Consider the following 57,671-nt stretch of genomic DNA (forward strand, 5'->3'; position numbering starts at 1 on the left):
TAACAATTATCGATCGCAAAATGAACTACAAAAAACTGAAATTGTGGAGGCGCAAGGTTGGATAAGGGGAGAAAATGGTGAAATAATTTTAACTGCTCAAACACCTGTTACACCAGCTAATTTTATACTTTTACCTGGTAGTTGCAAATGAAAAAGTTATTAGTAAAATTTTTAATTTTAGCGATTTTGTCACTAGTTGTTACTGTGAGTGTAGCACCGATTATACCGCGAATGTTAATGGCTGGAGAGGCTATTGCATTTCCCACAAATTCCACGTTTTTACAAACCACTATTACCTGGAATAAAACTGGAAGAAAACAACTCGAACAAGGGAAAGCAGAAGCAGCATTAGAAAGTTGGCAACAAGCAGAAATTGCATATCATAAAGCTAAGGATGAAAATGGTGTAATTGGTAGTCAAATTAACCAAGCACAAGCACTTCAGGCATTAGGAAAATATCCTGACGGGGTGACAACAATCGGTAAACCCCTGACGCAGTAAGGGGTTTACCGATTGTTGTCAAAAAAAAAGAGGTAGAATCTTCTCAAGAAGACCTAATTAATGAAAATAATGAATTTATTACTATTATTTTACACCCAACAGCTAAAAACTCAACTAAAAAAAGCGGAGTTTTTAATTTGCTTGATATTAGCTTTACTCTTGCAACAGCATCGAAGAGTAAAATTGGAAGAATTGGCACCTGTATTGATCATAAGGCTGAGTTTAATTATTTCTTTCAACTTCTAGATGAGTTTCTTTAGCGAGACAAAAGCCAAGATATCGATCCAATTCTAGTTGAATCATCCTCAAAAGATACAGAAAAAGTTGCCTAAAGTGCCAGCACAAACTCTAATTACTAGAAAGCAAAAGTGTAATATCACCAGTAACTAGCAACTTAAGTTAGTCTGGAGTTCCCACTGCGGGGGAAACTCCTGTTTAGCGCCCAAGCGCAAGTACATACCTAGAGTGTTATTACTGTACTTGCGTTAATGCGATCGCTTGTTGGTTAAATTGGATAGAGTGCGATAGCTTGGGGAATAGCAAATTTAAGAATTAGCCTTTCAACTTACCAATTTCTCTTACCCAAAGTCTGCGATTATTATGTTCCAAATTCAAAATCTCTTCTAAAGACCAATGGAAATAAAACGCGATACAGGCTACCTCCTCATGTACTTGTTCTAAGGGGTAGCCTGCAACTCCCCCGCTAATTCTAACTCCACATTAAAATCACTACTACATCTCGGACATTTTACTGAAATAGAAGCATTTCCTTGTTGATTAATCCGATTATAAAATTCCCGCAAATAAGCTAAATCTAATGTAAAAAGATTTTCTAGCAAGTCGGGAGTAACTGAACTTAATTCGCCTAAATTAGTAATAACTTGTGACAGCATTACTAAAAATCCATAGCCAGGATTTTCTCGAACATAGCGGTTTTGTTGCAGGGAAATTTCATCTTTAGCAGTAGCTAAACGCATTACTCCCTGACGATGTATTTTTCCCTCAGTATCTACTAAACCTTTAGGTAAGATAAATTCAAATTCTGTAGTCATTGGTAGTGGGTGGTAGGTATACAGCAAAGAATAATGGAAAAATCAATTTTGAGTTTTGAGTTTTACTAACAATAAATCTCTGTACTGTTGAGCGGGTTGGTAATTGGGATTAACATTCAAAGCGGCTTCATAAGCTTCTAATGCTTTTTGGTCTTCACCCATTCTTTCTAAAGCCAAACCTTTACCAGTTAGAACCTGAAAACTGTTCGGATTTAACTTATCAGCTTCATCATAAGAAGTGAATGCTTCATTATACTGTCCTAAGTCCAACAATACTAATGCTCGATTGTACCATCCTTCAAAAGATTTGGGATTGAGTTTAATGGCTTGATTGATAAAACCTAAAGCATTTTCATATTTTTTTAAGTTCCACAAAGCTGCTGTTTTATTAATCAATATATTAGCACAAAATCCTTTAGTCTTCTCAACTAATTTAGGATATAGTTGTAATTTATGACTTTCTGAACCATCCTGATTTAAAATATTATTACAAGTCAAACTTTGCAGTGAATTAACATTGCCTGCTAAGGCTTTATCATAATTTTCTAATGCTCGATCGTATTCTTTCAACCTACTAAGTAACCTACCGTAGTTAAACCAAGCTTGACTATATTGAGGATTAATTTCGACAGCTTTGGCGATCGCAATTTGAGCATCCTGGTACTTTTCCAAGTTCCATAAACTTACACCTTTGTTATTCCAAGCTTCGGCAATTCGGTCATTAATATTAATTGCTCGTTCAGCCGCATCTAGTGCTTCTTGATATTGCTTCAAACCTATCAGCGCACTGCTACGCTGATTCCAAGCATAAGCAGCATTTCTTTCACCCCAACTTCCATCACCAGCTACAGCAGTCTCGCAAGCTTCTAAGGCTTCTTTATAGTTATTTAATCGGTTGAAAACTGCACAGCGATTGACTTGGGCTAAAGAAGATTTAGCATTAATTTTAATTGCTCTATTATAAGAATCAAGTGCTTTTTCATCTTGACCTAATTTTTCTAGAAGAATACCTTGATTTGTCCAAGAAATTGCGTTATTAGGATTAATAGCTAAAGCTTGTTCGTAGGTGGCGATCGCATCTTTCCATTTCTCTGCTTTTTGTTGGACGATCGCTTTAGCCGTCAAAGCTTCTACGGGAAGAGAATCTTTAGCTTGTTCGCAAGCGGAAATAGCTTCTTCAAATCTTCCCAAATCTCCTAATGTTCCGCAAGTTTCTACCAAAGCTAAAGTATAGTCTGATTTTAAATTTAAAGTTCTTTCAAATGAAGTTAAAGCTTCTTCATTTTGCCCTAGCTTTCTCTGTATTAAACCCCGATTATACCAAGAATCTGCTGGAGAAGCATTTCCCCAATTTCCATCTATTCGTAATGCTTGTTCGCAGGAAGCGATCGCATCTTCATATTTCTCTAAATGGTATAAAGCCTCACAACGTCGAGTCAAAGCTAAAGAATCTTTAGGGGAAAAACTAAGTAAAAAATCGTATGATGCGATCGCTTCAGCATATTTTTTTAGTTGAAACAGCGCATTGCTGCGACTCGCCCAAAGTTGGGGATTTTTGACTTTTGGTTGGAGTGCGATCGCTTTTTCACAAGCCGCTAAAGCTTCCGTATAATTTTGTTCATTTTCTAAAACTTTACACTGATTAGCCCAGAAATTAAAATCTTTAGAATCAAAATTTCCTGGCTGTACTTGTGACACTAACGTAGTTTTAACTAATACATCATTAACTACTCTATTTTGGGAATTACTTGCTGCTTGAGCTAATGAAGGAAGGCATATACTGAGGAAAAGTGTAGTAATGCTAACTCGCTGAAACAGAGGCTTCATACAACTACCTCAAATTTGACGTACTGTAGGATGGGTATTGCTGAAGTTTAAAAGTTTTAGTCAAAGACACTCTTAAGCAATGCCTACCCTACTCCCTTTACAGCTTAACAGATGTTAGCTGAAAGTTGCCAAACCTAAGTGCAGTTAACCACCTAAACTTAAGTTCAGGTAAAAACCAACATTTCGACTAGTAAAAAATTAAAAGACAGCCTTTAAAGTAAATCAAGTAAAAATGAGATATTCCCATCCTCGTTGACGGGCTACTTTCCGGCCTAAAATCTCACTCATCCAGTCCGCTACTTTCTGACCACTCCACAGCCCACCGTCCGGTGGCGGTTGTTGTAAAACCAACCATAGTTGGGCTTGTTGTACATCATTAAGTAATGGGTCATGCTCCTGGTTTTCACATTGATGATCGCCCAAGGAATCTGGACCGAAATGGTTATAACCCCTAACTAATTCATAAATCCAATTCTGACTATACCCAGTAATCTCCATTACTTCTTTTGTCGTTTTTCCTTGTGCCAATAACCAAATGATTTGATAGGGTACTAAAGATGTCAAACTAGCAGAAGAAAAGTTTTGCTCATCTAACCATGAAAAAGCGAATAAATCGCCAGGAAAGACCATGCGAAGCGACACAACACACCCAGTGCAAATAATCAAGTATAGCTTGAGTAATGTTATCTAACTCTGTTGCTTTTGGGAACTGAACTTACCTGTACTCCATGTACCCACACCCGCGATATTTGGTCAATGCGTAAGTCCTAATTTATTGCATAGCTCAGGATGCTCTAGAACTACATAATAGTAATAAAATTTTAGTAAGGTCGCCTTATGCCAGTAAATTTGACAGGAACTACAAAAAGATTTATACCAAATCCAGGTTAGCTACCCCCGCTATCTTCTTGGGTTTCTTTCTTCTTCTTTCTTCATGTTCTTCGTGTCTTACACGCTGCGGGCACGCTACGGGAACGTGGTTCAAAAAAGTAATTAACCACGATTGAGTATAAAGGGGGTTCTTAACCCGGATTTGGTATTACTACTTAATTTACCGAGCTTTCTTACTTATAAATATATGATGTAGTAGACAACAATAAAGTGTATGTTCTTAAATAGGCTTTAATCTCACTACAGGAAAAATTAGCATGAGTAGTGCATCCAAGTACTGGTTACTGATCCGGTTAGAGGCAACAGGAAATAGTAAGATTGAAGAAATAGTTGCGGCTAAAGCATTTTTTACATCTACGTTTCCTGAAGTAATCACAAATGAAAATTTAGTAGATGCCCGAATCCAACGCCAGTTATGGGAAAATTGGCGAACATCTTTAATTGAAGTATCTACTAGCAACACAACAACACATCCAGCTGAGCTATGCTTGCGTTGCTTTATTTCCAGCGTTATTGAGCAAGTTTGTATTCAATTGGAAATCAATTTTGGCAATAATTATGGTTTTACTTGCCGTGACTTGTTTCCTTTAGTTCTTAATGATGTGATTGAACGTTCATCGGAAAAGCAACAAAGTTCCTATACTTCGGTTGCTCGTGAGATTTTACAAACTTATAATCCAGAACGAGGAAACTTATCTACTTGGACAAGCAAACTTGTTAAACAGCATCGGGAACTAAAGGCTTTCTTAATAGAACATGGCATATACTTAGTTACTGATTGGGCTATTCTTAATGATACAAACTCGGAACAATTACAGCGAATTTTCCAAGAGTTTCATCATCTTAGTGAATCGGAAATTAGGTTAGCTGCTGTTTTGTTAGAAAGTTACCATCGGATTTATCGACGCGATCGCAGAACTGCACGAAAATCAGGAATACAGGGACAATGCTTACCTCCCACAACCGAACAATTACAACAAATTTCTCAGCAATTATATCTAAAATCTAATTTAAAATTTAAACCATCTGAAATAATGTCCCGACTTCAAAATATAGCAAAATTCTTACGAGAATACCGGATTTATATTAGAAGCGGAGCCTATAAAAGTGAATCTTTAGATGCACCTATTGTCAGTTCAGATAACAGTTACACACTGGCTGAAAAAATTCCTAGTCCTGACTCAAACAATGATGAGGATGAGCAAAATGAATTTTTGCAATTTTACCGTCATGAATTTATGAATTCCTTAGATTTAGCATTAAAAACTATTATTAATCACCGCCTCACCACTTTGGAAAAGCAAAATAATTCTCTGGTAAACCAGTATACTACGGCACTGCATCTTTATCATTGTCAAGGACAAACTATGGCAGAAATTGCCCGAAAAATAGGATTACAAGCTCAATACCAAGTCACGCGATTACTTAAACTCAAACAACTACGAACTGAGGTAAGACAATTAATGTTAAAAAATTTATTAGCTTCAGTTTTAAACAGAGCTTTATCTTATACTAACCTTAACGAAGCTAAGAATTTAGAAGCAAAAATTGAACAAATGCTCTCTCAACAAATTGAAGATGTAATGCAGGAAGCAGAAGCGGAAAGTACAGTTACTAAAAAACGCCCGTTGCCAAGTTTATTTGCTAGAAGAATATGTTATATGTTAAGGCAAACGCGATAGAGAGTAGTTCTTCCAAACAAAAAAAAACTAAATTTGCATAAGTCTTATACTTGGAGAACTATATATCTATAATCAAATCAATGAATATCAGGGAGAAGGACAATGATTAAAAATATAATAGACAGTAGGTTTGAGTGGGATGCCATAAAATCAGACACTATTACTCTTAATACTAGTCAAATAGATCAAGCGATCGAACTAAGCGATCCGATTCCAAATGAAAACCAGCAATGGCAAGCTTATATTAATGCTCTAGCATTACTGAGCTTTGAACAATGGTTAAGCGATCGCGCACCCGATCTTTCAATTAACAACGATCAATGTTCGATTTTTTTACCTCAATACGCAGGATTACTTAAAAGTGTTTGTAACTTAAAAGTAGGAACCTTCAAAATTTGCTTAATTCCCGTAAGTACAAGCATAGATAAAATAATTACTTTGTCTAAAATTGCTACTGAATTATCAGAATATAAGGCTAACTTCTATGTGATAATTTCAATAATTGAAGAACTAGAACAAGCAAATGTTTTGGGATTTGTCCCTTATTATCAACTAATTGAAGAAATAGAAAATCATCAACTTAAAGTGCAGTTTAACTGGAATTATCAACTTCCCTTGAGTTGGTTTAATGTTAATCCTGATGATTTGTTGCTCTCTTTGCGGTGCTTAGAACCTGAATCACTTCCTCAGCAAAATTTGGTAACTGCCAGTGCGAATAGGCTTTCTAAAATTAGAGAAAAGTTAGCGCAGTATCAACCTCAGTTAGAAACTTCAGAACAGGAATTGTGGCAAATTTTAACTTGGGAAGAAGCCAGAATTTTTTTTACCCATCCAGAAGTTTTTCAGCAGCAAAAATCAGGAGTTAATTCTTTAGTTAATGTAGCTGTATGGCTACAAGATAAACTTGATGAAGCAGCACAATCACTATCTTGGGTACTCCTGCCAAGTTTTAACACTGAACGGCTGAATTTTGCTACTGTGATGCGATCGCCAATTGAAGAACTTGATGATATTCTCACTCAATTGTCACGCACTGGAACAGAAATTCCCCAACAAGCAAGAGGAGCTTATCAAAACTTAAACTTTCCAGAAACTTGCTTGCGACTTTATGCCGTCACCTGGGCAGTATTATCTTCAGAAAATCTTCCTGAATGGCAATTAATTTTAATTTTAGGTTCCCCCGGAGCCAATAGTATCCCGATCGGTACACGATTGCAAATAAGCGATAATACTGGTATTTTAGGTGAATTAGTTCGCCGTCAAGAAATCGATCCTGCTTACTTATATGCCAGAGTTGCTGGAAATTGGGAAGAATCCTTTTTTATTACTATTTCTTTAATCAATGGGGAAACAATGACTTTGCCACCTTTTACATTTTGTCCATAATTTAAAATTGAAAAAAGATTGGTCATGAATAATTTTAAGTTAAAAGTTCAAAAAGTTGAACAAACTTGCTTATTTGAATTATCTTGGGGAAAAGGACAGCAGCTTTCTTGTAAAGTGAAATATCCTCAATTATTGACCACAATTTATCAAGAATGGCAAAGAATTTATCTCAGCTTTTATAAATCTTCGTTGCGGGGAAGAATAGAAGAAGGAGGTGGAATTGCTCCGCCTCCCATAGATTGGCACGCTAGGTTAGTACAAGCAGAAGCTAAACTTTTGTATGAGTTTCATTTTTGGTTACACAGTGCTGAACTTTTTGAAATTCGGCGCACGATCGCAAATAGCTTATTACTCACAACTAACAATCAAGAAGGATTGAGTAATACAGCAAAAACAGTTAATGTATTTCTAACTTGCGAACCTTTAGAATTAGCTCGCTTACCTTGGGAAACCTGGGAAATAAACGGAGAATTTACTACTAATATAGGAACCATCTCTATAATTAGAATGCCTCAGAACATTCACCAAGAAAATAGTCAAACTAAACTATCTAAAATTCAACGTAAGAAACCAAGAATTTTAGCTATTTTAGGAGACGAGACAGGACTTAACTTTCCAACTGATAAACAAGCTGTTCTTAGCTGTAATAAAATAACAGAAATTAAGTTTATCGGTTGGCAACCAGGAAGTTCCATTTCAGAATTGAAAGAAAGTATTTGTGCTAATTTAGCAGATGAACAAGGTTGGGATATATTATTTTTTGCTGGACATAGTAATGAAAGTCAATTAACTGGTGGTGAATTAGCGATCGCGCCAAACACCTCTTTATCAATTAGTGAAATTGCTCCTTATCTGCAAATTGCTCAAGCCAAAGGTTTACAATTTGCCTTATTTAATTCATGCAGTGGTATAAACATTGCCGAATCACTAATTGACTTAGGATTAAGCCAAGTAGTAGTAATGCGAGAACCAATTCATAATGCTGTAGCACAAGCTTTTTTAGTAAAATTTTTGCAAGTTTTAGCAGCACATAAAAATGTTCAAGAAGCAATGGTTACAGCTTGCCAATACTTGAAATTAGAGCATAGTTTAACTTACCCTTCGGCTTTTTTAATTCCTTCGTTGTTTTGTCATCCAGAAGCAATTCTATTTCGCATTCCAACTTCTGGTTGGAAGCAACGAATTAAACAAGTTTTACCGACAAAAACCGAAGCAATTATATTTACTACCTTAGCCTTTATTAGCTTGTTAGATCCGGTACAGAACTTCCTACTAGAGAAGCGGATTCTTAGCCAAGCAATTTACCGTCAATTAACTGCACAAATTCCGCAAAATAGTCATCCACCTGTATTATTAGTGCAAATTGATGAAGAGTCAATTCGCCAAGCAAGAATTGCCGATCCTAAACCAATGGATCGGACTTATTTAGCTAAATTAGTAAATAAACTTTCTGCTTTAAATGCTAGAGTTGTTGGGATAGATTATTTGTTAGATCGTCCTTTGGGAAAAAGCGATCGCATCCTCAATCAATCTCTTAAATCTGCGGTTAAAAAGCAACTAAATCCTACTTGGTTCGTGTTTGCTTCTGTGCAGAATCATGATTTTAAATGGCTGAATGTCTTACCGGAAATAGCTAACAAAAATTGGAGCTTACAAGGTTATATTAATCTAACTCATTGGTATGTAGAACCAATATTTCCCCAGAGTAAAACTAATTTTAAACTGCCTTTTTCTTATACATTAGCCTTAGCTTATAAAATAAATATTCAAGGTTTACCCCAAAAGCAATCAATTCAACCAAACTTAAGTAGTCAAAGTGAATTTATCTGGCAACTAAATGATTATCTAGAAACATTCACCCAAAAAAATTACCAAACTCTACTTTCCCCAAGAGCCCCAGTTAAAGAATTGACTAAATTTTCCTATAATTGGGGACAAACATGGTTACAGCCTATTTTCGATTTTTCCATTCCCCCCGAACAAATTTATCAGACTATCCCGGCTTGGCAATTACTGAAAACTGCTCCTAACTCTTCTGAATTATCTAACATTCAACAACAAGTAATTATGATTGTTCCCGGAGGTTATGGTGAAGCCGGAGTGTTTCAAGAAGGACAAGATAATTTTGCTTTACCAAATGCTATAAGTTATTGGTTAAAAACAAAGCAGCAAAGTCCTCGTCGCCAATTTACTGGTGGAGAAGCTCATGCTTATATGTTTCATCATTTCATTAACTCTTGGATTGTGATTCCTATACCTGATTTATGGCTAATTCCTATGGCTGCGTTATTAGGAAAAATTGTAATTTTGGCAAATTTAAAACATCGTCTTCGAGAATTAATATTACTAACCGCGATCGCTATCTATGGCATAATAAGCTTACAAATTTACTTAACATTTGCTATCTTGCTGCCTTGGTTTTTACCAGCAATAATGATGACAGTTTATATTCTACCTGTATTACCAAGGAAGAAAACTTATGCTTCAAGTTAATTTATGGTTAATAGCTGTAATTTTAAGTGGAATCGGAATCCCTTTGAGCCAAAACTATAGCTTTGCCAAGTTAGCTGATTTTAAAATATTAATTACTCAAAAAACACCATCGGAAAATGCAAATTCTCAGTTACCTTGGGAAGATTTATACAATAGAGTACCTCCTCCGAGAGATGATATACCTGCGGGCTCTCGTGGAGATATCTGTGTCATAACTCCAGCTAAACCAGGGAAAATAGCAGTGGTTTGGAGCGATCGCCCTTTATTTCTTTGGCGTGGAAGTATTCGGAAAATGGAAGTCCGCCCTCGTAGTAATAAACAGGTGTTATGGAGTCAAACAGTTTCCGAAAATCAAAGTAGCATTATATACAATGGTGCGGTTTTAGAACCGGGACAAAGTTACGATTTAGTACTATTCAATCAACGTTCTGTACCAATTTTTCGAGTAACATTTCAGATAATGGAAAAAGAAAAAAGAGAACGCATTACCTCTGATTTAACTAATTTAGAGGCGCAGTTAAAACAAGAAGGTGCAACTGCGGAAAAAATTGCTTATGCAAAGGCTAATTATTTTGCGTCTCGTGGAATGTGGGGAGATGTTTTACTTGAAGCATACAAAGTAGAAAAACCTTCTGATCCTTTGAGTAAGTTTAAGAATAGTGCTTTAGAACGATTTTGTCCACGCAATTAAAACTGTTTGGTGCATAGCTAACTTGCTGACAGAACTATAAAAAAGCAAGGAAATAGGTAGATAGTAAACGACAAAACAGTTAAGGGATTAGATGATGGTGATTAACTATACTCTAAATACTGAAACAACCACATTCAGAACGCAACCTACTTCTTCCGTAAAAAGTGCGATCGCGAAGCGTTGCGTTAGCAGTATCGCTCATTCAGTCAAACTAGGTTGGATCTTAGTCAATAAAAAGATTATTTCTCAAACTCAATTAGAATCGGTTTTGACTATTCAATTCCGTAATAATAAAAAATTAGGTGAATTATTACTTGAACACCAGCTAATTTCCCCTAATGAGTTACAGCAAGCTTTGAAGGAACAGTATTGGCGCAGAAATGGATATTGGGTGATTTAATTTTAAAAGTGCTGAAGCTTGATCGGGTGTTTTTTTTACCATGACTAGAATTAAACGACGTAACTTTTTGTACATGGTAAGTTGGGCGATCGCCAGCTTGGGTATAAGCCAATGTAAAATTAGGGAAAAAAACACTGCTTATTCTGTTTATTTAAATCGTGGTACTACTAATAGCTCCCGCCGATTAGCGTTACTTATAGGAATCAATAATTACGCTAGCAATAGTCAAATTACCACATTGCAAGGATGTCTCACTGACGTTGAATTACAACGAAACTTACTAATTTATCACTTTGGCTTTAATCCTCAAGATATCTTAGTTTTAACCAATTCTCAAGCTACCCGTCAAGGTATTTTAACAGCCTTTGAAGAACATCTAATTAAGCAAGCAAAACCAGGCGATGTAGTAGTATTTCACTACTCAGGACATGGCTCACAAGTAGCTGACTCAGACCGTGATTTTCCCGATGGTCTTAATAGTACCATTGTTCCTTTTGATAGTTCACGTCCTGCAAATAATTCAGGAGGAATTGTTCAAGACATTACCGGACGCACGCTATTTTTATTAATGAGTGCATTACAAACGGAAAATGTTACTTTTGTTCTCGACTGCTGTCACTCAGGAGGAGCTAAAAGAGGTAATTTACAAGTTAGAGCAATTAAAGGTGGTCAAGAATTTCAACCTTCACCAGAAGAAATCGCTTATCAACAAAAATGGCTATCTCGATTGAATTTAACCCCAGCTGAATTTAAACAACAAAGAAGAAAAGGAGTAGCCAAAGGAGTAGTAATTACAGCAACAAATCGCGATCAACTGGCTGCGGATTATCCTTTCAACGGTTTCAGTGCTGGTGCTTTTACTTATTTAATGAGTCAGCATTTATGGCAAGAAAATAGCCAACAACCGTTGAGAAAAATTTTACCAAACATTGGTCGCAGCACTAATCAACTTTCTTTCACAATGCAAACCCCAGAATACGAAATTAAACCCGGAAGCACCAACGACCAAAAACCAATTTATTTTCTTGATAAGGTAGCTAGCGCAGCAGAAGCACTAATTACTAAAATAGATGGTGAATTTGTGGAAATGTGGTTGGGAGGGATTGATTCTGAAAGTTTAGCGGCTTTTGAAAAAGCTGCGATTTTTGCAGTAGTTGATGGTAATAATAGGACTATAGGAGAAATACAGATGGAATCTCGTCAAGGTTTAGTCGGACGAGGAAAACTTTTAAATAAAGTCTCCCAGGGAACTATACAACCAGGTGCATTTTGCTTAGAAATTGTCCGAGGAATTCCTCAGAACTTTAGTTTAAAAGTTGGTGTCGATCCATCGTTAGATAAAGATACAAAAATTGCTTTTAATGCTTTGTCAGCTTTACCGCGCATTCAAGCTTTACCTCTGCAACAGGGAGAAGTACATTGCATTTTCGGTCGAATGACTGAAGCTTATCATCAAAAATTGCTATCTAGTAAAAATTCTGCTCCACTTCCAGCTATAGGAAGCTTGGGTTTATTTTCAGTTGGCGGTGAAGTGATTAAAGATTCTTTTGGCGTGGCGGCAGAAACAGTTACAGATGCTATAAAAAGGTTACAAGCTAAGTTGAGAGCATTGCTAGCAATTCGCATGGTTAAAATGTCGCTCAATACTAATTCTTCTCGATTAAATGTTACAGCGACTTTACAACGTTCTAATCAAAATGATGTATTGATTGGACAAGTGTTTCCTGTCCGAGGTGCAGAAGGTAAATTAACAAGTTCGACAAATATTTTGAGAAATAATTCTTATTTTGAATCAGCAAAAATACCAGTGAATACGCCTGTAGAATTACAGATTATTAATAATGAAAACCGCGATCTTTTTGTTAGTGTCCTGGTAATTAACTCACTGGGAGAAATGACAGTCATTTTTCCTAACCAATGGTCTTCACCTGGAGATGCAGCTAGGTTATCAGCAGGGGAAACGCTGTTATTTCCTGAGCCAAATTTAGATAAATTTTCTCTGCAAACTCAAGAACCTTTGGGAATGACGGAAGTTTTAATTATTATTAGTGTAACGCCTTTACGAAAAGCTTTGAAAGCTTTGCAGGCGATCGCCCAAAATCGTAGTCAACAAAGTGGCCCAATTGCTGTTTACACACCCATTGAAGTAATTGAAAATTTATTAGAAGATTTGGGTGAAAGCAGTAAATCTAATAATAAAGTACGTGGTAGCAATAATAACAATACAAGTTTGACAAAAAGCGAAAGTGTAACTAAACAAGTTGATACTACCCAGATAGCAGCCATGTCGATTACATTTGAAGTAGTTTGAAAAAAAGCATCAAGTTGGGTGCATACCTCCACCAATTGGAGAACTATAGCTAAATAAAAAGTCATACTTAGGACTTAGGCAAAGTCTCTATAAGTAGGGTGTGTATAGTCTACGACATTCAAGAAAAGTGCTAACGTAACGCACCATGTCATTGCATTTATAGCCAGTGCGTAAGTCCTGATACCTGATACTACCCAATACTAGAGGCAAATTGAAAACTATGAAACTTAAAATTAGACTCTTAGCGCTTTCTACACTTTTGGTAACATTTAGCAATTTTAATTTTAGTTTCCCTACTTTAGCTGCTAATCCTACCACATCACCAAAATGTAGTAAAACTCCAAATTTTAGAGAAGAGTTTGCTAACTCTAAGGAAACAGAGTTATCTGATCGATATGCCTCTAGTGTTATTGTCCAAATGTTAATTAGTACAAGTTTATTAAATATCGAAAGACCAACACGCAATGATTCTTATGGAGGCAAAAAATTTCAACAATTATATAAAATATTAGAACAAGGTGTTTTGGTTACTAACACAATAGATAATCCTCGCTATAAAGCTGATTCTTTAACTTTATTAGCTGCTTTTTATAGAGCCGCTACAGAAAATCACCGATTTAAATATCCTCTCAGTTTATCCAGTAATTTAAATTATTCAGAAAATTTATCAAGAGACTTAGCAGAAATCCAAAAATTAAAAAAAGCTTTTGACATCGAAAGTTTAAATTTACTTCATCAATCTTTTCAAGTTACTCAGGGAATAAAAGAACCCAAAAAAAAGATTAAAATATTAGGTAAAATAGCTAGCATATATGCAACTTTAGAACAATCAGAAAAAGCTGCTCAAATTCTAACTCAAATTGTTGAAATTACTAATACGATCGAAGATCGTAATCAAAGATCTATAGCATTATATGGAGTCGTTGAAAATTACGTAGATCCTGCACGAATTTTACAGATGCTACCTCAATCCATGAGGACACAGTTATATGACTTCCAAGAAAAGCCAGAACAACGTATTAACAGGCTAACTAATGCTCTCGAAATTGCCAATAAGATAGAAGTTAATGATTATAAATTTAATGTATTGGCTAAGATTGCTAATAAATATGCAACACTAAAACAGTACGACCAAGCGCTTCAAGTCGCTCGAAATATAGAAGATATATCTCTTAAAAGCGAAGTATTAGCTCAAATTGTTCAATCCCATGCTGAAGTTAGACTAAATTGGGAACGATCAGTTAATCAAAATTTCAGGATTGCTGGAATAGAAACAGAACCGGAATCAAATAATGAATTACTAACCAAAGTTTTTCAAGTTATTAATGCTGTTAAAGATGTTCATAGTAAAGACATTATTTTAGGTGAAGTAGCTTGTGGTTATGTAGATGCTTCCAAAGATATTGAATTATCTATTTACCTCTATGAAAATAAATGGGTAACGGCATTTGCAGACGTAAGCGATCTGATAGATCAAGCTTTAACAATTGCTAATAATATCGAGAATCCTGATATTAAGTCTAAAACTTTAGCTTTAATGGCTTTTAAAGTTTCCAATTTATCATTTGGATTCTTTGGGAATTCTGAAGTTAAAAAACAATTAGTAAAACAACTGAAAAATCGATCGCTAATAATTGCTCATAATATCCCGGATTCGGAAATAAAATATAAAACTTTAGGTGTAATAGCTTTTAATACAGCCAAATCTTCAATGGAATTATCACAGCCCATTACTACTAACAAAAAATCAGTAAAGGGCTTAGATGGAGAAATATTCACAATCGTCGATCAAATAAAAAACAATTATATTAAATCTGAAGTACTAGCTGAAATTGCTCTTGATTTTACAAAAGAGCGATACACTGGATCGATGCTCAAAAAATATAGCCAAGCACTTGAAATAGTTAATAATATACAACTAATTTCTATAACAAACAGAACTTTGAGTAAAATTGCTGAAAATTATGTCAACCGAATCAGGAATTCAAAACAAAACACAGAACAAAAAGATGAATACCTTGGACTATTATCACAAACACTGCAAATAGCAAAAAATCCTACCTATGAAAAAGCCTTACGCCCAATGATAGCAGATTTATATTTGGAAGTAGGAGAAATCGATCGCGCATTTCAACTTGTCAATGCTATGGACTATCATGAAATCAAATTCAAATTGTTAGCTAAAGTAGCTACACAAAAAGCAATAGCTGGAGAAACTCAAACAGCAGATAGTATTTTCGCTAAAATGCTGCAAATAGCCGAAACCAAAAAAGATACCTATCAAAAAGCTTCGGCATTATATACAATAGCTACTGCATATAGAAATTCAGAACGATACGAGGAAGCATCGAAAATTATAACTCAGGCAAATTTTTTAGTTAAAAATATACAAAATATCCCTTTAACCAAAACCAGAAAAAATTCTGATAACATATTTACAATATTTTATCCTTCATTCAAAAACCCACTTTCAAGGAATAATAATAACCAAAACTTTACTGATATAGAGTCACACAATCTGCTATTCCAAATCGATCGGTTTATTTCTGAGCTAAATCTGAGTGGTGAATACCAACCTGCTAAGCACTATAATCATAATTTACAAAGCTTGATCGCTGAAAGCAAATATGAGGAAGCTTTAGAATTAGTGCAACAGTCACGGGCGCGTGTGTTGGTAGATTTAATGAATCGTCCATCATCTCTTTTATCATATACGCCTGAATACTTCGAGCAATTAAAAGCTCATCCTACACCACCTCCACCAAAAATCGACCAAATTCGGAAAATTGCCAAAGAACGTCAAGCAACATTGGTTGAATACGCGATCGTTTATCGGGATAATCAAAGCCAAAATGTCACCCAAAACAGCGAATCAGAATTATTCATTTGGGTTGTTAAACCTACTGGTGAAGTAGCATTTCGCAGAGTAAATCTTAGCTTTTTTAGTCAACAAAATATTTGGTTAGCGCAGTTAGCTTCTAATCCTCAGTTATTTGTGCGTGGATTAATGCAAGAACTGAATGTAAACGTCCAAAAAATTCATCCAGTATTCATAACCATAATTATTTTGAGTCTTGGTAGTATTATTGGCATTGTTATATTGTATTTACGTTTATTATTTAGCCGAAAAGCTCCTCTTAATCGTCTGGTTAATTTTCCTAAAATAGGCAGAAATAAAGAAAAAAATCTCCCAAAAAAAGAGGTGAAATTTTTCTATTCTTACACCAGTAAGGAAAACCTATCTTTCCGAAAAATTTGGCAGACATTATTGCTAGCGTTGGTATTAGCAGGCGGTGGGGGCGTATTTTTATTTACGAATATTTACCACAAAAAAATTGTAGCTAATCAGCATCAACAGATTGCTTCTAGGGATAAACCATTACCCCAAAATCAAAACCAAAATCAGCACAATAACAACCAAGCTGATAATTCATTACTTGCACATTTAATTTCTGATAGCCGTGAATCTATGGGTGTCCGAGGTCGAGGTTTAGGATTAGTTCCTAAAGTGGAAAAAACTAAACAAACAAGTCGTTTACAGCAACTTCATCAATTATTAATTGAACCGATCGCTGATTTACTTCCCACAGATGCTAGTAAACCAGTAATTTTTATTCCCACTAAATCTCTGTTTTTTGTTCCTTTTCCAGCATTACAAGATCCAGATGGCAAATATTTAATTGAAAAACACACAATTTTAACCGCCCCCTCAATTCAAGTCTTAGATTTAGCCCAGAAACGACGGCAAAAAATTCAACAATCCACCAATAAAGATATTTTGGTAGTTGGTAATCCTACTATGCCTGTTCTCGTTTCTGCGGATGGAAAACCACCAGAACAGCTACCACCTTTACCTGGTGCTGAACAGGAAGCCCGTGCGATCGCATCCCTATTAAATACCAAACCAATTATCGGTTCAAATGCCACTGAACCAGTAGTTATGTCGCTAATGCTTAAAGCCCGAATTATTCACATAGCAACTCACGGTTTACTCGATCCTATTTATAAATGGAGAGAATCGCCTGGTGCGATCGCTTTAGCTCCATTGCAAGATAACTCTACCATTTCGCTTCGTGATTTACAGGTTCCCTCTCCTCCTTCTATACCTAATAATGAACTAATTGATGGTTTTTTTATGCTTGATAATTACTTTTCTGTACCACCTTTAAATGCAGAATTGGTTGTTCTAAGTGCTTGTGATACAGGCAGAGGGCAACTTACAGAAGATGGTGTTGTTGGTTTATCTCGCTCTTTTATTACTGCTGGCGTTCCCAGTTTAATTGTCTCCCTTTGGGCTATACCAGATGCACCAACAGCATTTTTAATGACTGAATTTTATCGTAATTTTCAAAAGAATGGTGATAAAGCTCAAGCCTTGCGTCAAGCAATGTTGACTACTATGAAACAACATCCCGATCCAAGAGATTGGGCAGCTTTTACTTTAATTGGTGAAGCAAAATAGGTTCTCTCCTACTTGTGGTAAAAAACCCTGGTATGGGGGATTAGGGACTAGGTACTGGGGACTGGAATTCTTGATGGAGCAAACGCTTTATTTAATTAGGTTTACTTATCACCATAGGTACAAGAAACAATGAATGCAATTTTTTCTATAAATTGTGCTACCAATAAATAAAATATTTTGCTTGCTTTATGAAATATTGCAATCTTTAAAAGATAAAACTGAAAGTTTAGCCCAAATCTTGCATAGCTGGTATCACTTCAGAACTATCAATCATTAGTTAACAAAGCTGCACTGCTTTACTTAACTTGCTGTTGAAGTTACATTCGTGAAACCAAAAAAACTATGTGTAAACCTTCGCCCAAACGTTTGATAGCTGCAATAGTAATTTTCGCAGTTGGAGCTTTCTGTGTAACCTGCTTCCCAGCTAGGATGCGGTATTTGATATTCGCACTTATGTTAACTTTTTTCTTAGTTCAATACTTAATTCAAGAGTATTCAAACACAGGTTCAGGTAGAGAAAGGCGGCTTTATGAAAAACTGCTGCAAAAAAGCCGAGGCGATCGCCAATTAGTAGAAAGATTAATCGAGTACGAACGACGACGCAGCCCAAATTCTAGCCGCACTGACCTTTTGCAAACTGCTATCTATCGTTGGGAACGCGATCGTAGATAAGGATTTCGGTTTTTGAGATTATGATGATATGCTTAATGCGGGAATGTGCGATCGCGATCAAGCTGCAGTGGAAAGAGTAAAGAAAAAAGTATAAAAGCTATTAAGTCTACCCCGCAGTACAGACAACTCGAAAACCACCATTGCCGCTTTTGTGTCCTGGCGCATTACCCACACGACAAGCCGAACGGCAGTAGTCAGGATAGGAGTACCACGAACTACCACGTCGCACTTTCTCAAAATGATAATCATTATCACGATCATTTTGTTGTTCTTCTACCCAAGCACTGCCATCATCAGGTGCGCCTTCGTAATTATTATGCCAATGGTCAGCACACCACTCCCAGACATTTCCGTGCATATCAAATAGCCCGAAAGCATTAGCAACTTTAAAAGTGCCTACAGGTGTTGTTTCCTGGCGATAAATTCCTTTTGGGCCTCGACCATAAGAGCCAATTTTATCATTTGTACCGTTGTAATTAGCTAAATCTGTGGTAATCGTCTCGCCAAAGTGAAACGGAGTAGTTGTTCCGGCACGGCAAGCATATTCCCATTCGGCTTCGCTGGGTAAACGATATTTTCGTTTTGTTTTCTCAGTAAGTCGATCGCAAAATTCCACCGCATCTAACCAAGATATCCGCTCTACGGGGCGATTAGAACCTTTAAAGTGAGATGGATCTAGATTAAGCTCTTGTTTGATTGGAGATAATTCTGCTATTGCTTTCCACTGTGCTTGGGTAATTGGGTATTTGCCTATAAAAAAGGGCTTAATAGTTACTAGGTGCTGAGGGCTTTCATTGTCGCTTCTTCCAAGCTCATATTCTGGAGAACCCATCATAAAGCTACCACCTGGAATCAACACCATGTCTAGTTCAACTCCAGCACCCAAGTCTTCCACAAAATATTCTGCTTCATGCTGTAAGTAGCTAATTACTATTTTTGGCATTTGTGCTTACCTGCTCGCAAAGCGAGATTTTCTTTGTTCGCTGTACTATTCCCTGTTCCCTTGTCGATGAATATAGTTGGTATTTTGCTGATTTTGGAAAAAAATCTTTAACCGCCTACAGCGGAAGGAAAAAGGAAAAAGAAAAAAGGGTAAAGGGCAAGACGATTAAAATATAAAGAAGCTCTAAGTCCACGCCGCTGCACAGACAACTCGAAAACCGATATTGAAGTCGTTGTAGCCCGGAACGAGGTTGATGCGAACCGCCGAACGGCAAACTTCAGGATTGACGTACCACGAACCACCGCGCAGCAGCCGATAAATTTGAGATTCATTCTGATTCTGATTCGGCTGATCAATCCAAGCACTGCCATCATTAGGCGCACCTTCGTAATTATCATGCCAGCGATCGGCACACCATTCCCAGACATTGCCGTGCATATCATATAATCCAAAGGCGTTAGCTACTCCAAAACTACCGCAGGGTGTTGTTTCCCCACGAGTAACTCCCTTTGAACCAGCGCCGTAAGTATAGTTGCCATTATAGTTAGCAAAATCTCTGGAAATTGTTTCGCCAAAGTGAAACGGTGTAGTTGTTTCGGCACGGCAAGCATATTCCCACTCAGCTTCGCTGGGTAGGCGATATTTTCGTTTTGTTTTCTCAGTAAGCCGATCGCAAAATTCCACCGCATCTAACCAAGATATCCGCTCTACGGGGCGATTAGCACCTTTAAAGTGAGATGGATCTAGGTTAAGCTCTTGTTTGATTGGAGGTAATACTGCTACTGCTTTCCATTGCGCTTGGGTAATTGGGTATTTGCCCATAAAAAAGGGCTTAATAGTTACTAGGTGCTGAGGGCTTTCATTGTCGCTTCTTCCAAGCTCATATTCTGGAGAACCCATCATAAAGCTACCACCTGGAATCAACACCATGTCTAGTTCAACTCCAGCACCCAATTTTTCCACAAAATATTCTGCTTCATGCTGTAAGTAGCTAATTACTATTTTTGGCATTTGTGCTTACCTGCTCGATCGGCAAAACTTTCTTTCTTCGGTTTCCGATTCCCTGTTCTCTTGTTAATGAATATAATTAGTAATTTGCTCATTTTTGCAAAAAATTTTAACCGCCTACAGCACAAGCAAAAAGGAAAAAAAAGGGTAAAGGGTAAGCTCAGATCTTGCACTCAAAGGAGGTGGAACCTCCTTTGTCCTCGTTCCATTTGTTCAACCTGGGAACGAAGAATAGAGGCTCTGCTCAGGAGTGCAAGATATAAGTAAGAGGATTAAAGTATAAAGAGGCTCTAAGTCCACGCCGCAGCACAGACAACACGAAAACCGAGATAGTCGAAGTTGTTGCCCGGAAGCTTGCAGTAGCGAACCGCCGAACGGCAATTTTCAGGAAAGTAGTTCCACGAACCACCGCGCAGCAGCCGATAAATTTGAAAATCAAATTCATTCTGATTACGCTCATTAATCCAAGCACTGCCATCATTAGGCGCTCCTTGATAATTGGGATGCCAGCGATCGGCACACCATTCCCAGACATTGCCGTGCATATCATACAATCCAAAGGCGTTAGCTACACCAAAGCTACCCACAGGCGTTGTTTCCCCACGAGTAACTCCCTTTGAACCAGCGCCGTAAGTATAGTTGCCATTATAGTTAGCAAAATCTGTGGTAATTGTTTCGCCAAAGTGAAACGGAGTAGTTGTTCCAGCACGGCAAGCATATTCCCACTCGGCTTCGCTAGGTAAGCGGTAGGGTTTTTTAGTGTGTTGGGAGAGGCGATCGCAAAATTCCACCGCATCTAACCAAGATATCCGCTCTACTGGGCGATTTGTGCCTTTAAAATGAGATGGATCTGGATCTAACTCCCGATTCACCTGGGGTAACTGAGCTACAAATTGCCACTGTGCTTGGGTAACAGTATATTTAGCCATAAAAAATGGTTGTAGTGTTACTTTATGCTGGGGACTTTCATCATCTTGACGTTTCAATTCCTCTGGTGGAGAACCCATTATAAAGCTGCCACCAGGAATTAACATCATTTCTATTTGAATATCCTTACTTAACCTTTCAATAAAGCCTGTAGCTTTTTGAGGATAACTGCGTATAGTTAGTCGAGAACGAGTAGCCCATTGATTGATGATGTTTTTAGCATCTGATTTATTGACTTTTTCACCAACTATTTCCTTTAAAATTTGCCAGAGTTCTTCACTAACACGATCCTTTAGATTTTCCTGAGATTCTGAATAATTTGCTGATTCTGTAACTAGGTTATAAATTTGCTCATAAGTCAAATTTTCTAAGGCTCCATTTAACACTTGCTGTTCAATATCAATTAAGTGTTCTGCTATTTCATTGACTACTGCTTCATCAACTATTTCTAAAATATTATTGGATAAGGTTGCAGCTTGATTAAATTCTATAAATACTACTTCAAAATCAAAAGTTTGGGGATCTATGGAATCATCTATAAAAGTGATAGTTGCAACTTCAAAATTAAACTTTTGTAGTGGGGGAAATTCAGCCAGCCAATTTGTTACCTCAGCTGGCGATACTGGCTCAGAGATAACTTGTTTTTGAGAAGCAGATTCAACGAGTTGAGCATACTCACCTCCTAACCTTTGCAATACTTCACGAGTGATGCGTGCAAAAGGAATTATTTCCCCTCGAATCGATTCATCCCAAGCAGAATCAGCAGCCAAAAATGCTGTAAAATCGTGCAGTGCTAAACCTGTTTTTTCAGCTACGAATTCAGTTAATTGTTCTAACACTGTTTCAGTTTCAGAAATCGGAGTTGCGTCAATTAAACATTCTCGCACTCCCTCAACAAAATCATAAGTTTTATTAGTAGCATTATTTGATTCTACTGCACGCAATAACCCACTCATAAATACTTCTGCCAAATGTACTGGACTTGATTCTGGCAACATTTGACGCTGAATCATATAAACTACAGGTAAGCTAACAGGGGCTGCTGCCATTAAACCAGCTAACCGACGTGCTGTTAATGATGCCGTTGCCCAAAAATGTTTAACTCGCGTTTGGGCTGTAACTGAAGTTTGCAGAGTTTCCGCTGCCATTTCTGCTTGAATTTCTAATAGCGGATCGTCCAAAATTACGCCAACAGTTTGCGTTTGTCCGCTACCTGCAATTACTTTCGCCCACTGTTTGAGAGGTTTTGGTTCTAGAGTAACAATTGGTAAGGTAAGTTGAGTTTGACGATCGATCTCTAACCAACTAGGTATTTCCCCGGTTTCTAACTGTGAATTAGGAATAGCTGGAGCTTGCGATCGCATATTAACAAATATTCCCGCTCCTAATGCACTCCGACTCCAAAGGTGTTGAGGTAACAGTTGTAGAAGTGTTAAAGGGCTATTTTTAGCCCATAAATCTAGGATACTTTTTATATGGTTTGTTTGTTTTTGTGGGTGCGATCGCCAAGTCGAAGAAACGCAATCACTCACTACTAAAATTAATCGCCTTCCCGATGGATCTAGCAACTCTTTAAAACTGCGCGGACGTTGTTCGCTAGTTGTCCGTTCTCCCGCAAAAAGTTGTAATTTTCCCGTATTATCTGCTTGTAAATGCCAAGAACGAACATTCCGAAAAGTACCATGCTGTTCGATTAATTGCTGAAATTCTCGAATAGTTTGTTGCCAAATCGGAAAAGAGTCATTTTTTTCAATAACAATTGCTAATTCTAACCAACGTTCAGGCGCAGGTTTTAATACTGGAGCCCAAACATTTTCTTGAGTAATTTGAATAGCTTGGGCAATTTCAATCGCTGTTGCTTCTTCATCAATAATTTTATCAGTTTGAGATAGTACTTTTCGTCTTAAAGGACGTAGCGATCGCGCCAGTTCCAATTTATTTGGTAAAGCTTCCGCAGTCGGTGCACGAAACGATCGCACCGGAAAATAATCTGCATCTTCAGAACTTTTCTCAGGCCAAGAAGTGTAAGCCGAAACTGTTGGTTGATAAGTTGAAAGATTGGTATAAGGTATAATTGAAGAAATGGTTTGAATAGGTGGATAACGATCATTTTGAGGGGTTACTTCTGTTGATTCAGGTGTGGAAGTGGACGCAGGTGAAACCTTACTAAGTTGTACTGCTAACCACAGTATGTCTGCAATGTCGATCGCATCAATATCCAGTTTGGCTTGTTTTAACCAACCGGAAAATTCGCCAATACTTGTAGAGGAATTTTTAGACATTTTTATCCATCCTCCGCACTGGTTAAATACTTAAATAGATACTTTACTAAATCTTCCCGTTCTGTGCCTATAGGTACTCGTTCTTGGGTTACTAAATAAATAGCATTAAGCAATTGGTCAGTTGCCAAGTCGCCTTGACGATTAGGATCTTCTCGTTTAGAAAGAAACTCTTTAATCAGAACTTTAGCTTGCTCAGATACTTCTTTACCTAAATGTGCAGTGACAATTTTTTCTAATGCCGATCGATCTGGTTCTGGCATATTCAAACGCAAACAGCGCCGCAAGAAAGGCGGAGGAAAATCCCGTTCCCCGTTGCTAGTTAAAACCACAAAAGGAAAAGAAGTACAGCGAATTCTCCCTTGCTGAATTTCAAAAGTTGCATCATCAGAATAAGCAGTACTAACTGTAATTTGAGGGTAATTTTGAGCAACTCGCTGAAGTTCTGGAATCAGAAACTCTCCTTCTTCAAAAATATGAAGTAAGTCGTTTGGTAAGTCAATATCACTTTTGTCAATTTCATCAATTAGTAATGCTCTTGGTCGAGTTGAAGGTAGTAATGCTGTACCTAATGGCCCCAAACGGATATACTTACCAATATTTTCTAAATTGTCTTTGCCTTGTTCTTGTAATCGACCGATCGCATCGTAACTATATAATCCATCTTTCAAAGTAGTGCGAGTAGTAATTGACCAAGTAAGAACTTCTCCTAATTTCAACTCATGAGCAACTGCGTAAGCAAGGGATGTTTTTCCTGTCCCGGGTTTTCCAGTTACTAGCAAAGGTCGCCGTAAATATAAAGCTGCATTTACTAGATCGATCGCCTCTTTCCGCGCCTGAAAAGTTGCTCCCCGATCCTGTTTTTGGTCAAATTTTCGCCAACTTGGAGCAGCAGGTAAACTGTCAATATCGTCGTGAGGTTCTTTAGTTCCTTTAAAAATTTTCCAGTCATTCATAAGATAGAATTTTATGGCATTAATAGTGGTGTAACATCAGGCGGTAAACGGTGCGGATCTTCCCAAAGTAACGCTAAATGTGCGCCAATATGAGGTTCACCGTTAGATATAAACGCTTCTGTACGACAGTTTTGCACTGAATTTTGCAGTTCGGCAATTTTGCAATTAAGTACTTGATTTAAGGCATTTTGACAATCAATTTCTAAATTCTGTCTCAACCATACTGCAACAGGTGCTGCCGATTGCAGAATTGCATTAAATACATTACCTTGGACAGATAGGTTAGGTACAGCAGTCATCTGACATCCCAAAATGTTTTCGCTATTTTTGTCTGTCAATCTTACATATAGCTCTCTCCAGTGACAATCTCCAGATATAAATAATTCGGTGCAAGGTGAGCAACTTAATTTATTAAGTTGAAGCCACTTCTTTTCCCATTCTTTACGTTTCCGAAGATAAGGTAAAGAAAGACGTTCTTCGGAACGAACAACTACTCTGTATTCTACTCCGATCGGCAATTCTAGTGATTCTTTAATTAGCCATTGATCTACTTCATGGTTAAACAGGTTGTGAGGTAAAAATAATTCAATTGTTAAATCGCTTTGAGCGCAACGATTTCCACCACATTCTATGAGTAACGATGGCAAAACTTCATCAGAAATTTCAGTTAATGTAAACGTCGAATTTTCTAATTTTGGCAGTAAAAGCGGCTCTTTCTCCCAATTTATACCCGTTTGTCCAGATGTCCCAGATGCAAACCAAGCTCGGACAAAGTAATGATTTATTTCTTGAGGCGCTGTTTTTAACCAAATCATCAAGTAAAAACTTTCAGACTTTGGCTGAGGGTTAATTCGATCTAAAAGTTGTTGAATGTCAGGAACTTTGGAATTAAGCCAAGCTTCAAGACTTTGCTGCATTGATGAGGGAATATCTGGATCTACTATCAATCGAGCCACAAACTGAAAGATAGTTTCATAGCCAATTTCACCAGGCGGGATGTCTTGTAAATCTACCAAAATTTCCAGTAATTCAGTAACAGCAGGACGAGTCCATCCAGGCGGAAGACAAGCATGATAAGCAGCAATCAGTCTTTCCAGTGGAAAAACTTCATCGCTGGTTAAAATATTGACTAATTCTGGGTATTTGAGTTTTTGCTGTTTCGGCTTACGACTACTTTCTATAACAGCAGATTCATAGTGGTTTTCCTCTAGATCGAGGTTGAGGCTACTGAATAATTTATGGATATTACTGAGGGTAGCAGGGTCTTTAGCTTGTCTAATTTTAGCTACTGTATCGCGACTAATTCCCGCGTCTTCTGCTAACTTTTTGGCACTAATTTCTCGTCGAGAGATTTCTTCCTCCAAAAGTTTTTGTCCTTCGGAAGTTAACCGACACTGCTTTTCATTGCGCTTTTTCCGATCGCCAATTGAGGAAAGATTTACCACGCCTAACTCCTAAGTGCGGATGATCGGCATATTGTTGTAGATGAGCCGCTATTTTTAAGGTTCTCGCTTATAAAAACATTTCTCTGGTTGGCTTTCCAGATTTTCCCATATTTCCAGAAATTGCCGATCGTCCCCATGAGATCATCCTCAGTTTCACTTGGCGAACCGCTTAAGCTTATGTTATCTAAGCGTTTGGACTGTTTGTTCCTTATTTTACAAGACTTACAGCTTTTTAACGTAGCGGCTGGAATAAGTAGGTTCCCTGAAAGACGCTGAACAAATTTTTTTGTTGGAGAAATGGGAGAGAAGCCTAATGTTTAAGACAATTTATTTTACTACTACCTGTATGGCGATCGGTTTAACTGTTTTCGCTCCTAACCAGTCAGCACAAGCAATTCCTCAGTTAACTTCTCCTGAGAATGTGACTAGGAGTAGAGATAAATTCCCTGTAGTCTATCAATTCAATTATGATAACTGTCCAACGAACTCACCCCGCTCTTGTGTACCCGGAGGAAGTAGATAACTCAAGTTGTTAGTTATATTAGACATCTCCAGAAATTAAAGGTACATTACTTGGAACCTTTGTAGAGACGTTGTATACAACGTCTCTACAATCTTTGAAAGGAGAAGTCTATTGAGTAGGGTGCTCAACTAGACCCAAAATTAGTGACGATCTCCAAAATTTTACTATTCTGAGCACCCTACAGCCTGAAAAATTTCGGAAAATTAATAACTAGCAACTTGCTTTATACTGTTCACGGTCATAGAGCGAGCTTTTTTTAACCCAGTAGGGCTAAGCATTCCGGCAATAATTTGTTGGTTATCGCCAAATATATGTACCGGAATGCTGATGCCTACGGCACGCTACGCGAACGCCCCTACAAATCAAAAACAACAGTTTGTGACCGCGCCGAGTATAGATAAAAAATTTTTTTCTATTTAGTTGCATAGCTAACAGCTGCTCAGAACTATATAGGGTCGAGTGAAGGCTCTTAGCTGTTTTTCAGGCAGATGTAACTTACACTTTTCATCTGCGATCGAGCCACTAATAACAGTTATTCGGCTTAGCAACCGAACTAATTTCTGTTGATTTAGATTTAAGAATTCACTTCAGGAGTTGCACCAACCATAGTTTAATAACGCAAGTTGCTAGTTATATCGCGTAAGGTGTGTCAGACACCAAAATGCCTGGTAAATCACCAGAAATTTCCGCCTAGTTACGCACCCTACAACCCACAAAATTACCGAAAATTAATAAGTAGCAACTTGAGTTAATAGAAGATTTTGATTCAGCAGAATCGAAGTTACTAAGGTTATTACCTTGGTAGTAAAAATTTACTTACGCTTCTGAGAATCAGAATCTAACGGATTTAATTATGAAGAAGAAGGAAGGAGCAGGAATTATGGCTAAAGATTTGGAAACTTCCCAGATGTTAGATAACCAACAATTAGGTCTGTCCAAAGAAACCAATCAACGCCAAGATGATCATCTGCGAAACTCAGGTGAACCAAGTTTAATGCAACGTCCTGAGTACGTAGACCAACAACTGATCGTTAAGTTTAAAACAGGAGTTTCTAGCAACGCAATTAACGCTCTTAAACAAAGTTTGCAAGCTGAAGTCGTAAAAAAGACAGAAACTTCAGGTGTCGAACTTTGGGATATCAAAGCTACTAGTGTAGAAAATGCGATCGCCACATATCGCAACAGTTCTATAGTGGAATACATTGAACCTAACTACATTGTTTCCCTTGATAAAACTATCCCTAATGACCCCAGTTTTAATCAACTTTGGGGATTAAATAATACTGGACAAACAGGCGGAACCGCAGATGCAGATATCGATGCAGCAGAAGCTTGGGATTTAACAACTGGTTCTGATGTTTTAGTTGGAGTAATTGATACTGGAGTTGATTACAATCATCCAGATTTAGTAGATAATATTTGGACAAATCCCGGAGAAATCGCTGGAGATGGCATCGACAATGATGGCAATGGATTTGTTGATGATATTCACGGTTATGACTTTGTAAATAATGACGGCGACCCTTTTGATGATGATGGTCATGGAACGCACGTTGCGGGAACAATAGCTGCTAGTGGAAATAACGGAACTGGCGTTTCAGGTGTTAATTGGTCAGCCAAAATTATGGGACTAAAGTTCCTCGATGCTACAGGTAGTGGCACCACTTTTGGCGCAATTCAAGCAGTTGAATACTCCACAATGATGGGAGTTCAATTAACTAATAATAGTTGGGGTGGTGGTGGTTATTCCCAAGCATTGTATGATGCGATCGCCGCTGCTGGTGTAGCTGGACAATTATTCATCGCCGCCGCTGGAAATGATAGCAACGACAACGACGCAAACCCTCATTATCCTTCTAGCTACGACTTAGATAATATCATTGCGGTTGCTTCCACCGACCATAACGATCAATTATCCGGTTTTTCTAATTTTGGACAAACATCAGTAGACTTAGCTGCGCCTGGATCGGCTATTTACAGCACTACTCCGGGAAACACTTACAGCACTTACAGCGGAACTTCAATGGCAACTCCCCATGTTTCAGGTGTTGCTAGTCTCCTGTGGTCACAATTTCCCGGAATGTCTGCTACACAGGTAAAAAATCGGATTTTGAACTCGGTAGATCCGATCGCTGCTTTAGATGGCAAAACGTTTACAGGTGGACGACTGAATGCTTTCCGTGCGATCGCAGAAGTCAACACAGGTGGTATTACTGGTACTAAATGGAACGATCAAGACGCTGATGGTATCAAAGATGCCAACGAACCCGGACTTGCAAATTGGACAATCTTTTTAGATCAAAACAACAATGGTGTTCTTGATTCTCAAATCAGTACAATTGCATCTAATGACATTCCAAAAAACATCGTTGACAATCAAACTGTTACCTCTAACTTAGTTGTTACTGGTTTAGGAAAAGCGATCGAAGATGTCAACGTCAAATTGAATATTAACCACACTTGGGATACTGACTTAGACGTATTTCTCGTCAGTCCATCAGGAACAGAAATTCAATTATTCACCGATGTTGGTAGCAATGGAGATAACTTCATTAATACAATCTTAGATGATGAAGCTGCTACATCAATTACTGCTGGTTTTGCACCTTTTACTGGTACCTTTCGACCAGAAGGATTACTATCAGCTTTAGATGGACAAGATCCCAACGGCACTTGGAAATTAAAAATTACCGATGATGAATTGGGGGATGTTGGTACTCTCAACAATTGGTCGTTGGAAATTACCGCACCAGAAGCATCAACTCAAACCGATGCTAATGGCAACTATACCTTCTCTGGTTTGCAACCCGGTACTTATACTATTGCCGAAAAACAAAAACCAGGATGGGGACAAACCTTTCCCAGTGGAAATGGTACTCACACATTTAGCGTCGCTTCCAATCAAATTGTTCAGAATGTTGATTTCGGCAACCGTGACCTCAGCGTTGGTCTAATTCAAGGTAAAAAATGGAACGATATTGATGGTGATGGCATACAGGATGCTGGTGAACCTGGTTTAGAAGGATGGACAGTTTATCTCGATCAAAATAACAATGGAACATTCGATCAAGATATTACTAATGTGAGTTCTTCCGATGTTCCTAAATCAATTCCTGATTATACTCCTGTAATTTCGCAATTGAATGTTAGTGGTTTAAGTAATGCGATCGCAGATGTCAACGTCACCTTAAATATTAACCACACTTGGAACGCTGACTTAGACCTATTCCTCATCAGTCCATCAGGAACAGAAATTGAACTATTTACCGATGTCGGTGGTAGTAGCGACAACTTCAACAATACCACTTTAGATGATGAAGCAACTACATCAATTACTGCTGGAGTTGCACCCTTTAGCGGTACATTCAAACCAGAAGGATTACTATCAGCTTTAGACGGAGAAAATGCCAATGGGACTTGGCAATTAAAAATTACCGATGATGAATTGGGGGATGTTGGTACACTAAACAACTGGTCATTGAATATTACTACCGCAGAAACATCAACTCAAACCGATTCTAACGGCAATTATACATTCACCAACTTGCAACCCAATACTTACACTGTTGGCGAAGTTCAACAATCAGGATGGCAGCAAACTTTCCCAGATGGAAACGGAACTCACTCTGTAAATTTAGCCGCAGGTGAAATTGCATCTAATAATAATTTTGGCAACCAAGTATTGCCAGGAAAAATTAGTGGTGTTAAGTGGAATGATGCTGATGGAGATGGCGAGTTAGATGCTTCTGAAGCTAAATTATCTGGTTGGACAATCTTCTTAGATAACAATCAAAATGGTGAGTTAGATGCAGGTGAAATCTCCACTGTTACCAATGCACAAGGCAAATACGAATTTACCAATTTAGCTGCCGGAACTTACGCCGTTACTGAAGTATTAAAACCCGGTTGGATACAAACTTCTCCCACAGCTTTATCTAATCCTGGTTTTGAAACCGGAGATTTCAAAAATTGGCAAACGTTAGGCAACAAAAAAATTGAAACATCTGCCTTTAATTCTGGCCCAAAAGAAGGTACTTATCAAGCATTGTTAACCAATGGCGTAGGTTCAGTGAGCGATACGAATTTAGAAACTTCGTTGAATTTAAGTTCTGGTAGTTTAGATGCTTTAGGCAATGGTAACGCTACAGAAGGTTCTGTTATTCAACGCACAGTTACCGTAACTGCTGGTGCCAAATTAACTTTTGATTGGAACTTCTTGACTTCAGAAGGAACACCGAGTTTTTACAATGATTTTAGCTTTGTGGCAATAAGTTCCGACACCACAACTGATACCATCAGCACATTAGCTAATACCAACAATTCTTTCACACCTTCTTCAACTATTTTCCCCAAAGAAACGGGATTTGGTACGTTCTCTTACACCTTCACCAATCCAGGAACTTATACCATTGGAGTTGGGGTGATGGATGTAGCAGATAGCGGCGTAAATTCTGCCGTCCTAGTAGATAATTTCTCACTAACCGATAGTGAAGGTAATCCTTTACCTGGTTCTCACACCGTAGAATCCGGCCCAGGTTTAGTGGTAGAAAATGTGAATTTTGGCAATCAACAGGTTGACTTTACTCCACCAAATGCACCTATTTTTGGTACACCAAATAATGATGTATTAGACATTTTTAATGCGCCAGTTATTGTGTTTGCTGGTGATGGTAACGACATTGTTGATGCTTCGACTAGCACAGGTGGAAATAGCCTTTATGGAGGTAGTGGAAATGATGAATTGTACGCTAGCACTAATGACCGATTGTTTGGTGAAGCTGGCGATGATATTCTTGATGCTTCTGTAGGTTCTGGTAATAACAGATTGTACGGTGGCAATGGTGCAGATTCTTTATTTGCTGGCAGTAATGATTATTTATTTGCTGGTAATGGCGATGATGTCATGTTTGCTGGTAGTGGCAATAATACTTTAATTGGTGGTAGTGGTGTCGATCAATTTTGGATTGCTAATGCCAGTGTTCCCACTTCCGAAAATGTCATTATTGATTTGGAAATTGGTGTTGATTTAATTGGAATTGGTGGACTTTCAGGAGTTAATAGCTTTGCAGATATTTCCTTAGTACAAACTGGGGATGATACTCGGATTAGTGCTTTGGGTAATAACCTAGCTTTGTTAAAGAATATCCAGGCAAGTGCTTTAAGTACTTCTAATTTTGTGTTTGTTTGAGTAGCTTGTTGTAGCCTCTAGATTAAGAGTGTTACCTGGAGTTGAAACTATCGCACCGTAGTGCGATAGTCTCAACTCCAGAGGTCAGGCTAGCCAACTTTCAGTAGACCGAAAAGTTTTGCGATCGCCACAGAAGATCGAGTCTGTATTGGCTCAAATCCCAAAATCAATGTATTTTTGAATACATTTTCCTGATTACAGTAACAGATGTGTGGGTGGTTTATAAATATAAAAAGGGAAGCGACGACAAAATGGTATTGAACTTTTTGCGTATGCGGTTTATGAACCAAATTTATCTTTAGCTTTTATTTATGATAATTATCGAATACGCTTCGTCGGGATGGGGTCGGGGTAATCCTCCCATTAAGGAACAGGAACCTTGCAGGTTAATCCCGTTCCTCCCTTGTTACGAGAATCAGAAGCATCTACTTGTTGAAACCGTTCAAAAATGCTTTCTAGCCGATCGCTGGGAATGCCACGTCCGCGATCCTTGACCATAAATTGTAGGAATGTAGTAGGATACAAATCATGTAGAGACGTTTCATGAAACGTCTCTACATGAATCTCGATAGTTGAATGCTCTGGAGAAAAGCGGATTGCATTACTGAGTAGATTTGTGAGGACTTGGATTAGGCGATCGGGATCGGCTTGAATCGCGCAGGATACCAGAGATACTGCAAATTTAATATTTGATTGATTGGCTAAATCTTTCATTTGATCGATCGCACTCTGAACCAAATTTTCCGGGTAACAAAGCTGTTTTTCAATGCAAACCTTACCAGAATCGAGTCTTTCTAAATCCAGAATATCATTAACTAAACGCACTAAGCGATCGACACCTTCCGTTGCTACATGAATCATCCCTTGTCCATCTTCTGATGTAGGATCGACCAATTTTTGATCCAGCAAACTCAAAGCAACTTGCATAGAAGTCAGGGGAGTTCGCAGTTCATGACTCACAACAGAAACAAATTCACTTTTAAGACGCTCTAATTTATGCTGTTCCGTAACATCTTCACCAATCCCAATAATGCCGATCGCATTTCCCCTAGTATCTTGCAGGACAGTATTATTCCAAATAATAATTCGTTCTTCCCCTGATTTTGTAATAATTCTATTTTGATAATTAGAATAAGCAACGCGCTGTTCTAGCAAATCAACAAAATGATTTTTTGACTCTTGCCATTCTCTAGGAATCACAAAAGTAGGGAATCTATGTTAATTAAAATTGGTTGATTTTGCAAGAGGATTTCGATTGCCTTAGCAATATGAGAAGCTGCTTCAAAACCAAAAGTTGCCACTGTACCCGCTAATTGATGAGTACTTTTTTGGGCTGCTTGTAATTGATTTGAATTACAGATTTTAGATTGTAAATTGAGGACAATTTCTTCCAGATTCTCTAGGTGTTTAAAGACTCCCTCGTGAATATTTTGCCAAATTTGGGCGATCGACTCATTTAATTCTTTACTTTAAGCTATAAACAACGAAGAACTAGATAGGGAATTATAGATAAAACTCGGATTAATTCGATAGCCATGTCCATAAAGTGTTTCAATCAAATCTTCTGCTCCCACCTCCTTTAACTTATTACGAATTCGGCGAATATGCGACTTTACTGTATCTTCAGTTGGCAATTTATCCAACGTCCAAAGATGATCGACAATATCACTTCGACTAAAAACCCGACAAGGATGGCGGAGAAATAACTCTATTAATAAATACTCTTTTCGGCTAAATGGTAAAACTTGCCCATTATAGGTAATTTCCCGCATTTGTGGATTGAGACGAATACTACCACAGGAAAGAATAGCTGTTGATTCTTCAGTCAATCGACGAGACAAAACGCGAATTCTAGCCAGTAACTCTTGGATATCAAACGGTTTCACCAAGTAGTCATCTGCACCACTATCCAATCCAATTAATTTATCTGTCATTGAATCTCGTGCAGTCATTAGCATTACTGGAACTTGGAGATTGTGTTCTCGCAAGCGACGACACAAACTAATTCCATCCAACTTCGGCAGCATTACATCTAGTAATACTAAATCATAAGAAATGAAATTAATCATTTCCCAACCCATTTCACCGTCAGTTGAAATGTCCAAAATATAATTCTGTTTACCTAGAACGGTAGTCAGTGCCTTGGCTAAATTTGTGTCATCTTCAACAAGCAGAATTCGCATATTATCCAGATGCTTCACTTAAATCTATGAAGAATTTTTGCTCAATTCCTATTCAGCTTCGGGATTTATGTAAGGATCGAGGTTAGGATCAATTACTGGTTCTTCAGGATGCGGATTAATATAGGGTTCTAAATTAGGATCTGTATTCAAATCTGGTTCGGGATTTGTGTAAGGCTCGACATTAGGATCTTGCACGGGCGCAGGATGAGGATTTGTGTAAGGCTCGGTGTTCGGGTCTACATTAGGTTGAGGATTAGTAGAAGTAGATGGTGTGTTACTCATTAGCTTTCTAGCCTCATTTAGTTCACATTGATGGATGGCAAATGCTGGTTTAAAAGTAAATTTTGCTTTTGGGACTTCAATTGGTTAAAACCATTTTATCGAAGCACCTAAACTTTATCACAGAAAAGTAACAAACTGGTGAAAAATAAATTATTTATCTAAATTTGTCACTTGGATTGATTTTGATCACTAACATCTGCCCCTAAATCGGAACTCAGGTTAAAATTTGGCTATCTATACGATCTTTCTTCTCAGTACTAATAATGGATACACAACTTTTCACAACATTTGCAACAAGTTTATTTGCCCTACTTAATCCCTTGGGAAGTTTGCCAGTAATTGAGCCTTGAGTGCGGCAACTCCATCCCCATCGGTTTTTTCCGGCTCCGACAGGTTTTTTGTGCTTTTTTGTGTCAATTTTTCAGCAAAACTCCTTTTTTCAGTTCATTGATTATCAAATGTTATCTTTGAACAGATATCAGCCCATATCTACTTGTTTATTTGACCCCTTGATTCCTTGTTTGATTCTGACAAAAGCGATCGCAGACTTTATTCAGCAAGCCCTACTTAATTTATGATGTCTGATGACCCAGAAATTGAAGCTAGTTGATTTACGTGAACAATCCCAATCGGCATCTTTTTTTCTACAACAAAAACATTAGGAACTGTTTTTTCTTTGAAAAAATTAATTAGTTCTGATACAGTCATCTCTGGCGAAATACGTAGGGGTGAGGGTGTCATATATTGGCTAACAGGTTCTTCTAAGGACACTTGAGCTTCTAAACTTCGACGAAGATCTCCATCTGTAAAAATTCCGACATACTGATTTCGCTGATTGACAATACCAACACATCCTAAGCTTTTGGAGTTCATTTCAATAATAGCTTCTTTGATAGATGCACCTAAGCCAATCAGAGGTATTCGATCGTCCTTATACATAAAATTCTTTACTGGAATAAGTAATGCACCTAAGTTACCGCCGGGATGAAATTGCTGAAAATTTTCCGCGCTAAAACCACGTAAAGCCATGACAGTTACAACTAACGCATCACCTAATACTAGTTGGCAAGTTGTTGAAGTGGTAGGAGCCAAACCGTTTGGACAAGCTTCAGGAATATTAGGGATTTGCAAGATAATATTGGCAAAATGGGCTAGGGAACTGGTGGGGTTTTTAGTAACTAAAATAATTGATATTCTTTGCTGGAAAGCATATTGCATGATGTCTAGTAATTCAGTTGTTTGACCTGAAGCAGAAAGAGCAAAAAGTATATCTCTGTTATCTAATAAACCCAAATCTCCATGACTGGCTTCAGTTGGATGAACGAAGATTGCTGGCATTCCTGTAGATGTAAATGAAGCTGCAATTTTCTGACCAATATTCCCACTTTTACCAATTCCCGAAACAACTAATTTCCCTTTACAATCTCGAATCATCAGCACAGCCTTTAACCATGATTCGTCAATGGTTTCACAAAGTTTTGATACTGCGCTAATTTCTTTTTCAATTACGCTTTTAAGTTGTTCTCTAATAGACTCATAGCTGAACATTTTTAAACCTACATTGGACTTTAACCTAACATTTGACTTGAATCAGTTCGATCGCAAAAATCAAAACCAAAAAACTATTCAAAATATCCTTAATTGCTTTCTTTGTCTGTTACAAAAATCATCTTATCCCAAGTTTTATGAATTGCAAATTCTTTCATATTTTCCAGAGAGCTTAATAACTCTTGCTCATATTTATAGGCATACTCTACTCCATCAACATTTTTTGTTTTTACAGGAGCCCAGTTCGTTAAGGTTTGTTTATCTCCAGTCAGATAAGCTACATTCTTAAAGTTGGCAACTTTTACTCCACAGTAGTCTAAATGACTCTTCAGATGTCTTTCATGGTTTAAGTTATTTTCATCAAGATTATTATAAATATACTCTAATGCTTTAAAATTGAGCATTAGTTCAAGCAAACTCAAATAATCAGAAACATTTTGATTACTACAAACTGCATGGCGATCGTTGTACCCATTATAATTTTCTCCAGTAGGTATCCAGATAAAGTTTGAATTTAATAAATTTAATGGTGGATGCTCTACCAGCCAAAAAAGATCTGTTCTTGTAATTACAAATTTCTGATATTCAGAACTAATTTTTTGAAAACTTCGTAGTCTTTCAAGTAGTTTATAATAATTAAAATTCAAATGAAATCCAGAACCTCTTCGTCCTTCTATTCCACCTAACCAATTCCCTTCAATCTCGAAATATTTACCCCATTCAGTTCGGTTTTCTGGAGTTATTTGACTGAAAAAACTATGCAAAAAATCCTGGTAGCTATCTTTGGCTTCCTCATAAATACAGACATCAACTATATTGCAATTTTTAAACTTATTTATCATAGCTTCATCTTCGTAATTCATCCGAGACACACAGAATATTAAATCAGCATTCAAAGGTTGAATTACCTTTTCAATCAAATTTTTATAGGTTAAATCTACTGCTCGCAAAGTACCAACTAGACAAACAACTGAACGCTGTTCTGCAACTGTTATATGATTTGCCAATTTATTGTCATCCATGATCATTCCTCAATCAGTTATTGTGTTAATTTCGTTACTATTATTTCAGCTTCATTTGTTCATGTAGCACTCGTTTAAATTCAGACATATCTACTTCAAAATCAGCATTTTCATCAAACTGATCGTGAACAATAAAGTAATGTTCTTGTCCAAGTCCTTTGAATTGGGTAAAGAAAAATGGTGTGGGAAAAGTTTCTGGATACAGAACAAGTATCTTGATTTTCCCTGAAAAGAGAGTTGTTGCTAAACCTGCGCCGTGTGGCGCTACAATGATTTCCGCTTTAGTAAAAAGTTCTACCTGTTGTCGAAATGACATTTTTTCCAGAACAACTGGCTTAAATCCATAGTTTGTTAGGTATTCAATAATCCGATCTTCGTTGAGAATTCTGCGATGTTTTGCATGGTTGCGGGAAATATAAATTCGCTCAGTGGGGTTTTTGGCAGGAGTTAGATCATATTTCTTGAATACACAGTTTCTAATGTATTCATAATATTGAGAGGGTAAAAATCCATTCTCACAACGACTGACATAAGAGGGCATAACAAGGCGATCGACCTTAACCCAAGAACCTTGCGGAACATATATTGTTTGGAAATTATCTGGGAGGACACAATCTAGCAATTCTCTAAAAGAATCAGGTAAAGAGTCAGGTACAATAACCGTTAATTTTTGATCAGACCTCGCAAGAATAGCCGAATATATTCTAGGTACACAGTCATATAAAAAGTGCCAAAAGTTCTCTGCTGAAAGCGAAAAAATATAGACAGCTGTAACAGGTAAATGTTCTGCCCATAAAAGCTTTAGACGATCGAAGTATCCCAATCTCCATCTTGCTATTTTGACGCGATATTGCATCCCGGAATCAACGATCGGTCTAAAATCTTGGCTACAAATAGTTCCTAGACCAATATGAATATAAGCTGGTACAACATCACAGACAAATATTTCCGATCGAGCGAAATATTCCGCTTTGTAATACAGGCAAACTTTGAGAAATTCTCGATCGATTTCATTAACACCAAACTCGACTCTTTCAGGAGAAAACAGAACTTCATAGTTTTCCACATTATCCCCCAGCATTTCTTTTGGATGGACAGTTTGCCTAAGTCGCAAAAGTCGAAAAATCGGAATTGAATCTAACAATTTGGTAATGAAATTATTTTGAGAATTTCCCATCCCTGATAAAGGATCGGCTTGCTCCTCAATTAACTGAGTTTTTAACGCTTTTAATTGCCTTTGTCTTTCTTCCGTCAACAAAGTGAGATGACGCTGAAATTTATGTTTTTTAACCTTTGTTTGAGTTTTCATTATATTGTAAAAAACGCAATAATTTAATGACAAATTCAGGCAATATTTTTGATAATCTTCAGTCCCATTGGCGTTAATATCGTGTTACGGCGCTGAGGATTAATTGGGTGTTGATTTACTAATTTTAGGGAGTGGTGAGAAACTGCGATCGCTACCGATAGCTTCAGTAAATAAAGAGCGATTTCTCCGCCAATACAACCTCTCAAACCCCCACCAAATGGGAGAAATTGATAAGGAGAAAAGTTGTGATCGAGAAAACGCTGCGGTTTGAAAACATTGGGTTCTGGGTAAATATCTTCCCGATGGTGAACAACATAGGTTCCCACCGTAATTAACGTTCCCGGATCGACTCGATAACCCATAATTTCTGTTACTGATTTCACCATTCTGGGAATCATAAACATGGTTACAGGATACATCCGTAAAGTCTCATTACAAACTGCACTTAAGTAAGGTAAACGAACAATATTAAGAGGATCGGAAGATAATTCTAAACTATTTAATTCTGCCAATAATTTAGCCTTAATTTCAGCATCACGATAGACGTTATACCACAACCAAGACATTGAAGCAGCAGTTGATTCGTTGCCTGTAAATAACAGCGATAGCACCTGCCCCATTAACTCATCATCGGTCAAAGTATTGCCTTGTTCATCAGTTACAGACATTAGCAAAGTTAGAATATCCGTTCTATTTTGATCGGCATGATCACGGCGATCGGCAATTTCACCATAAATTATCTCTTTCATTTGCTGCCGCTGCTTCAGGAATTTTTTCCAGGGACTCATCGCCCCTAAATCCCGCTGCAAAAACCTAAAAAATAGAGGAATGCCAGCAATATTTGAAGCAAACAAATTCACCATTTCAAACATCAAGTGCTTAATCTCTTGATACCGTTCTTCCTGATAAGAACCAAACAAAAGATTAATCATTACTTGCATGGATATATCCTGGGCAACATCCAAAACTGAAAAAGGTCGATCGATTGGCACTGAGTCCAATACATCGTTCACCAAATCACAAATTAATTGCCCATAAGACCGAATATGTTTACCATGAAGCATTGGGATTAACAGCTTTCTTGCCTGGAGATGGCTTGTACCTTCCAGAGTAAAAAAAGAACTATCACCAAAAATTGCTTTCAGTTCACTTTCAAAAGTAGTTGTAGACAGGTGTCCATGACGATTTTCAATAATTTGCTGGGCAGCTTCCGGCGTATAAAACACCAGCAAAGGAGTGCCAAAATCTATTCCTTTTGCCCAAAAAGCATCTGAATGAGTTTGATAAGCACTCTTCCAATAACCGACTGGATTTGTAATGTATTGAATTCTCTGCCACCAGACAGGAGAGTTCAATGTTTCTACCTGTTTCATAAGTCAATTTTTCTAAGTTAGTTGTATTCTCTGCGTCCTAAAGTGGTTTATTTTAAAAGGGGTTTTTAACCCAGATTTAGTATTAATCTGGGTTGATTTACCATGAGAAGCTATTTAGTAGCAACGATAATACCGCTGGGTGCCCAAAAGTCAGAGTAAATACGTTTCATTTGACTAAATCCTGCATCCCTCAAGCATTGTTCATGATCTTTCCAAGAGTAAATCATGCCTCCTTCGTGGGGAATCGAAACAAAGTAAGATGAATCGAGCGCCGCCATCAGTGGCCCATCTTCTTCATCGGATGTCATCATGTTAAAAATGATCAAATAACCGCCAGGTTTGAGGGCTTGATATGCTCGACGAAGCAAGGTTGTATTTTTATCTAAAGACCAGATGACCAAAACATGAATAAAGAGGAAACAGTCTTGGTTTTTGGGAAATTCATCAACGAAAATATCTCCCCCTACTACCTGAATTCGGTCTGTTAATTGCTTTTCATCGATACGACTTTGAGCAATTTTACAACTGTCTGGAATATCCATCAAAGTAATTTTAACATTGGGGAAAGCTTCGGCTAATGCGATCGAATTTGTCGCATCACCACCGCCCACATCTACAACTGATTGAAAATTAGAAAAATCAATTTTCTTCAACCACAAAGGAGTAACTAATTTTGACCAAGATCCCATAAAGTTGTAAAACACTTTATCCAACCCGGGATCTTCATGAAGACGATTGTACAAATCAGGCCCTTGTCCCTGAAACTGCCGCAAACCTACATTTCTATTTTGCTTTAGCGATTCTACATAATCGATCGATCCACGATAAACAATTTTGGCTTCAAACAGAACAACATCATAGAATTCTTTCCATGTATTTTCCAGAAATAGCATCTGAATCACTAAGCTATTGCGATATTTATCGTCAACTTTTTGAATCAGTTTTAAAGCTGTTAGTCCTAGTAACAGTGCTTTAGTTGGATAGGCTTCTAGTTGAAGATGTTGAGCAATTTCTGTTTGAGAAAGATCGGGATGTTTCCAAAGTAACTCGAACAAGCCTAATTCACAACCTGCATACAAATTCTGGAAAGCAGAATGACCATACAACAGTAATACTAGATCGTCCATTTTTAAGGTGTCTTTATTGTTGTTGATCAACTGCAAGGTTTTTAGATAACTATGATTTAAGTGGTTATCAAGTTGTTGATTTGTTTGGGCATCATTCAGTTCTTCAAAGTTGGCAACCATTAGTTTAATTTCTCCTCAATTTCTAATTTGTTAATCTTGATCGAAAAGCGATCAGCTAAGAAGCGTTTCAGCTTTAACTTCGATGGATTCAACACTTGCTTTAACTGCATAATTACTCGACAAAGAGACATATATACCCAATAAAACTATACAGGATAATATTACGTTTAAAATAGTTATATGTTCGCTTAAAATAAACCAGGCGAAAAGAGCGCTAATTACTGGATCGAGAAGCATAGTAACAGCAACTACTCCTGATGATAAATAGTTAAGAGAATAGATGATTAATCCATGACCAATTACTTGAGAAAATAGGGCTAAAGCAATAACAGCTGCCCAGCCTTGTAATGAGATGGGAAAAAAATCTTGGTTGACGATCGCCAACACACTAAATATCACAAACGACCCAATAACACAACACCAAAGCATTAAGGTTTGAGTGTTGAATTTGGTGAGTAGGTGTTCCATAATTAGGAGTTCCAAAGTAGAGCATAAAGCAGAAAGTACTGCTAATAAGTCCCCTTGAAGCTTATGAATAGAAACTGAAAAATCATTGAATCCAATAAAAATAGAACCTAGAATGGCTATGATCATGCCAATTAAAAATTTGCGATCGTAGCGGTTTTTGAATAAAATCCATCCTCCTAAAGTCGTCAGCAGGGGACGCAAACCATGCAAAATTGTTACGGAACTTGCCACAGTAGTTTGGGTGAGAGACAAAGCCCAAAAAAGTTGGATTGCGGCAAACAAACAACCTACTAGTAACAGCAAACCTAGTGTTTTTGGGGTGTAAAGCTGTTTTGATTCTCGAACAACTTTTTCAGGTGCATTTTGACGCATAGCCGAAAATCCGTTCCAAATTCCAAAAATTACCCCAGCAATCCAAAAGCGATTAAAGGTTGTAGCATTAGCTCCAATTTCAGCAATGCTAAATCTCACAAAAATCGGGCCTAGACCGATCGCTAAAAGTGCAATTAAAAGAGCAACATAAGGAATTAATCTAGCTTTCTGTTCTGATAATAAGGGAGGTTGTTCGAGTGGAGATTCTAGTGACATTATCGGTAAATTTAGAGTGTTTTTCTTTTGAGTTCTCCGACTTCTTCAATAAGTCAGTATTCATTATACATCTCCAATAATTCTTGTAGGGTAGGCATCCTGCCTGCCTTTGAGATTCTTTGTTGGAGATGTCTATTAAACATGACCATAAAAGTCACGATGAACGACGACGGAATAAGCATAATCTAATAAAGTACCCCAACTAAAAACCGGAAGACGAATCGCCTGTTGGATCGATCGCGCAAAGGGTGGAGTTCCAGAACATTCTAGAAGTAAGGCTCCCATTTGCGGGTAACGCTGATAAAAATTAACAGCTAGTTCGGTCAATTCTTGCTCAATTCTCTCATAGTTTGCTCCTCGTGATAATGGATCGGGATTCATATAAAGATTAGTAATTTCAGGACAAATCCCCGACTCCATAATTCCCTCAATCACATAATTGCTGTTTGGTTGAATACCGACAGCTTCTAGATGAATTGATGTTAAAACATTTTTCGAGAAGGCGATGATACCAACAACCTGATTATTGCCAATCAAATTTTGTGCCAAAGGCACTTGTAATAAGCTGGACATGAAAACAGGAACTTTAACATAGCCTGCAATTTCCTTTTGAAAATAGGCGAAATAACCGCATTCTCCTGCGATCGCGCGACACCCAATTTTCTCCAATTTCTTTGCTGCTTTTTGAATGGGAGCGAGATAAGATGTTTTATCAGTATTAAACAGTAATTCTTTCCCATCCAAACCTTCAGCAATTTCATATTGAATCGGAAACGGATAGGCACTAGCGTTACGAGTATCACCAGGAAATCCGGGGTATTGTTCATCTAAAATAATCACGCCAAGTCCCATGCCATAGCAATGTTGATGGGGGAATGTTTGGATATGATGAATGTTGAAGTTTCTTTGCTGGTATATCATTTAATGTTATCAACTCCTCTCCATCTTCCTTTCATATATTTAGCTAGCCAGTAGGCATCATTTTCTGATAAAGGTTCGGTAATTGGTTGGTCTGGGGGTGTGGGATGATTTGGTAAAAAACCTCCTTTTGGTTTTCCGGCTTCTACCGCTCCCCAAAAGGTTTTAAATGATGGCGTGTTGGGTAGTTCTCGACTATTAAATGGGGTGTACCAAGCGCGTAAAAGTAATCGATCGTATTGTCCTCCTTCAATAGGCCAAGATGTTCGAGAGTGATAGATAACATGATTGTTAGTAATTAACCAATCACCTGGCTCTACCCTGATTTTTATTCCTACTCTTAAACCAATTTCTTGTAAAAGTTCTAACCCTTGCTTTTGCTTTTCGGTAAGTCGCGGAGCATCGGGAATTAACTGGCTTAACGAAACATAAGCACTGGAATATTGGGTGGTAAATTTGCCTTTGTGAATACACCACAAAGGGTAGGTAGTCCAATTCTTTTCTCCTTCAAAGAAAAAGGGAATTTCCTGAAATAATTCTTCTGCAATATCGGGATGAGATTGACGCATTTCGTTATAGATTGTAATGGCGCTAGCTAAGTAGTTTTCTCCTCCTGTTCTGGCTTGTCTAATACAAAGTAAGCTATTAGCATCACAGCGATCGGTGTGAAATTTAAACGCATCGTTAGACTGTTTTCCTTCTTGAGTTGAATCAGCTGCTTCTGCTCTGATATAAGTGATAAATTGGGTTTGATTTCTCTTAGGGGAATCAAAGTTTGAATTAGATTCTCTGATTGGCATTCCCATAAGTCTACACATTGCTAGGTAAACTTTAGCTATTTCCTCTTCTGAATAGCGATCGACAGGAAATCCTTTTAAGAGAACGGCTCCTTTGCCATTTTCCAATTCTTCACAAACACCAGCTAAAGTTTTGCTGAGTTGATTAAATTGGTTTAGATTGTCTAAGATCCCCGACTTCTCCAAGAAGTCGGGGATCTTATTTATTTCCTCAACTTCCACAGAAGTCAATTGATAATTCCAGTAGGTCGAATTTAGTAATTCATCTCCTTTCCAGGCGGCTGCACAATTGGCTAAAGTAGCCATTTCTTCATTAGATTGATTTGACACTGTTTTAAATTCTGTTTTCATAAAAATCCTCTACTTTATTTGCTCTGCTCCTACCCATCTAACTTTGAGATAACGATCTAACCAATAAGCCTCCTTTTCTGATAACGTCGAGTTAATAGGTTGGTCTGGGGGCAGGTGATAATTAGGTAAATAACCACCTCTGGGCTGACCTGCTTCTACCGATCGCCAAATACATTTGAATGGGTTAGTATTGGGTAATTCTCGACTATTACGAGGCGAAAAACAAACTCTGAGCAGTAGGCGATCGTAATCTCCTAATTCAACTTCCCAGGAAGCACGAGCATGATAAACCAAATGATTGTTTACCATCAGCCAATCTCCTGGTTTTAATTTGAAAGTTGTGCCAACTTCGCTCCCGATGGTTTGTAATAAATCTAGACCTTGTTTATGTTGCTCACTAAGTCGAGGTGCGCCTTCAATAAATTGGCTCAAACGTGCATAAGTACCGGAAAGTTGAGTGGTAAATTTACCTTTGTGAATCTGCCATATAGGATAGTTGATCCAGCCTCCCTCTCCTTCATAAACCCAGGGTATTTCCTGAAACAAACTTTCGGCTATTTCAGGATGAGATTGCAGCATTTCATTGTAGATGGTAATGGCACTTGCCAAACGGTTTTCTCCACCAATTCGCGCTTGTCTAACGCAGAGTAAACTGAGTACATCATAGCGATCGGTATGAAAGCCGAATGCGTCTGTAGACTGTTTACCATTTTCCGAAGAACTAGCTTCGGCTCTGATGTAAGTAACAAATTGAGTTTTTTCTCGCTTATGGGAATCCCAATTTAAACCTGATTGGCGAATGGGAATACCCATTTGCTGACATAAAATTAGGTGAAATTCAGCGAGTTCTGTATCTGAATATCGATCGACAGGAATACCTTTTAATAAAACAGTTCCTCTGCCATTCTCTAATTCTTCGGAAATATCAATTAAGGTTTTTTGAAGTTGGTTAAACTTAATGGCTTCTTTATTGGATGTTTTAAGATTGTCGAGAATTGATTCAATTTCTCCTATTTCCTTTGGGCTTAGGTGGTAGTTCCAGTATTTAGATTTGAGTAGTTCGTCGCCTTTCCAAGCGGCTGGATTATTAAGTAAGTTCATAGATTTCTTCTCAAAATTTAGAATGATAATTAGACATCTCCAAAAACTTTTGTGGGGTAGGCATCCTGCCTGCCTTTGAGATTATTTGTTGGAGATGTCTATTAGGGAACTGGGTTGGGATATCGAGCGTGTATGCGATCGATTTCAGTCAAAATTTCTGGGCTTAATACAACATCTACACAATTTATATTTTCTTGCAATTGCTCTATAGTAGAAGCTGCGATAATAACACTAGTGACAAACCAGCGCGATCGCACAAAACCTAACGCTAGCTGCACTGGTGTCAACCCATTTTTATCGGCAAGATCCACATAAGCTTTTACTGCTTCTTGAAAGTGAGGTTTTCGGTAGCGTTTGTCAAATTGTGGGAATAAATCGACTCTCGATCCTGCTGGGATTTGAGAGAGATATTTTCCCGTTAAATGACCAAAAGCTAGGGTACTATAAGCCATTAATCCCACCTTATGAAACCGACAGGCTTCTGCTAAATGAATTTGAAATACTCGATTGGTTAAATTAAAGGCATTTTGAATGGAAACGATTTTAGGTAATCCCAATTGTCGGGCTAGATGGCAAAACTCGCATACGCCCCAAGGAGTTTCATTACTAACTCCTAAATAGCGAATTTTTCCGGCTTTTACTAACTCGCCAAAGGCTTCTAACTGTTCTGCGATCGCTACAGTTTCCCGCTCATAATTAGGAGCGTAATCAGGAGCACCAAATAACGGCACATATCGATCGGGCCAATGAATTTGGTAAAGGTCAATGTAATCTGTTTGGAGTCGTCTAAGACTACCTTCTACTGCTTCTTGAATATTCTTTCGATCTATGCGATTTTTACCTTCCCGAATCCAGGTTATTGGCAAAGTTTGTCCACCAGAAGGCCCTGCGATTTTAGTTGCCAAAATTACTCGATCGCGTGGTTGAGTGACTAACCATTTGCCTATATATTCCTCGGTTTTACCTTGAGTTTCTGCACAGGTAGGAGCGGGATACATTTCCGCAGTATCAATAAAATTAATTCCTTGATCGAGAGCATAGCTTAATTGATTTTTCGCTTCCTCTAAAGTATTTTGTTTTCCATAATTCATCGTTCCTAAACATAATTCAGAAACTAATAGTTCACTATCACCAAGCTTTCTATATTGCATCACACCCTACTCCAAAATAAACCATATTTCTTCCGAGTTTAAAAACTAAATACCGATCACTTTTTGCCAGGTTATTGGCTCATCGTTTATGCCAAATGTTTGCTCATCAGGATTAATAGATTCTGGATCGAGATAGGTTCCAAATAGGCGATCGAAAATAGTAAAATAGCTACCCAGATTGTAAGCCCCTACTCGCGTATGGTGTAAGCTATGATACCGAGGCGTAACAAAAATCCATTCCAACATTCCCATCCAAGAACGCCACTTTACATTTGAATGAGTCCAGTTCTCATGCAGAGGACTAGTTAATCCCAGATAAAACATCACTTCCGGGGGAATAGCCAAAAGGGGAAAAGCCAGAAAACCTACTTGAAATAAAAACCGACTAGTAAAACTAGTTCTTTGGGCAGCAAGCCACCATAATTGTTGAATGGAATGATGCCACAAGTGTGTTTGCCAAAGAAATTTGTTGTAGTGCATACACCAATGGGCTACATAATAACAAAAATCCTTAATCAGATAGGCCAAAATTAACCGCACCCATAAGGGCAGAGAAAGCAAACCAAAACTACTTAACCACTCCCTAAAAGAGGCAGGAATCAGTGTAATAATAAGATTACCATAAAGATATGCAAGAATGATTGTAAAGAATATTGAAATAACTGCTGCACCAAACTCTTTTAAGAATTGTTCTGCATATTTAATATCTCGTAACGGGTCGATTCTTTCTGAAAAAAACCAAACTAATCCGCCCGTTACAAAAGTGGCTAACCAACCAATCATTACTTGTATAATCACTCTTACCTCCCGACATTGATTCTTCTTTGGAAAAACTAAACCCCAATAATTTTTCGGGGTGTAACAAGTGCATTGTCGCCTGATGCAAATTGAATCTGTTCTAGGGTTACTGTATCAGGATCGATATAAGTGCCGAAAAAGCGATCGAATACCGTAAAAAGAGCACCTAAGTTCTTAGTTACTGAACCTGTTTCTGTATGATGAATAGAATGAACTCTAGGCGTAACATAAAACCACTCAATAAACTTCATCCAGGGTTGCCACTTAACATTCAAATGAATCCAGTTGTCGTGAATAATATAGTGAATGCCAACAAAAACCATGACTTCTGGGGGAATGCCTAGCAATGGAAAAGTGAGAAATCCTACCTTAAAAAGCAGCACATCTGTTAAACTTTCTCGTTGAGCAGCTAACCACCAAAGTTGATCGATAGAATGATGCCAATTATGCGTTAACCACAAAATACTATTTTTATGCTTAATCCAGTGTGTGACATAAAAACTAAAATCTTTCAAAAAATAAGCAATAAATAATCGCACCCACAAAGGTAAAGATAATAATCCTGTCCAGCCGATAAAATCCATCAGCGATGGAGAAATAGTTAGCTTGACAATCGCCACAAAAAAGTAAGCAAGAATGATGCTATAGACCGCAGAAATCATAGCAGCACCAAATTCTCTGAAAAACCGAGAACGGTATTCAACCAACTTTAATGGATCGAGAAGTTCCCAAATCCAAAAAAGCAGTCCCGATGCAAATAAAACTAATAGCCCAAGCAAAACTTGATTAATCACAATCCACCTCACTTAACCAACAAATTTAATCATGGCAATTATTCCGATTTCTCTAAAAATGGATAATCTAAATAGCCTCGTTCGTCTCCACCCGTGAACGTTGAGCGATCGTAAACATTCAAAGGAGCATTAAGGGCAAAGCGTTTCGGCAAATCAGGATTAGCAATAAATAATCGACCATAAGCCACTAGATCGGCATCACCCTGGACAAGAATCGATTCTCCAGTTTCCTTTGTATAACCTCCTGCTGTGATTAATGTGCCGTGATATAAAGGTCGAAAATGTTGCACGCCAAGTTCTATTTTCTTAACGCTGAAATCGTCATGGCTTCCTTTAATTCGGGGTTCGACAATATGTAAATAAGCTAGGTTCAATGAATTAAGTTGAGTGACTACATAGTTGAATAAAGCTTCTGGGTTAGAATCATTCATATCTTGGAATGTGCTACTAGGAGACAAGCGCACGCCTACCCGCTCCGATCCCCATATCTCAATCACAGCGGCTGTCACTTCTATTAGTAAACGAGCTCGATTTTCGATGCTGCCTCCATAAGCGTCGGTTCGATGGTTACTATTATCTTGGAGGAATTGATCTAGCAAATAACCGCTGGCACCATGAATTTCTACACCATCAGCTTCTGCTTGCATTGCATTTTTGGCGGCTTGACGATATCGATCGATAATCCCAGGAATTTCTGAAGTCAAGAGTGCTCTGGGGATAATAAAGTCTACTTCTTCCTCGGTAGCGGTTAATGCTTTTTCCTCATTTGGAGCGATCGCACTAGGCGCTACAGGTAAAGCATTTTGAGGTTGCAAAGACGGATGAGAACATCTTCCACCATGCCATAGTTGCAGAAAAATGCGACCGCCTCGATCATGAACTGCTTGCGTTACCAGTTGCCACCCCGCTATTTGCTCTGGACTGTAGATTCCTGGCGTTCGTGGCAAACTGGTACCTTGGGAAGAAATTTGCGTAGCCTCGCTAATGATTAACCCCGCAGCAGCCCGTTGAGCATAATAGAGAGCATTCAGGGGAGTCGGCGCAAGATGATAATCAGCCCGTCGGCGGGTTAACGGAGCCATTACCATACGATTGGGTAACTCTAAATCTCCCAGTTTAAAGGATTGCAATAGCTTTAACGAATCCATTTCACCCCCATCTCATCTGTCAGACTTAAGTCCGCACCCGCATCAACTAAAACCTCTGCACAGGCAAAATGTCCATGTTGCAAAGCATAGTGTAAAGGGGTTGCATGGTTTACCTTTGCACTCACCACATTGACAAATGCGCCAGCTTCAATCAAAAGCTTTATTACTTCTATGCTTCCGCTTTGACAAGCTTGGTGTAATACTGAATCCCCAGAAGCACTATCAAGCATATAAGGGTCAGCGCCCGAATCTAAAAGCAGCCTTACCATCTTTGCATTCCCTTGCTGTGCGGCGATCATTAATGGTGTGAAGCCACCTTTAGCAACTTTATCTCTGACATTGACATTTGCACCGATCGCTAACAAAGATTGCACAATAGAAAGTTGGTTATTCTGCACAGCCTGAATTAATTCTGTATCCAAGTTAGCTGTAAATGCAGCTACTTCTGGATTCGGATCGAAGTAGAAACTCCAAGAGGAAATTTTGCCTTCTTCATCTAAGACAATAAATTGGGCATCTTCAATTTCAAAAATTTGCTCGGTTTGTTTACATATCTCTTGGGTACGGGAAATAATGCAGGCTTTATTGCCTTCAACAATGAACTCCAACAACTGATAATCCAATAGTTGCGTTGTTTGCGCCCGGATTTCAAAAGCTGATCTTACCGCCTGACGACCCACTCTTTTGCCAAGATAAGGAATCGCTTTGTTATGTTCATTCTGAGGAGCATAAAAAATGACATTTTCTGACAAACCATTAATCACAGTTTCGATGTCATCTTTTGCCCAACTTTCAAACCATTCCCTTAAGATTTTGGCTGTTTGTTTCGTCTCCATGATCGGCTACTTGATTAAGTTACCTGACTGCAACAAAGCAGCGTGATTTTTGTCCACCTCAGCAGCAAAGCGATCAAAAAATTCAAACTCTTGAAATTGCTCATTCCCTGTTTTGTAACCTGCATCTCGGAGATTTTGTTGAGTATCTAAATTCTCCAAATATTCGATTTGTTCCGGGGTTAGGGAAATACCTAGATAGCGATAGACGAGTTCTACCGAATCTTTAATATTTTGAGTTAAGCGATCGAATGAGAAACAAAGTTTTTGCTTTTCAGGCAAACCTTCAAAAAACTGAATTGTTTGATTGGCGGCTTCTACTCTGACCGATCGTTGCATTGACTCCCAATCAGGAATTTGGCTAACATTAACTCCCGACTTACAGTAAGCTGACTGGTTAATTAGCGTTATATAGGAGTTCATGAACCTTTCCGAAGGGCGAGTAATTGTGATAAACAAAGCATCGGGATACAAAGAACGCATCATTTCCAATCGCTGACAACACTCATTATCTTTTGAGATGTAAATCAGATTTCCCCCCCGCAAATACAGAACTTTCTGAATTACCTGATATTGAGTTCGTAACATCCTCTCCTGAGTTTTTTGGGAAAGCTTGCTAAAGTTATTCAAACTATCCAACAACTTAGGATAAGGAAACCGATTAATCACATAAAACTGATGAAAAAAGCACTCTTCAAATAAAAAACCATCATCTTCATAATCATTGAGATAGCTGTAGTGCATTTTTTCTGCGAATTTAGCTTGGTCACTATTTCCCCAATAATTAACTTGGCTCATTCTCTCCAAAAAACCAGTTGCCTGAAATAGCTTTTGCAATAGTATCGAAGGATAGCGCCATTCCAGCAACCGAATGCCAAAAAACGTTTTCTCATCAGATGCAAGGGTGCGATGCAAAAATGTCGTAGCACTGCGGGGTTGAGCGACAACGAAAACAGGAGTGCGAATCACCTGCTGTCGATACTGAGGAAATAACAAGTCATCCAAGCACCAACATAAAGCAATGAACGGTAGCTTGATCGCATAATTTAGGAGATAAAAAGCCTGCTTACGTCTATCTTTAAAACCAATAGACGGTTCTCGATCGAAAATAATATGATGCCAGATTTTAAAGTAAGTAGGCCAGTGAGGAAAAGGAGTTAGAAAAACGGCTCCGATGATAATCAGCAAAACCGCAGTAAAAACAAGAGAGATAATAGAAACCAACATATCTGAACGTTAACTAAAGTAGTCTTCCAAGGAGCCTTCGCGAACAGTATCAAGAGTGAAACAGTGGAAACCGCCCCCAAAAATTCTCCGATGTCGATGCTGTACTGGGATAGCAGTAAACCCGTGCTTTTCTAAAGTTTTAATCAATTCTGGAAACAGAGAATTGACGATAATTTTATCTTCATCAACAGACAACACATTCAGATCGATGTACTTTGTAGTCAGGATCAAATCATCATCATCATAAGTCGGAAAAATATTCTCTGTTGGTTCCGGTGGATAGATGATATCCCATTTTTTTAAGGGTTCTGGTAGGCGATCGAAAAACTGAGGGTTACGTAGCAAAAGCTTACCAGGTTTTAAGGGCAAAATAATGCTATCAATGTGATTATCCGCAAACTGATATAGCAAATGGAAGTTAAATTTACCTTCAAAATGACGTTGCAACCACTGATAAGCTAAGTAATGGTTTTTGGTAGCTACATTAATTAGGATATCTTTCCCAAACCGGATGCACTGGGCAGCATCAAACATGATCTCGTAGCCAATATCAAATTCCGATTCATTCTGTGGATAAACTTCCTGTATTGCTGGTACATTTTGACCCGAAATATAAGAGGTGTCGAAGGATCTATCCGTCATAATGGGCTTGGGCATATTTGTCCATTTTGCCCCCTGTTCAAAATATTTGTAAAAGATTGGCTTGAGCAAATCATTTTCAAAATATCTAGCCCGCACTTGGGGTGGTGTTTCTAAAATTTCATTGCCCATAATGATCGCTTGATCCCGAATATTTAAAGCCGGGATACAATCAGCTTTCCAATAGGGCGTTTCAAATCTGATCGATCGAGTTAAGGGAATCGGTCTATGAACTTTTACATCCAATTGTTGTAAGGTACTAACTAGTTCCTCCACATCCTCATTCAGTTCCTCTAGATACTGTTTCTTGAGGGTGTGAGTCGCAAAAGTTTGACTGCTTTGATAGTTCTCTTGCGAAACACTTTTATCCTTGCTACCACCGTTTTCGTTACTCTGATAGTAAGGATAACAAAAAGATGAGTAAGCGACATCATGAAAAAAGACCTTAAAAGACAGTTCTAAATCCTGAGTATCGTAGTGTATAGGAGAACCAACAACTACTTCTTTAAGCCTAGACCACTCATCAAAACTATTAACCACGATGCAAAAACTCCTACTTTCTCCTCACCATACAATCTTTCCCCACCTTGGGTAAATGCACCTTTTATAAATGCACTTTTTATATTTTTATAGCAGGATCGTTTTACCCATATCTCCTACACTTCACTGGTATGAGAAATGCTATATACAGTTGTTGCAAATTATACAAAACAAGCATATTTTAGTTTTTTACATCAACTATAAAATGAGATTAACAGAACGATTGACAAATAGTAAGTTAACGTAGAAAAACAATTTGATCAAGTAAAGTTCAAATAACTTTACATATTTTAACGAGCAGCCGAATCTTCTTCAGGGACATTCGTTAAGTTTTATTAAGAAAAAAATATAGTAGCTATACTTATAGCAAAAAAGCCTAAAATACTGATACATTCAGAGATTGGCAAGGAAAGAAACTGAAGAAATCTCCGATTAATCTATGGCATGACTAACTTTAGTTATTTATGTTCTTGATTACTAGCTTCTTCCTCTTGATTTTAAAAAAGAAATTTATTATACTTAAGTACGGAAAAAGTTCAAAGATTAGACTAATCGTTGAATTACCAGGTACTAACGGTAGTTCATTTCAGTAAAAAAAGAATGTTGAGATCATGAAGGATAAGTTGTGGAACTAGGGAAAATTTCCTGGGTGATTGCTCAGGCAGGTGGCAAAGGAACTCGATTGAAACACTACACTTGGAATAAACCTAAGTGTTTAGTTTCGGTTGCAGGTCAACCACTGATATATCATTTATTTGATGTTTTTCCATTAGCACAATTTTTGGTTATAGGAGATCATTTCTATGAAGTTATAGAAAAATATATACAAGTTTTTCCACCTAAAGTTCCGGTGCAGTTAATTAGAGCCAAAACCAAAGGAACACTATCAGGAGTCGATCGAGCTTTAATTTACATTCCCGATGATACTCCATTCTTATTAGTCTGGTGTGACTTACTATTTGAAGAGGTTCCTAATTGTAAGATTGAGGGGAAAAACTGGATTGGGCTCAGCCGTTCTTTTAAATGTCGGTGGTCTTATGATGATTCGGGAAATTTGTTAGAAGAAGCTTCAACAGAAAGAGGAGTTGCAGGATTCTTTGTCTTTAACAGTAAAGCAGCACTAAAAGATATTCCAGAATCAGGAGAATGTGTCCGTTGGCTGGCTCAACAGCCCATACAGTTCAACGAAATTTTTCTTGATAAAACCCATGAATTAGGAACTCTAGATAACATTGCTAAGTATCAACAAAATAGCTTAGTTAGTCGGTTTTTTAACTCAGTTGAAATAGTCGGTGATCGCGTAATTAAAAAAGCCAGATTAAAGGAGTTTGAACCATTAATTGAAAGAGAACTTAATTGGTATCGTGCTGTCCACTCATTTGGATTTAATAGTGTACCTACTTTGATTTCTGATAACCCGATGACTATCTCGCAAATTAAGGGAAAGCATCCTTTTAATTTAGAGGTTAACTTTCAGGAAAAAGTCAAAGTTTTAACTAATATTTTCCAAAGTTTAAATTTGCTTCACAGTTGCGATCGAAAGCCGAGCGATCGAGAAATTTTAACAGATGTATATGTTGAGAAAACTTACAGTAGAATCTTGAGTGTTGCCCAACTAATTCCTTATTTTGACCAACCAACAATTCAGGTTAATGGTCGTCTGTGTCGTAATCCTTTTCATCCCCAATATGAAGGATTAATTGCTCAATTAATTGAGGAAATTCAAGTGGATGAATTTGCGATCGTTCATGGAGATCCGACTTTTTCTAATATGCTTGTAGACGCTCAAAGTAAAGTTTGGCTAATCGATCCCAGGGGTTACTTTGGCTCAAGTTTGCTCTATGGCGATCCCATGTATGACTGGGCAAAACTATACTATTCAGTGGTGGGAAATTATGATTTATTTAATCGTCGCCAATTTCAACTTAAAATGACTGATAAATGTATTGATATTAGTATAGAAAGTAACGGTTGGCAAGATTTAGAATCGATATTTTTAGAAGCATTTTCTCCTAAAATTGCTGTGATTCGGCTATTGCACGCTCTTATTTGGCTATCGTTATCAGGATATGTAAAAGATGACTACGATTCAATTATAGCTAGTTTTTATAACGGGTTGTTTTGGTTGGAGGAGGCAGTGAAATGACGGAATTAGTATTAAGTTGCTTACCAAAAACTTGGTTAATTGATATTGATGGTGTTATCGTTAAACATAACGGTTATAAAGAGAATGGCGAGCTATTACTACCAGGAGTAAAAGAATTTTGGCAACAAATTTCTGAAAAAGATTTTATTATTTTACTCAGTGCTCGTACAGAGGAGATGTGTGAAGCTACGCTGTCGTTTTTAAATAGTCAAGGACTGCGGCATAATGTAGCAATTTTTGGTTTACCAACAGGAGAACGAATTTGTATTAATGACAGAAAACCTTCAGGTCTTGTGACAAGCTATGCTGTAAATTTGGGGAGAGATGTAGGATTAGGTTGTTTGAGAGCGATCGAAAATCCAGACCTCTAAAATGAGAAAAAATTCAGTTTAATTATTCAGGCAACTCTGTAAAAATTCTCTTACTAAAAATCAGGGAAAACTTCTATGAATGATGCTCAAAATCAGATGGAACAGCGATCGGATTTCGTTAGCTCAATTACTTTAGAAACAAGGACGAAAAAGCAAAGTGAAATTTATGATGCTTTTGAAAAATTTATTTTTAGTGAAGATACTAAGATACTGGCAAAGTTAGTTGCGCGAACCTTGATTTTTGAAAAAATTATTAATGTACCAGGTGACATTGTGGAGGCGGGAGTTTATCGAGGAAGTGGGATGTTAACGTGGCTAAAGCTGAAAAAGATTCTATCGCCTAATGCTTTGAAGAAAGTGATCGGATTTGACTATTTTGACACGGAAGCTTTATTGAATTCTTTATCTGGACAAGACAAAGCTTCTATGAAAGGTTTATTTGAGGTAAGAGGTTATCAGCATGACGAAGGCGCAGAAAGATTCGTTCACGATCTAATTATTAATGCTGGATTCGATCGCAGTAGCTACGATCTGATTAAAGGTGATATTTCCCAAGTTGCTCAAGAATTTGTAGCGAAAAGACCGGGCTTTAAGATATCTTGTTTGTATCTGGATTTAGACTTACAAAATCCGACTTATAACGCCTTGAGTGCATTTTGGGATCGCGTATCTATTGGTGGGATTGTAGTGTTTGACGAATACGCCTATCATCAATGGTCAGAAGCACAGGGGGCCGATCGATTTTTTGAAGAGAAAAACATTCAAATTCAAGCTTTACATTATCCTTGTCCAACAGCTTACGTCATCAAGTCCCCTACCATAAAAGCTTATACATGAAACAACAGTTAGTAGAGTATTTTCAAAGATTAACAGTTGAAAGTTATCAGCTTTTGGATGCTGTTAGATTACCATCTGATATCATTCCTTTAGAGAAGTTTCTGCCGGATTTTTCAGCTAAGTTGGCTAATTTGAAAGACAGTACGATCGCAAACTACAAAAATTTAAATCGTCCCCAGTACGATCGGTCTAAAGTGCAGAATAATTTAGGAGTGGGACTTAATTCGATCGGTATGTTGTCCGATCGACTTTCCATCTTAATTATTAAGGAGTGGTGTTTACGGAATAAAACCAATCCAAATATAGTGAAAGCAGATGATTTATATCGAACTCAGACAATGGATATTATTCATGCTTTAGCAAGCACCAGTCCCGGTAGTTCATCAATGAATACAAAGATTACACATCATAAATCTAATGTAACTGCTAATTCTTGGGAAGAAGCATTTTACGGGTTGCTAGCAACTAATATTTTGAATTGGGAATCTCAAGAAGTTTTGTACATTAAAGATATTACAACTTTGCCTTGCGAAGAACTACGCAGTTATATTGCCTGGTTTTCATTTGGCAACATTCAGAGAAACGAATACATCCAATATTGTGAAGAACTTTATTGGCGTAAAGATTAGCATCAAATAGGAGTTATTATTAATGAACAAAACAACTCAAGCTAAAACAACTACACAGTTACAAACAGCAGGATATCAAAACTTTGATATTGCTCCTATTGCTGGACGTATTGGGGCGGAAATTGTCGGACTGTCTCTAAAGCAGACTCTCAGCAATGAAACAGTTCAGGAAATTCGCCAAGCATTAATCAAGCATAAAGTGATTTTCTTTCGCCAACAACACCTCGATGCAAGCGAACAAATTGCCTTCGCTCAAAGATTTGGAACTCTCACTAATGCACACCCAATTATACCTTCCCTCCCAGGCTACCCAGAAATTTTTGATTTCGATTATGGACGCATAGAAAATCGTACTAATCAGTGGCATAGTGATGTAACATTTATCGATCGCCTTCCTTACGCTTCAATTTTACGAGGAGTTGAAATTCCTCGAGTAGGGGGAGATACAATGTGGGCTAATACTGTGACAGCTTATGAAGATTTACCTGCACCATTACGTATTTTAGCCGAACAACTTTGGGCTGTTCATAGCAATACCTATACTGATTATGCAGCTGCAACTGTGAGTAAATCAGAGAACCGAAAAGAATTTGAAAAAGTGTTTATTTCAACTGAATATCAAACCCTACATCCAGTTGTTTGTATTCATCCAGAATCAGGCGAACGAGGTTTGCTTCTTGGTGCTTTTGTCCGCCAGTTTCAAGATTTATCTGTGAGTGAATCTAGGGAGATTTTGCAATTATTTCAGTCTTATATTACTCGTCCTGAAAATACTGTGCGCTGGCGTTGGCAAGAAGGTGATATTGCTTTTTGGGATAATCGAGTCACGCAACATTATGGAATCAATGATTTTGGTAGTCAACCGCGTCGCGTTCAGCGAGTAACTCTTGTCGGTGATTTACCGATCGGCATAAATGGCACAACAAGTAAGGCAATTAAAGGAGATTCATCTACTTATAATAAGTTGAATCAGAGATAGATTGAGTTAGTAACTACCGACGGTGCGAGTTAACAGTAGGAGCGAAGCATTCGGACAGAAAATCTAGGCTTTGAGCCAAAAATGGTCGTCCGAATGCTTCGCCCCTACAAAGGCCAAAAATACTTGACTAGAAAAAGTTTAAGGTTTTTTCAATGACTGCTTTTTCCCAAAAAAACTTAATATTCTTAATTTCTCAACCCCGTGCTGGCTCTACCTTGACTCAGCGAATTTTGGGAACTCATCGAGAAATTTATACTCTATCTGAACCTTGGATTATGTTACATCCCCTTTATGCAATGCGTAGGGATGGATACCAAGCTGAATATAGTATTCAGAATAGTAAAAGAGCAATGGATAACTTCTTGAATTTGCATCCAGAAGGTGAAGATGCTTATTTTCAAGCAGTTCGACAAATGAATTTGCATTTATATGAAGGATTGCTGCAAACTTCCGGGAAGAGATATTTCTTAGATAAAACTCCAAGATACTATTACATTGTCCCGGAATTATACAGAACTTTTCCCGAAGCTAAGTATATCCTATTGCTGAGAAATCCCTTAGCGATTCTTTGTTCTATCTTTAACACTTTTATTCAGGATAATTGGTGGAGAATTCAGTACTATCAAGGTGATTTGCTGAGAGCACCAAGCCTGATTGCCAAAGGGATGCTTGACTTACAGAACAACAGTTTAGTTTTACAATATGAGAATTTGCTGCTTAATCCCGAAATAGAAATCGAAAGAGTTTGTAATTTC

Annotated in this window: 44 protein-coding genes and 2 pseudogenes (1 of these 46 running past the window's edge); 17 read left to right on the top strand and 29 right to left on the bottom strand. The window is 37.8% G+C overall.

What is annotated here, in order from left to right:
* The first annotated feature begins 147 nt into the window (after nucleotides 1–147).
* The gene (locus ACE1CC_RS22175) at nucleotides 148–501 is read left to right on the top strand and encodes a hypothetical protein (protein ID WP_413272611.1); all 354 of its coding nucleotides are present in this window, start codon (nucleotides 148–150) and stop codon (nucleotides 499–501) included.
* Nucleotides 502–1,053: 552 nt separating this feature from the next.
* On the opposite strand, the gene ACE1CC_RS22180 is transcribed toward ACE1CC_RS22175, so the two are convergent.
* From ACE1CC_RS22180 to ACE1CC_RS22195, 4 genes and pseudogenes are all read right to left on the bottom strand, one after another.
* Nucleotides 1,054–1,209: a DUF6760 family protein gene (locus tag ACE1CC_RS22180; RefSeq protein WP_413272659.1), complete on the bottom strand. Its 156-nt coding sequence runs from the start codon at nucleotides 1,207–1,209 to the stop codon at nucleotides 1,054–1,056.
* Nucleotides 1,179–1,553, bottom strand: coding sequence for a phage tail assembly protein (locus tag ACE1CC_RS22185; RefSeq protein ID WP_413272612.1), 375 nt, complete (start codon nucleotides 1,551–1,553; stop codon nucleotides 1,179–1,181). Before ACE1CC_RS22185 ends, ACE1CC_RS22180 begins: the two co-directional genes overlap by 31 nt.
* Before the next feature lie 42 nt (nucleotides 1,554–1,595).
* Nucleotides 1,596–3,380, bottom strand: a complete 1,785-nt coding sequence (locus ACE1CC_RS22190) for a tetratricopeptide repeat protein (RefSeq protein ID WP_413272613.1) — start codon at nucleotides 3,378–3,380, stop codon at nucleotides 1,596–1,598.
* A gap of 234 nt (nucleotides 3,381–3,614) precedes the next feature.
* A pseudogene (locus tag ACE1CC_RS22195) lies at nucleotides 3,615–3,926 on the bottom strand (helix-turn-helix domain-containing protein); the annotation flags it as partial.
* A gap of 602 nt (nucleotides 3,927–4,528) precedes the next feature.
* Between ACE1CC_RS22195 and ACE1CC_RS22200 the strand changes: the two are divergent.
* From ACE1CC_RS22200 to ACE1CC_RS22235, 8 genes are all read left to right on the top strand, one after another.
* Complete coding sequence (locus ACE1CC_RS22200) at nucleotides 4,529–5,953, top strand: hypothetical protein (protein ID WP_413272614.1); 1,425 nt, start codon at nucleotides 4,529–4,531, stop codon at nucleotides 5,951–5,953.
* Nucleotides 5,954–6,055: 102 nt separating this feature from the next.
* Nucleotides 6,056–7,339, top strand: coding sequence for a DUF1822 family protein (locus tag ACE1CC_RS22205; protein ID WP_413272615.1), 1,284 nt, complete (start codon nucleotides 6,056–6,058; stop codon nucleotides 7,337–7,339).
* Between the two features lie 24 nt (nucleotides 7,340–7,363).
* A complete protein-coding gene (locus ACE1CC_RS22210) occupies nucleotides 7,364–9,832 on the top strand; it encodes a CHASE2 domain-containing protein (protein WP_413272616.1) in 2,469 nt (822 codons plus the stop codon).
* On the top strand, nucleotides 9,819–10,523 hold the full coding sequence (locus tag ACE1CC_RS22215; protein WP_413272617.1) for a hypothetical protein: 705 nt from the start codon (nucleotides 9,819–9,821) through the stop codon (nucleotides 10,521–10,523). Before ACE1CC_RS22210 ends, ACE1CC_RS22215 begins: the two co-directional genes overlap by 14 nt.
* 91 nt (nucleotides 10,524–10,614) lie before the next feature.
* Complete coding sequence (locus ACE1CC_RS22220) at nucleotides 10,615–10,923, top strand: hypothetical protein (RefSeq protein WP_413272618.1); 309 nt, start codon at nucleotides 10,615–10,617, stop codon at nucleotides 10,921–10,923.
* A 40-nt stretch (nucleotides 10,924–10,963) separates the two neighbouring features.
* Nucleotides 10,964–13,234, top strand: a complete 2,271-nt coding sequence (locus tag ACE1CC_RS22225; protein WP_413272619.1) for a caspase family protein — start codon at nucleotides 10,964–10,966, stop codon at nucleotides 13,232–13,234.
* A gap of 220 nt (nucleotides 13,235–13,454) precedes the next feature.
* Nucleotides 13,455–17,696 (top strand): CHAT domain-containing protein, encoded by a 4,242-nt coding sequence (locus tag ACE1CC_RS22230; RefSeq protein ID WP_413272620.1) that lies wholly within the window; start codon nucleotides 13,455–13,457, stop codon nucleotides 17,694–17,696.
* Nucleotides 17,697–18,149: 453 nt separating this feature from the next.
* On the top strand, nucleotides 18,150–18,368 hold the full coding sequence (locus ACE1CC_RS22235; protein WP_413272621.1) for a hypothetical protein: 219 nt from the start codon (nucleotides 18,150–18,152) through the stop codon (nucleotides 18,366–18,368).
* A gap of 106 nt (nucleotides 18,369–18,474) precedes the next feature.
* On the opposite strand, the gene ACE1CC_RS22240 is transcribed toward ACE1CC_RS22235, so the two are convergent.
* From ACE1CC_RS22240 to ACE1CC_RS22260, 5 genes are all read right to left on the bottom strand, one after another.
* On the bottom strand, nucleotides 18,475–19,311 hold the full coding sequence (locus tag ACE1CC_RS22240; protein WP_413272622.1) for a formylglycine-generating enzyme family protein: 837 nt from the start codon (nucleotides 19,309–19,311) through the stop codon (nucleotides 18,475–18,477).
* A 183-nt stretch (nucleotides 19,312–19,494) separates the two neighbouring features.
* Nucleotides 19,495–20,322, bottom strand: coding sequence for a formylglycine-generating enzyme family protein (locus ACE1CC_RS22245; protein ID WP_413272623.1), 828 nt, complete (start codon nucleotides 20,320–20,322; stop codon nucleotides 19,495–19,497).
* A 287-nt stretch (nucleotides 20,323–20,609) separates the two neighbouring features.
* On the bottom strand, nucleotides 20,610–23,528 hold the full coding sequence (locus tag ACE1CC_RS22250; RefSeq protein ID WP_413272624.1) for an SAV_2336 N-terminal domain-related protein: 2,919 nt from the start codon (nucleotides 23,526–23,528) through the stop codon (nucleotides 20,610–20,612).
* Between the two features lie 2 nt (nucleotides 23,529–23,530).
* Nucleotides 23,531–24,481, bottom strand: coding sequence for an AAA family ATPase (locus ACE1CC_RS22255; RefSeq protein WP_413272625.1), 951 nt, complete (start codon nucleotides 24,479–24,481; stop codon nucleotides 23,531–23,533).
* An 11-nt stretch (nucleotides 24,482–24,492) separates the two neighbouring features.
* Nucleotides 24,493–25,926 carry a VMAP-C domain-containing protein gene (locus ACE1CC_RS22260; RefSeq protein WP_413272626.1) on the bottom strand — a complete coding sequence of 478 codons (1,434 nt, stop codon included), beginning with the start codon at nucleotides 25,924–25,926 and terminating at the stop codon, nucleotides 24,493–24,495.
* A 313-nt stretch (nucleotides 25,927–26,239) separates the two neighbouring features.
* On the opposite strand from ACE1CC_RS22260, the gene ACE1CC_RS22265 reads away from it, so the two are divergent.
* Together ACE1CC_RS22265 and ACE1CC_RS22270 are read left to right on the top strand one after the other, a co-directional pair.
* Nucleotides 26,240–26,449, top strand: coding sequence for a hypothetical protein (locus ACE1CC_RS22265; protein WP_413272627.1), 210 nt, complete (start codon nucleotides 26,240–26,242; stop codon nucleotides 26,447–26,449).
* Between the two features lie 880 nt (nucleotides 26,450–27,329).
* Complete coding sequence (locus ACE1CC_RS22270; protein WP_413272628.1) at nucleotides 27,330–31,637, top strand: S8 family serine peptidase; 4,308 nt, start codon at nucleotides 27,330–27,332, stop codon at nucleotides 31,635–31,637.
* Between the two features lie 387 nt (nucleotides 31,638–32,024).
* Here the strand turns inward: ACE1CC_RS22270 and ACE1CC_RS22275 are convergent.
* The 20 genes and pseudogenes from ACE1CC_RS22275 to ACE1CC_RS22370 all read right to left on the bottom strand — a co-directional run.
* Nucleotides 32,025–32,840: pseudogene (locus ACE1CC_RS22275) on the bottom strand (sensor histidine kinase); the annotation flags it as partial.
* On the bottom strand, nucleotides 32,834–33,085 hold the full coding sequence (locus ACE1CC_RS22280; RefSeq protein WP_413272660.1) for an Hpt domain-containing protein: 252 nt from the start codon (nucleotides 33,083–33,085) through the stop codon (nucleotides 32,834–32,836). The gene ACE1CC_RS22280 and the pseudogene ACE1CC_RS22275, both read right to left, overlap by 7 nt.
* A 21-nt stretch (nucleotides 33,086–33,106) precedes the next feature.
* Entirely contained in the window at nucleotides 33,107–33,820 is a 714-nt protein-coding gene (locus tag ACE1CC_RS22285; RefSeq protein WP_413272630.1) for a response regulator transcription factor, read from the bottom strand.
* 48 nt (nucleotides 33,821–33,868) lie between these two features.
* The gene (locus ACE1CC_RS22290) at nucleotides 33,869–34,102 is read right to left on the bottom strand and encodes a hypothetical protein (RefSeq protein ID WP_413272631.1); all 234 of its coding nucleotides are present in this window, start codon (nucleotides 34,100–34,102) and stop codon (nucleotides 33,869–33,871) included.
* 567 nt (nucleotides 34,103–34,669) lie between these two features.
* The gene (locus tag ACE1CC_RS22295) at nucleotides 34,670–35,650 is read right to left on the bottom strand and encodes a KpsF/GutQ family sugar-phosphate isomerase (protein WP_413272632.1); all 981 of its coding nucleotides are present in this window, start codon (nucleotides 35,648–35,650) and stop codon (nucleotides 34,670–34,672) included.
* Between the two features lie 89 nt (nucleotides 35,651–35,739).
* Complete coding sequence (locus tag ACE1CC_RS22300) at nucleotides 35,740–36,672, bottom strand: DUF7796 domain-containing protein (protein ID WP_413272633.1); 933 nt, start codon at nucleotides 36,670–36,672, stop codon at nucleotides 35,740–35,742.
* A gap of 40 nt (nucleotides 36,673–36,712) precedes the next feature.
* Nucleotides 36,713–37,981, bottom strand: a complete 1,269-nt coding sequence (locus tag ACE1CC_RS22305; protein ID WP_413272634.1) for a glycosyltransferase family 61 protein — start codon at nucleotides 37,979–37,981, stop codon at nucleotides 36,713–36,715.
* 35 nt (nucleotides 37,982–38,016) lie between these two features.
* Entirely contained in the window at nucleotides 38,017–39,354 is a 1,338-nt protein-coding gene (locus tag ACE1CC_RS22310) for a cytochrome P450 (protein ID WP_413272635.1), read from the bottom strand.
* A gap of 110 nt (nucleotides 39,355–39,464) precedes the next feature.
* Nucleotides 39,465–40,601 (bottom strand): methyltransferase, encoded by a 1,137-nt coding sequence (locus ACE1CC_RS22315; RefSeq protein WP_413272636.1) that lies wholly within the window; start codon nucleotides 40,599–40,601, stop codon nucleotides 39,465–39,467.
* 51 nt (nucleotides 40,602–40,652) lie between these two features.
* A complete protein-coding gene (locus tag ACE1CC_RS22320; RefSeq protein WP_413272637.1) occupies nucleotides 40,653–41,657 on the bottom strand; it encodes a DMT family transporter in 1,005 nt (334 codons plus the stop codon).
* Between the two features lie 135 nt (nucleotides 41,658–41,792).
* Nucleotides 41,793–42,578, bottom strand: coding sequence for an aspartate/glutamate racemase family protein (locus ACE1CC_RS22325; protein WP_413272638.1), 786 nt, complete (start codon nucleotides 42,576–42,578; stop codon nucleotides 41,793–41,795).
* Nucleotides 42,575–43,723, bottom strand: a complete 1,149-nt coding sequence (locus ACE1CC_RS22330; RefSeq protein WP_413272639.1) for a TauD/TfdA family dioxygenase — start codon at nucleotides 43,721–43,723, stop codon at nucleotides 42,575–42,577. The genes ACE1CC_RS22325 and ACE1CC_RS22330 overlap by 4 nt, the downstream gene beginning before the upstream one ends.
* 9 nt (nucleotides 43,724–43,732) lie before the next feature.
* A complete protein-coding gene (locus tag ACE1CC_RS22335) occupies nucleotides 43,733–44,824 on the bottom strand; it encodes a TauD/TfdA family dioxygenase (RefSeq protein WP_413272640.1) in 1,092 nt (363 codons plus the stop codon).
* Nucleotides 44,825–44,925: 101 nt separating this feature from the next.
* Nucleotides 44,926–45,975, bottom strand: a complete 1,050-nt coding sequence (locus ACE1CC_RS22340) for an aldo/keto reductase (protein WP_413272641.1) — start codon at nucleotides 45,973–45,975, stop codon at nucleotides 44,926–44,928.
* Nucleotides 45,976–46,020: 45 nt separating this feature from the next.
* On the bottom strand, nucleotides 46,021–46,773 hold the full coding sequence (locus tag ACE1CC_RS22345) for a sterol desaturase family protein (RefSeq protein ID WP_413272642.1): 753 nt from the start codon (nucleotides 46,771–46,773) through the stop codon (nucleotides 46,021–46,023).
* Nucleotides 46,774–46,808: 35 nt separating this feature from the next.
* Complete coding sequence (locus ACE1CC_RS22350; protein WP_413272643.1) at nucleotides 46,809–47,567, bottom strand: sterol desaturase family protein; 759 nt, start codon at nucleotides 47,565–47,567, stop codon at nucleotides 46,809–46,811.
* Between the two features lie 38 nt (nucleotides 47,568–47,605).
* Entirely contained in the window at nucleotides 47,606–48,715 is a 1,110-nt protein-coding gene (locus ACE1CC_RS22355; protein ID WP_413272644.1) for an alkene reductase, read from the bottom strand.
* Nucleotides 48,703–49,551, bottom strand: coding sequence for an ankyrin repeat domain-containing protein (locus ACE1CC_RS22360; protein ID WP_413272645.1), 849 nt, complete (start codon nucleotides 49,549–49,551; stop codon nucleotides 48,703–48,705). Before ACE1CC_RS22360 ends, ACE1CC_RS22355 begins: the two co-directional genes overlap by 13 nt.
* 6 nt (nucleotides 49,552–49,557) lie before the next feature.
* Nucleotides 49,558–50,775: a sulfotransferase gene (locus tag ACE1CC_RS22365; protein ID WP_413272646.1), complete on the bottom strand. Its 1,218-nt coding sequence runs from the start codon at nucleotides 50,773–50,775 to the stop codon at nucleotides 49,558–49,560.
* Nucleotides 50,776–50,784: 9 nt separating this feature from the next.
* Nucleotides 50,785–51,957, bottom strand: coding sequence for a glycine amidinotransferase (locus tag ACE1CC_RS22370; protein ID WP_459563895.1), 1,173 nt, complete (start codon nucleotides 51,955–51,957; stop codon nucleotides 50,785–50,787).
* 622 nt (nucleotides 51,958–52,579) lie between these two features.
* On the opposite strand from ACE1CC_RS22370, the gene ACE1CC_RS22375 reads away from it, so the two are divergent.
* From ACE1CC_RS22375 to ACE1CC_RS22400, 6 genes are all read left to right on the top strand, one after another.
* Nucleotides 52,580–54,100, top strand: coding sequence for an NTP transferase domain-containing protein (locus tag ACE1CC_RS22375; RefSeq protein WP_413272648.1), 1,521 nt, complete (start codon nucleotides 52,580–52,582; stop codon nucleotides 54,098–54,100).
* The gene (locus ACE1CC_RS22380; RefSeq protein ID WP_413272649.1) at nucleotides 54,097–54,471 is read left to right on the top strand and encodes a hypothetical protein; all 375 of its coding nucleotides are present in this window, start codon (nucleotides 54,097–54,099) and stop codon (nucleotides 54,469–54,471) included. Before ACE1CC_RS22375 ends, ACE1CC_RS22380 begins: the two co-directional genes overlap by 4 nt.
* 75 nt (nucleotides 54,472–54,546) lie before the next feature.
* On the top strand, nucleotides 54,547–55,308 hold the full coding sequence (locus ACE1CC_RS22385; RefSeq protein ID WP_413272650.1) for a TylF/MycF/NovP-related O-methyltransferase: 762 nt from the start codon (nucleotides 54,547–54,549) through the stop codon (nucleotides 55,306–55,308).
* Entirely contained in the window at nucleotides 55,305–55,937 is a 633-nt protein-coding gene (locus ACE1CC_RS22390) for a hypothetical protein (RefSeq protein WP_413272651.1), read from the top strand. The genes ACE1CC_RS22385 and ACE1CC_RS22390 overlap by 4 nt, the downstream gene beginning before the upstream one ends.
* A gap of 22 nt (nucleotides 55,938–55,959) precedes the next feature.
* Nucleotides 55,960–56,916 (top strand): TauD/TfdA dioxygenase family protein, encoded by a 957-nt coding sequence (locus ACE1CC_RS22395; RefSeq protein WP_413272652.1) that lies wholly within the window; start codon nucleotides 55,960–55,962, stop codon nucleotides 56,914–56,916.
* 152 nt (nucleotides 56,917–57,068) lie between these two features.
* On the top strand, nucleotides 57,069–57,671 hold the beginning of the coding sequence (locus tag ACE1CC_RS22400) for a sulfotransferase (protein ID WP_413272653.1). Its footprint extends 675 nt past the window's final position; only the first 603 of its 1,278 coding nucleotides appear in the window; its start codon is at nucleotides 57,069–57,071; the stop codon falls past the right edge of the window.

The sequence above is a fragment of the Floridaenema aerugineum BLCC-F46 genome, assembly GCF_041929345.1.
GTDB classification, from domain to species: Bacteria; Cyanobacteriota; Cyanobacteriia; order Cyanobacteriales; family Aerosakkonemataceae; genus Floridanema; species Floridanema aerugineum.

Excerpts from the sequence above, each read along its gene's own strand:
- ACE1CC_RS22175 (WP_413272611.1), top strand. The coding sequence starts at position 148 with ATGAAAAAGTTATTAGTAAAATTTTTAATTTTAGCGATTTTGTCACTA.
- ACE1CC_RS22185 (WP_413272612.1), bottom strand. The coding sequence starts at position 1,553 with ATGACTACAGAATTTGAATTTATCTTACCTAAAGGTTTAGTAGATACT.
- ACE1CC_RS22190 (WP_413272613.1), bottom strand. The coding sequence starts at position 3,380 with ATGAAGCCTCTGTTTCAGCGAGTTAGCATTACTACACTTTTCCTCAGT.
- ACE1CC_RS22200 (WP_413272614.1), top strand. The coding sequence starts at position 4,529 with ATGAGTAGTGCATCCAAGTACTGGTTACTGATCCGGTTAGAGGCAACA.
- ACE1CC_RS22205 (WP_413272615.1), top strand. The coding sequence starts at position 6,056 with ATGATTAAAAATATAATAGACAGTAGGTTTGAGTGGGATGCCATAAAA.
- ACE1CC_RS22210 (WP_413272616.1), top strand. The coding sequence starts at position 7,364 with ATGAATAATTTTAAGTTAAAAGTTCAAAAAGTTGAACAAACTTGCTTA.
- ACE1CC_RS22215 (WP_413272617.1), top strand. The coding sequence starts at position 9,819 with ATGCTTCAAGTTAATTTATGGTTAATAGCTGTAATTTTAAGTGGAATC.
- ACE1CC_RS22220 (WP_413272618.1), top strand. The coding sequence starts at position 10,615 with ATGATGGTGATTAACTATACTCTAAATACTGAAACAACCACATTCAGA.
- ACE1CC_RS22225 (WP_413272619.1), top strand. The coding sequence starts at position 10,964 with ATGACTAGAATTAAACGACGTAACTTTTTGTACATGGTAAGTTGGGCG.
- ACE1CC_RS22230 (WP_413272620.1), top strand. The coding sequence starts at position 13,455 with ATGAAACTTAAAATTAGACTCTTAGCGCTTTCTACACTTTTGGTAACA.
- ACE1CC_RS22235 (WP_413272621.1), top strand. The coding sequence starts at position 18,150 with ATGTTAACTTTTTTCTTAGTTCAATACTTAATTCAAGAGTATTCAAAC.
- ACE1CC_RS22240 (WP_413272622.1), bottom strand. The coding sequence starts at position 19,311 with ATGCCAAAAATAGTAATTAGCTACTTACAGCATGAAGCAGAATATTTT.
- ACE1CC_RS22245 (WP_413272623.1), bottom strand. The coding sequence starts at position 20,322 with ATGCCAAAAATAGTAATTAGCTACTTACAGCATGAAGCAGAATATTTT.
- ACE1CC_RS22250 (WP_413272624.1), bottom strand. The coding sequence starts at position 23,528 with ATGTCTAAAAATTCCTCTACAAGTATTGGCGAATTTTCCGGTTGGTTA.
- ACE1CC_RS22255 (WP_413272625.1), bottom strand. The coding sequence starts at position 24,481 with ATGAATGACTGGAAAATTTTTAAAGGAACTAAAGAACCTCACGACGAT.
- ACE1CC_RS22265 (WP_413272627.1), top strand. The coding sequence starts at position 26,240 with ATGTTTAAGACAATTTATTTTACTACTACCTGTATGGCGATCGGTTTA.
- ACE1CC_RS22270 (WP_413272628.1), top strand. The coding sequence starts at position 27,330 with ATGGCTAAAGATTTGGAAACTTCCCAGATGTTAGATAACCAACAATTA.
- ACE1CC_RS22285 (WP_413272630.1), bottom strand. The coding sequence starts at position 33,820 with ATGCGAATTCTGCTTGTTGAAGATGACACAAATTTAGCCAAGGCACTG.
- ACE1CC_RS22290 (WP_413272631.1), bottom strand. The coding sequence starts at position 34,102 with ATGAGTAACACACCATCTACTTCTACTAATCCTCAACCTAATGTAGAC.
- ACE1CC_RS22295 (WP_413272632.1), bottom strand. The coding sequence starts at position 35,650 with ATGTTCAGCTATGAGTCTATTAGAGAACAACTTAAAAGCGTAATTGAA.
- ACE1CC_RS22300 (WP_413272633.1), bottom strand. The coding sequence starts at position 36,672 with ATGGATGACAATAAATTGGCAAATCATATAACAGTTGCAGAACAGCGT.
- ACE1CC_RS22305 (WP_413272634.1), bottom strand. The coding sequence starts at position 37,981 with ATGAAAACTCAAACAAAGGTTAAAAAACATAAATTTCAGCGTCATCTC.
- ACE1CC_RS22310 (WP_413272635.1), bottom strand. The coding sequence starts at position 39,354 with ATGAAACAGGTAGAAACATTGAACTCTCCTGTCTGGTGGCAGAGAATT.
- ACE1CC_RS22315 (WP_413272636.1), bottom strand. The coding sequence starts at position 40,601 with ATGGTTGCCAACTTTGAAGAACTGAATGATGCCCAAACAAATCAACAA.
- ACE1CC_RS22320 (WP_413272637.1), bottom strand. The coding sequence starts at position 41,657 with ATGTCACTAGAATCTCCACTCGAACAACCTCCCTTATTATCAGAACAG.
- ACE1CC_RS22325 (WP_413272638.1), bottom strand. The coding sequence starts at position 42,578 with ATGATATACCAGCAAAGAAACTTCAACATTCATCATATCCAAACATTC.
- ACE1CC_RS22330 (WP_413272639.1), bottom strand. The coding sequence starts at position 43,723 with ATGAAAACAGAATTTAAAACAGTGTCAAATCAATCTAATGAAGAAATG.
- ACE1CC_RS22335 (WP_413272640.1), bottom strand. The coding sequence starts at position 44,824 with ATGAACTTACTTAATAATCCAGCCGCTTGGAAAGGCGACGAACTACTC.
- ACE1CC_RS22340 (WP_413272641.1), bottom strand. The coding sequence starts at position 45,975 with ATGCAATATAGAAAGCTTGGTGATAGTGAACTATTAGTTTCTGAATTA.
- ACE1CC_RS22355 (WP_413272644.1), bottom strand. The coding sequence starts at position 48,715 with ATGGATTCGTTAAAGCTATTGCAATCCTTTAAACTGGGAGATTTAGAG.
- ACE1CC_RS22360 (WP_413272645.1), bottom strand. The coding sequence starts at position 49,551 with ATGGAGACGAAACAAACAGCCAAAATCTTAAGGGAATGGTTTGAAAGT.
- ACE1CC_RS22365 (WP_413272646.1), bottom strand. The coding sequence starts at position 50,775 with ATGTTGGTTTCTATTATCTCTCTTGTTTTTACTGCGGTTTTGCTGATT.
- ACE1CC_RS22380 (WP_413272649.1), top strand. The coding sequence starts at position 54,097 with ATGACGGAATTAGTATTAAGTTGCTTACCAAAAACTTGGTTAATTGAT.
- ACE1CC_RS22385 (WP_413272650.1), top strand. The coding sequence starts at position 54,547 with ATGAATGATGCTCAAAATCAGATGGAACAGCGATCGGATTTCGTTAGC.
- ACE1CC_RS22390 (WP_413272651.1), top strand. The coding sequence starts at position 55,305 with ATGAAACAACAGTTAGTAGAGTATTTTCAAAGATTAACAGTTGAAAGT.
- ACE1CC_RS22395 (WP_413272652.1), top strand. The coding sequence starts at position 55,960 with ATGAACAAAACAACTCAAGCTAAAACAACTACACAGTTACAAACAGCA.